The following is a 57,671-nucleotide window of genomic DNA, read 5'->3' as shown; positions in this document are numbered from 1 at the left end:
TCTTCTACATGCAAACTGAAATTGAATATGAATATATGAAAGAACGGTTGCAACAACTTCAACTGAATAAAGAGCTTTTGGACATAGCTGCCAATAACTTAATTATCACGCCAAGAGTGCAATTATCATTTAGCAGTGAAGAAATAGATGAAATTAAAAATGTTGTCAAAGAGCGTTTCAAACCTGATATTATTGCCATCGATCCTCTTCGTAACATTTTTAACTCAAGTGAATATGGCAATGAAAATGACAATAGCGCTATGCTATTCTTTTTGCAAAAGAAACTTGAAAGACTGAGAAATGTTATCAATCCAGATTCGGGCATAATACTCACCCACCATACAAAAAAACTGTCTAAAAAGATGCTAGAAGAGGATCCATTTCAAGGGTTAAGCGGTGCTGGATCTTTACGTGGATTTTACAGTACTGGTATGGTGATGTTTGCTCATGATGAGGAAAGCACTACCCGTCAAGTAGTATTTGAGTTGCGAAATGGTGAACGTGTGGCAAGCAAGCTTGTCGATAAGATAAATGGTCGTTGGAAACTTGTAGACCAATGGAGTTGATTCTTTTTTTCGTTTTGCAATTAATTTATAGGAGGACAATATGCTATCAGATTTTTTAACTGATTTTAATACTGCAAAATCACAAAGTAATTTAATACCAAAAGGTACAACGGTGAAAGTCAAAATGGCGATTAAACCAGGAGGTTATGAAAATTGGTTCACTAAAAGCTACACTACTGGCAGCATCTATTTAAACGCTGAATTTACTGTCACTGAAGGTCCATATGCAAAACGCAAGATTTTTCAAGTAATTGGTATTAAAAGTGGCAAAGCAGAAGGTGAAGAAGACATCTGGGGAGAATCTGGTCGTTCTATGCTTAGAAGCATTTTGGAGTCAGCACGAAATATTCATGCACATGACACTTCAGAAAAAGCAGTTATTGCTAGAAAGATCAATTCTATAGCTGACTTTAACGGGTTAGAATTTACTGCAAAAGTTAGTATTGAAGCTGATCGATATGGAGAAAAAAACAAGATTGCTACTGTTATTACTCCAGAACAATCTGAAGTTGATTGGTTGCCATTTTGAAATACGATGAAGAGAAGCTCTGGATTGCTGTAATTGAGAGAGCTATTAAATACGCAGTAGGAAAAAACGTAAAGCTGAAAGGAGAAGCGATAAAATGCAGAGTCTTTTGAAACTGTTTGTGAGCTTTGATTTTCAATATGTCAAAAAGCATTGTTTCGATATTCTCGAAAGAAAAAGTAGTTCTGGTTTTTTAAGATAAAAGGATGTTTAAGCATAAAAATGCACTTCAAAAAAAATTTTCATTTTTCCCGGAAAAACATGTGAGAAATCCGGTATATATATAGTAAGAGGGGCAAACATGTCAATTCTTACACAATCAGGTCGAGCAGCAATAGCAGCCAGCATAAAAGAGCAATCTATCCATCTTGCTTGGGGCAGTGGTGATGCTAATTGGGAAAGTAGTCATCAGGTCGAAAAAGTTTTTGTTGAGGGTGAAATAGCTCTAAATCACCATACTATTAAAGATGTAAGGGTTTTTACAGGACAAACAACTTATCAGCCAAGTATAGATTATATAGTTGATAGCAGTAGTGGTGTAATTAAACGTACGGGAAATAGCTCTATCAGGGCAAATAGTGCAGTTACTGTAGAATATAGTGAAAGCACACCACCAGAGCTGATAACTTCTGAAAAACTGCTCAATGAGCTTGGCAGACGTACTGCGAACGAAGTGCTCTTCTGCACAGGTGATGAGAATGGAGAGCTTTTGACCCCTTCTGGAAGGTTTAGGCCCTCAAATGTACCAACTAATAATCTCTATCTTAAATTTACTTTCGATTTCACGGACGCAGCAAATCAAGTTATCAGGGAGCTAGGAGTTATGGTTGGTACTAAAATAAAAGAAGGATTACCTGAAGGACAGAGATATTTCGAGCCAAAAGACGTGGAAAATCCTGGAATTTTGTTAGTTTTAGAACACACCGTACCACTTATCAGAACATCTGCAACTCGGGAAACTTTTTCATTTGTTGTAACTTTTTGAATTTTTCTAGCATAAAATGACTTTAAACGCCTATTATAACCGCTTTAATCCTGACAAAGAATACGAAAAAAGCTTATTTCTTGCTGGAAGAGGTCTACAGTCTGCAGAATTAAATGAGACTCAGGAGTATGCTCTTTCTAAGCTTAAAGGCATAGGTGATGCAATATTTCGTGATGGTGATGTTATAACAGGAAGCAATTGTATTATAGATAGAGAAACTGGTAAAGTTACACTTGAGTCAGGAAAAATCTATCTGCGTGGAGCAGTGAGAAAAGTAGAGGAAAAAGAGTTTGTTATTCCACTGAGTACTATAGTTCGCATAGGTGTTTATTATCTAGAATCTACCATTACAGAGCTTGAGGATGAAAACCTTCGTGATCCTGCTGTTGGTACACGTAATTATCAAGAAGTAGGCGCTGCAAGGCTTAAAGTTTCCACCACTTGGAGTTATCAAGCTGAGGGTGTGACTACTAATGCTTCAGGAGAATTTTATCCAATTTATAACATTGAAAATGGAGTATTGATAGAACATTCACCGCCACCACAAGCAAATATAGTAACTACTGCTCTTGCTCGTTATGACAAAGAAGCAAATGGTTCCTACGTTGTAAATGGCCTTGAAGTGATGTTCCTCCACAAAGAAGAAAAGGGAGAAGAAGGGGTAAAAAAAGGTAAAAAAGAAATATTTGTGATTAATGAGGGAAAAGCTCATGTTGATGGCTATGAGATTGAACTTCCTCACAGTATTCGTGTTTCTTTTGATGAAGATCCGGATATAAAATCAGTTGAATCAGAACCACATACTTTTCAGCCAAATAGCCAAAGAGTAATGGAACTGAAGGTTAATGATTTTCCAATAAGTGAAATCAAAAAAGTAGACATAACTGTTCAAAAAACTATTATTGTTACTCACGGTTCATATTCTGGAGCTATTGATCCGATACCTGACTCTGCAGTACTTGAGATTATTCAAGTTAAACAAGGCAATGTTATTTATGAAAACAGTATAGATTACAAACTAAACGCAGGAAACGTTGATTGGTCATTACCTGGTAAAGAACCAGCTCCTGGAAGTAGTTACCTGATAACCTATCGCTGCCGCACTCATATAAGCCCTGAAGATATAAGCGAAGAGGGATGTAAAGTAAGAGGTGCAGTTGATAACAGCTTGGTTCTGGTTGATTATACCTGGAAAATGCCCCGCTATGATTTAATTACTATCGATAGCAAAGGAGTGGTAAGAAGAATAAAAGGAATTTCCCACCCTTGGCGACCATCAATGCCTAGAGCGCCTAGTGGACAACTTTTGCTCTGCTACATTCATCAGACATGGAAAAAAGGCGAAGGGGTAAAAATAGTGAATAATGCTATTCATGCTGTGCCAATGAATGAACTTGAAGCAATGAAGAAGGGAATAAATGATCTTTATGCGCTGGTTGCACAGGAGCGTTTACGCAATGATGCAAATTCAAGAGAACCTACTACCAAAAAAGGAGTATTTGTTGACCCATTCTTTGATGATGATATGCGTGATCAAGGAATTTCGCAGTCTGCAGCAATAGTAAATAGAGAGCTAGTTCTGCCAATAGATGTAGAAGTTGCAGATATTGAAAAAGGTGGGGAAAGATATCTTTTGCCGTATGAACTTGAACCGGTACTGGAGCAGCTTTTACAGACTAAAGGAGAAAAGATCAATCCATACCAAGCTTTTGATCCAGTACCGGCACAAATTACTCTAAATAAAAATATAGATCACTGGACGGAGGTAAAAACAAATTGGAAAAGTCCAGTAACAAGAGTATTTAATGTTAAAGAAACGACAGAGCTGCTGTCAAGTGCTTCATACGAAACTGAATTTATGAGAGAAGCAATACAGAATTTTGAAATTGAAGGTTTTGAGCCAAATGAGAAGCTTAAAGAGATAAAATTTGACGGAATAAACATTCAACCTATAACTTAAAACTGGAAAACCAAATGTTAACAGCTAACAATCAGGGAAAATTAAAGGGAAAGGTGAAAGTACCAGCAAATATTCCAGCCGGTACTAAATTAGTGCAATTTTACGGGGATAAAGGAAGTTATGGAGAAGCAACTTATACTGGTAAAAAAACAATTACCATAGAGGAAAGAAGAAGAGTTATCGCAGCAAGAAGAGTTGATCCTTTAGCACAAACATTTACTTTAAATGAGAGCAGACACATAGGGGGTCTAGATTTATGGTTCACAAATAGCGGCAAAAAACGTGTTGTTGTGCAGATTAGAGAAACAGCAGTGGGAATGCCCTCGCAGACTGTCATTGCTGAAAGTTATATTGAGCCAAAAGATATAAAGATAGATGGCACAGCAACACGTATAGAGTGGTTACCAGTGTTTTGCCATGCAGGACAAGAGTATGCAATAGTGCTACTCACTGATGATGCAGATACTGCAGTAAAAATAGCAGAGCTTGGCAAATATGATACAGTAAATATTCGTTGGGTAACAAGTCAACCATATCAAGTAGGAGTATTACTTTCATCAAGCAATGCAAGTACCTGGACTCCACATCAGAACTTAGATTTAACGTTTCGGCTTTTGGCTGCAAAATTTAGCGAAGTTTCTCACATTATTGATCTTGGCAAGGTTACTGCAAATAACGTATCAGATTTAATTGTTTTGACGAACGTCGAAAAAGTAGCATTTGATACCAATGTGGAATTTATTTTAACAGATGAAGAAGGAAAAGAAAATTTTTTGTCTGATAATTTGCCGCTCGCACTGCGTGAAAGAATAAATGGGGAATTAACGGTAAAAGCAAGCCTAAAAGGAGGGCGAGAAAAAAGTCCAGTTCTTTATCCTGGGTTACAGCTAGTTATGGGTAATATAGGGGAAAAAGGAGATTATGTTACAAGAAGCATTACAGCAGGAGCTAACACTAAGATTACCATAACATATGATGCGCTAATACCTGGCACTGCAGACGTAAAAGCATATGTGCAGAAAAGCGTCAAAGAATGGCAGCTAGTAAATTTAACCTCGGGAAAACCAATAGGGGAAAATTGGGTAGAGAGAACTCATGTGCTAACAAACTTTAATGGTAATGAGACAAGGATAAAATTAGTTTTAAGTGGAACAGTTGTCTATCGTCCTAAAGTCAAAAATTTGCGAGTGATTATTACTTAAATCAATGCCAAATGACCAAAGCAAACGAGGATATACACTACTACATCCAGAAAATATTGCTGTGCAGGATGTTGTTCGTATCCGTACCACAATTGAGAAAATAGATGAAGATATTACCGAAAGAGAAGATGAGCATAATCAACTTAAGAGTAATTTTGAGCGGTTTAATTTTGAGACTTTTTTGAATTTTTGGGAATGAAAGAAGCAATAGAAGCGTTACATAAAAGGATAAAGGATTTAGCAGTAAGTAGCACAGCTGATCAACTGGCATATCTTGCAAAATCGCTGGAATTGATAGCAGATAAAAAAGCTATTTCCAACGTTGTGCAGATGACTGAAGTAAAAGGAATAATTGATGCACTACAAAAAAGACTTAAGGATTTAGCAGAAAACAGTACACCAGATCAATTAGCATATCTTGCTAAAGCATTGGAATCAATAGTCGACAAAAGTGCAGTTTCTGAAATTGTACAGATGACTGATGGTAAGCTAAAAGAACTTCTTGATAGTGCAAAAAAACACTTAACTGATCTGGATAATAAAAAAGCTAGTTCTTTAGCAGTGATCTCTGAATCAGAGAAGCAATTATTAAAGAGAATTGATGAAAAAGGAACAACAAATTTATCGCTACTTGATACGAGAAAGAATGCCAATATTGCAGCAATAAATAGCATTAGTAATAGTCATAAAGATGGTCTTAAAGGTTTAGTAGAAGATTTTCGTGCTGTTAATAATGTACCATCTGGCTCATCAATTATTGGGGAAATAGAAACTCGTGATAACCAATTAAAAACATCCCTGATAAATGAGGTAAAAACTCGGGATGAACAGTTAAAAGCGTCTCTTATAAATGAAATAAGAAAGCGCAACATGGTTGAACCAGGGTCATTACCTTTCTTATTTGGTGTACTTGGCAGAAAAAATAATTATTTTGGCCACGGAACTTTTACGACAGAGCTTGGAAAGTGGAGTAGTGATATAACAAAAACTGACTATATGTTACAACTACTAGCAGGTAGCCATACGTACAATACAGATTACGTTAGTTTTTATCGGCCAAGACAACTAAGTTTTATAGAGGGAAGTAAAGGAACATTTATTTACGGAGAGTTATGCACAAAAAGTTTTTCGGGTAGTTATGATGAGATATACTATTACCCGTATGCTGCACTTGGAGTAGTATTTGTAAAAAATACAACCAATGTGAACATAAATAAGACAATGGAATTTGTTGGATCATCGTATTCGAGTACGGAGTATGGGGGAGCAGGATTATTTGTGGGAACTCCTGATAACACTAATTCTAATAAATCAAGTATTTCAAAAATAGTATGGAAAAATGTTTACCAATACACGAGTTCTGATAGCAAGTTAGCCGGATCTGGTAATGTGGAGATTCCAGCAGGAAAAACAGTTGCAATATTACTTTACACATCATCTTATCTGTATTCCAGAACACAAGTTAGTCAAGGTATGCTTGCATCAAATTATGTACACAACTATGGTCAATTTATTCAGTGGGGGATTTATAACATACGTAGCAATTTTCTCACCACAGGGCTTGAGGTAGATGTGGAAAGGACGCTCAGGGGTTGGCAATGTCCAGGGTTAGAACGAACTGATCAAATATGGCAATGAGGAGGAATTTGTGACTATTTATATACGTTTTGAAAACCACAAGCAGATTGAAACAACAACACTTGAAAACAAGCCAACTGGAAATGATTGGTATGAAGCACCAAAGAATTTTGACTGGCAAAAAAGTTATTGTTTAACAGAAGGAGAGAAAATTGTTGAAAGGAATAAGGAAGATATTGAGCTGGAATTATTGGAAAATGCGAAACTTTCTGCACTTGATAGTGTGCGTTTTTATTTTAATAACTATACTAACGAATACGCTGGAAATTCTCACCAAAAAGCTAAATCGTATCAAATACAAGAAAAAGCCGCAAAAAGCATTCTAGCAGCACCAGAGTCTATAAGTAAAAAGGATACAGAAATTATAGAACCTTTAGCAAAAGTCCGTGGTATTACAGTTATTGAAATGGCAAGAATAATTGAAGAAAAAGCAAAAAAAGCAGTAAAAGAAATAATTAAATGTGAAGAGTTGGAAGACATTACCAAGAAAAAAATTGCAGAAGCCAAAAGTAAAAATGAGCTAGAGAACTTACTAAACGATTTTAAACAAAAGATACAAAGAAATGGCTGAAGAATTTTTACACGGAGTAAATGTTATTGAGGTAACCTCAGGAGCAAAGACAGTACGTACAGCTAAATCATCAGTGATAGGCGTAATTGGTACTGCTCCGGAAGCGAACGTGGAAGAATTTCCGCTAAATAAACCAGTGTTAATTGCAGGAAGCTTAAAAGAAGCAGCAAGACTTGGAAAGAGTGGCAGTTTACCTTCTGCAACAAACGGAATATTTTCCCAGATTGGTGCAACAGTAGTAGTTATTCGAGTTAAAGAAAGTGAAAACAGCGATTCAAAGCTCAAAGAAAGTGAAACTATCCAAAATATAATTGGCGGTGTTGATAAAGAGACTGGAGAGTATCAAGGGATAGAGGCATTCCTCAGTAGTGAAAGCATAGTTCATATTGCTCCAAGAATATTAATTGCACCTCAGTTTACTCATCAGTTACCTGAAATAGATGGAGTAAATCCAGTAGTGAGTGCTTTAATTTCCATAGCAGAAAAATTAAGAGCAATTATTGTTGCAGATGGACCAAATACTAATGATGAAGAAGCAATAAAATGGAGAAAAAGTGTAGGCAGCTCAAGAGTTTACGTAGTTGACCCTTGGGTTAAGGTATTTATTGAAGAAGAAATCTTGCCAGCAAGTCCATTTGTAGCAGGTTTAATAGCTAAAATAGACAGCGAGCAAGGATTTTGGCACTCACCTTCAAATAAAGAGATAAATGGTATTGTTGGCACAAGCAGGCCTATTGATTTTACGCTCGGTAATACAAATTGTAGAGCAAACCATTTAAATGAAAATGAAGTAACAACGATAATTCATCAAAATGGCTACAGGCTTTGGGGAAATAGGACATGTTCAAATGACTCAAAATGGGCTTTTTTGTCAGTGAGAAGGACTGCAGATTTAATCAACGATAGTCTACTTCGAGCTCATCTATGGGCAGTTGATCGCAATATTACCAAAACTTATATAGATGATGTGATTGAGGGGGTGAATTCCTATCTGGCAAGTTTAAAAGCACAAGGGGCGATTATTAGCGGAAAATGTTATGCAACTCCAGAACTCAACACACCGGCAAACATTGCAAGCGGGAAAGTGTATTTTGACTTCGAGTTTACACCACCATATCCAGCAGAACAGATTACTTTCAGGTCACATCTTGTGAGTGGTACAATATTATAAAAATGGGAGAAAGAGGAAAAAATGTTACCGAAGATTTTAAAGAATTTTAACGTATTCGTAGATGGTCGAGGTTATGCAGGGAAAATTGATGAAATAACCTTGCCAAAACTTACCATAAAAACAGATGAATATAGAGCTGGTGGTATGGATATTCCAATAAATATTGATATGGGAATGGAAAAGCTTGAAGCAGATTTCACTTTTTCTGAATACGATACAGAACTCTTTAAGCTATTTGGTCTAATAAATGGGAATTCAGTTTCTTTGACACTCAGAGGTGGAATGCAAGGGAGTGGTAGTAATGATATTGAAGCAGTAATAATCAATTTAAGAGGCATTTTTAAAGAGTTTGATTTTGGTAACTGGAAACCTGCTGAAAAAGCAACGCTGAAGTGTACTGTAGCTGCTCATTACTATAAACTTACTATAGGTGGTAATGAACTGATAGAGATCGATGCTGAAAATATGATTAGAAAGATAAATGGTGTTGATCAAATGGCCTTGCTGCAAACGGTTTTAGGAATATGAAAACTTATTTGAAATTTTATTTTTTAAGGAGAAGCATATTAAAATAACTTTAAAAGTGTAAAAATATTTTATTTTTTAGGAGAATTTTATGGAAACTATAACGCTTAATAACCCAATAACAATTGATGGAATTTCTGTCTCAGAGCTTATCGTTAGACGTCCAAAAGTTAGAGACTATCTTGCTATTGAGAGACTTAATGGTAGTGATTTGAGTAAGGAAGTAACTTTGACTGCCAATTTGACATCAGTTGCAAAAGAAGCGATTGAAGAGTTAGATATTGCTGATTATGTGAAAATTCAAGAGGTATTAAAGGATTTTTTTTCACCAATTATTCAAAAGACTTGAGATTAGAAGTACTCGTGCTTAGCTCTATCATAGGTGGTGGAGTTGAGCACATTCTTGATATGGAATTTAACGAATTTATCTTATGGGAAGAAACAGCAAAGAGGTCTAAATGTCAACGTTATCTATAAAAATCGGAGCAGTCTTAGATGGTAGTTTTAATACTGTAATAAAAGGAAGTAGCAGTCAACTTACTCGTCTTGGTGAGAATATAAGAAAGCTTGATTCATCTTTAAAATCAGTATCAAAATTTAAGCAGTTGGGTAGTGATGTTTTGACTAGCAGGAGGTCATGGAAAGGCTTTGAAGATCAAGTCAAATCTTTAGCTAAACAGATCAAAGCAGTGGAAAAGCCAAGCAAGACTTTAAAAGCTGAGTTTGATAAGGCTAAAACTTCTGCAATAAAAGCAAAAGAGGCTTACCTAAAGAAGAGAGAATCATTGCATTTGCTCAATGAAGAAGTAAGGAAAAGTGGCAGAAACATTAAGTCATTAGTAAGTGATCAATATAAACTTGGTTCTTCTATTGAAGTACTAAAAGGTAAGTATGGTAAGCTTGGATCTGCAATACGTAGTCACCAAAGTTTTTTAGCAAGTAAGGCACATTTTAAGTCACAAATTATAGAGACTGTTGGACTAGGTATTTCACTTGCAGCGCCAATTAAAGTTGCGATTGATTTTGAAAGTGCTATGGCTGATGTTAAAAAAGTAGTAAAGTTTGATGATGAAACAAAAGAAGTTGACAAATTTGCGCAGAAACTAAAGGAGATGTCACATACTATACCATTATCAGCTGCAGAATTAGCACAAATAGCTGCAAGTGGTGGTCAACTTGGTATCAAGAAAGAAGATCTTTTTAAGTTTACAGAAACAGTGGCAAAAATGTCAACAGCATTTGATATGTCTGCAGAGCAGGCAGGTGATTCCATAGCTAAACTCTCTAATGTTTATGGAATTGATGTTAGTGAAATGGAGCATGTTGGTAATGTAATCAACCACTTATCAGATAACACTGCTGCTAAAGCAAAAGACATGGTTGAAGCTCTAGCAATAGTTGGTGGTACTGCAAAGCAGTTTGGATTAAAGTTTGAACAAACAAGCAGTTTAGTAAATGCTTTCATTAGTTTAGGCAAACAACCAGCAAAAGCTGCAACTGCTATAAATGCTCTACTTAGTAAACTTCAGACTGCTGAAGAACAAGGAGGGGATTTTAAAGCAGCATTAGAAGAAATGGGAATAACTGCAGAAGAAATGGCCCAAAGAGTAAGCGAAAATGGTCAAGAAGCATTGCTATATTTTTTCCAAACTCTAAAAAAAATGGATAACCAGGAGCGTTCTCAAACCCTGATGAAACTTTTTGGCCAAGAATTTCAAGATGATATTGCATTATTAGCTGGAAGTTTTAATAAGTATGAGGATGCAATAAAGTTATTGACTAATACAGAAAAGTACAGAAGCTCTCTGCAAGAAGAATTTAAAAATCGTGCAGACACCACAGCCAGTAAATTACGACTTCTTCGAAATGCAATAGCTGAAGTTGGTATGAACCTGGGCTCAGTGATGCTGCCTACTTTAAAATCTATAGTTGAACTTTTACAAGAAAAAACTAGATATATAGCAGAGTTTGCAGAAAAATATCCAACTTTAACCACGGCGATCATGGGTACTGTAGCAGCTTTGATAAGTTTAAAAATTGCAGCAGTAGGACTAGGATACGGATTTACATTGCTAGGAAGTACGATTTTTGGTCTGAAAGCAAACCTACTTGGAGTATTTTCATTTTTATCAGCTACAGTTTTTCCTGCAGTTATAACAGGGCTAAGAGCAATAACACTCGCTGTAATGAGTAACCCAGTTGGACTTTTAATAGCAAGTCTTGTCACTGGTGCAGCTCTTGTTATAACTAACTGGCAAAAGGTGAAAGACTTTTTCTCTAGCTTTTGGAAATCGATAATAAAACCCATAGAAGAAGCTTTTTCATGGATGGGAAATACAGTTAGTAGCACATTTGGAAAAATCTCTGAAAATAGTCCACTGAAAGAATTTGAAAAAAGAAAAAGTATTGTTACTGAAATAAAAGCAGTACATAGTCCCCTAAAGAGTAATATTCTCAACAGTGGAAATCCTGTGCTAGGTAACAGTATAATTAAAGAATTTTCAAAGAGAAATAAAAATAGCTTCAGAGTCAAAAGCCTTATTGAGGAGAAAAAGTTTACAGAGAGCAATAAGATATTTGCAAGGAGTAAGTTTGAAAATAAAGAACAAAATAAAACTCAGAACATCACTAATAATTACACTATCAGCATTAAAGCAGAACCTAACCAAGATGTTCGTAGTCTTGCAGATGAAGTAATAAAAAGGATAAGAGAAAAGTCACGTGATGTTTTATTTGATACAGTAGAGACGTTTTATTGATCAACTATGTTTTTTAAAATTTTTTGAATTTAGTCTCATTTGTTGATAATTTTGTATTTTTATTCAATTGAAAAATGTATTTTGGCAACAAAGATCTTAGTTTATACAGAAAGAAATTTATATCAAACAGCAACCACTGCTTAGATTTTATGGTTAACGAATATGTGCTTTAAATGTTATCTCTTGGTCCATATAAATTTACTCCGATAAGTTTGAAGTACAGTAAAGAAAATCGTTGGAGTGTAATTGAATGTATCGATAAAATGCCTTCACTACAAAATATTGGTCAAGGAGTGGAAAATATAGACTTAGAGGGAATAACTTATCTTCATAACCCTGGAAATTTAAGTCAATTAAATAGTGCAAAAGAAGCAGAAGAACCTCACACTTTGGTTGACAACATGGGAAATGTTTTTGGACAGTTTGTGATTACAAAATTAGAAGAAAATCAAACATCATTTTTCCCTTGTGGATTGCCGAAAAAAGTTGAATTTAATTTAAGCTTGAAGCGTTATTCATGACTATATACTACTTAGCAAAAGAAAATGATATGCTAGACTATATTTGCTGGAAGCACTATGGATTTACTTCAGGAGCAGTAGAAATAGTATTAGAAGAAAACCCTGGACTTGCAGAATACGGAAGCTTTTTGCCTGCAGGATTAAAGATAAAGCTTCCTACTATTAAGAAAACAGTACAAAAGTCAAAATTAAAGGTCTGGGAATAAATGCAGCCAGATTTTATAATAGATAAATGCGAATCAATTAAAGATAGAGTTATATCATTGCGCCTCACAGATGAATCTGGGACAATAGACGATGTAGTTGAAGTGTATGTTGATTACAGAGATGAAAACTTAAATATCCCAGATGAATTGAATATTTCTTTAGGGTACAGGGAAATCGGAGTGATGCCCATGGGTGTATATACAATTAATGAAATTACAGTACAGAGTCCACCTAAAACCTTACTAATAAAGGCTCATGCAACAAATTTAAGACTATCATTAAAGGAAAAAGTATCTAAAGAATGGCATCAAATTACTCTAGGTAACTTGGTTAAGGAAATAGCAGAAAAGCACGGGTATGGATGCAGAGTTGCAGAAGAATTTGAAAATGTGTTGATTCCACATATTAATCAAATAGAAGAAAGTGATATAAGTTTATTAACAAAAATAGCAATAGAATATGAGGCAATGGCAAAGCTAGCTGGCGGATACATACTCTTTATTCCAAAAGGCAAAGCAAAGTCGGCAACTGGAAAAGCTTTAGGAACAACAGCTATTAAACCTCAAGACACGATAAATTGGAAAGTGCATTTTACCGTAAGCAGGTACAACTCAGTGATTGCAAAATGGCATAGCTATGAAAGAGGTGAAACTATATCAGAAAAAGTTGGCTCTGGTAGTCCAAGTTATACTATACAGACGCTTTACTCTAATGTAGAATCAGCATTAAGTGCAGCAAATGCTAAGTTAAAACAATTAAAGCGAAATAATGCAGTATTGGATGCCACTATGCCTGGTAATCCAGAACTATTTGCAGAGGCAAAACTTAGCTTGTTAGGATTTCATCAAGACATAGATGGTGAATGGGTAATCGACAGAGCAGAACATGTGTTAGATAGTTCAGGTTATCACACTGTGTTATCAGCATCAACGTTAAAGAAAAATCAGTAAAACAAATGTTTAATATTGAAAAAAGTATTGAATATGAATAGAGACTCAAGAAATAAGCTACATTTTCGGTGGTGTATAACAATGATAATATGTGTTGTTATTACCTATTGCTATATGAAAACAAAAGCTACAGATAATTATAAAACAATGTTGCAAGTTGCTTCTAAGAGCTGCAGCCTAGAAGTAGTGAAATTTTCAGTAAAAAACCTATTAGATATTAATACACAAATTCCTATGATGAGAGCTTTGCATTATTCATCTAGTTCAGGGTGTCTGCAAGTTGTAAAGTTCCTTGTAGAGGAAGGAGCTGATATAAGTGCCACAGGTGGATATATGGGATGGACAGCCTTGCATCATGCTGCAGATCAAGGACATTTAGAGGTTGTTAAGTTTTTATTAGACAAGGGTGCAGATCCCACTGCTACAGCTAAAGATGGAAGAAGACCTAGAAATATGGCTGTAGTGGAATCAAAGCATAACGAACGAAAGCAATACAGAGAAATAATAAAGCTACTTGCAGAAGCAGAGGATCAATACGAATCAACAAAAAGTAATCACTAAAGCTATAAGTTTTCTATGATCTGTATATAAACTTCCAAAACTATTCATAATAGATTAATACTTTCACATGAAAAAGCAAAAAGTTCCAATTACAGTAATTATCACGTTATTAATCCAAACCGTAGCAATCATATGGTGGTTATCCAAGTTAGACTCAAGGGTACAATTTCACGATAAACTTATTGAATATGGTTTAATGGAAAAAGTGTTAGTACTTGAGGAAAGGGTGAAAAATCTTTCTGAGGAATTAGATGAATTCAAAGATAACTTAAAGTCTGGTGTATAATGCTTAGACTGCGATTGGCGATTTTTCCAATTTTTGACGTATTGTTCAACTAGTGGAGAATCTCCTGTTATGATCAGTAGGTTTTCAGCATTTCTTTGCTGAGCTGCATCTGAAAAGTTAAATGATCCAGTTATGACTTTTTGATTATCAATAATAATTACCTTGCTATGAGCAATAGCAGGTTTAAAGTCAATCCATATCGGGATTTTGTGCTCAAATAATTCGTTAATTACACTATGTTTTGAACTAGTTTGTGATTCATCTAGAATAACCTTAATATCAACACCACGTTCCTTAGCTTCGATTAGCGACTTTGCAATAGATTTAGAAGTAAATGAATATGCTTGAACCAATACAGACCCTTTAGCATGCTCTACGGAATCAATTATTAGATTGGTGCAATTTTCTCTAGGAGTGAAACAGACAGTGATTCTTGGACAGGAAACGCAACCTGATAAAAGCGAGCAAGTTAATAAAATCAATAAATATCTAAACATGGCAAAATACATTCTTTCAGTGGACGGCGGAGGCATAAGAGGAATAATACCAGCCATAATATTAGCAGAAATAGAAAAAAGAACAAGAAAACCGATAGCTGAAATCTTTGATCTAATGGCTGGTACTTCAACTGGTGGGATTGTTGTAGCAGGGTTATGCAGGAAAGATGAACAAGGAAATCCCCAATACTCAGCCAATGATTTAGTTGAATTTTACCAAGAATACGGGTCATATATTTTTAAATCTTCATTCTTCAGGCGATCAATATTATCTTGGTTTAACTGTGCACAATACCCACATAAAAATATTGAATTTGTACTGGATAAATATTTTGGTGATGATACTTTACAAAGCACCTTAAATAATGTACTGATTGCAAGTTACGATATTCACAATAATTGCCCATTTTTCTTCAAAAGCTGGAAAGAAGGTAATATTAAGCTGAAAGATGCACTCAGAGCTGCAACGGCTGCACCTACTTATTTCATACCAAAACATCTCAAAATTAACCAGATAAACAGAGTATTAGTGGATGGAGGGGTTTTTGCCAATAATCCAGCGGCTTGTGCATATGCAAGTGGTAAAAAATTGTTTCCAAATGATGAGATTATACTGTTATCACTAGGTACTGGTAGAACAGATAGAAGCATAGCTAATTCAAGGAGATTTGGAAAAATAAGCTGGATAAAACCACTACTACATGTGATGTTTGCCTCAAGTTTAGATGCAGTAAATTATCAGTTGGATCAAGTTATAGGTGATAAATATATACGTATACAATCGCAATTAAAAATAGCATCACCTGATATGGATAATATTACATCAAAAAATATCAAATCTCTTCAGGAGGAGGCAAATGCAATGATAGAGGACAATCATAAAGTGATAGAAAAATTCTGTTATGTTTTATCTTGATACGTCAAATTCTGCAGAGCTAAACAAGAGTTTATAATAGATATATTAACTACTTTTATTTATATCTTAATATATTATTTCTGAGTCAGTAAACTACTGAAGTTTTTAACCCAGTTAAGTTTTAAAAGCACAATTTTCAAGCTCCTCAATAGATAAATCTGTTATTTTAGAAATAGCATCAATAGAAACGTCCAACATACGTAAATTATTTGCAACTTTTATTGCCTCTGCTTTGTAAATCTTTTCTTTGTAAACTTGCTTTCTTTGCGATAAAAATTCTACCCATATGTCCAGTTCATCTCGTGATTCTTGATTGTCAATCTTTTTAGACTCTCTCACCCAACTCAATAGCTCGTTTTCTGCTTTGCAATTATCTTCTTCATATTTCTTCATCAGATCTTCAGCATTCACTGATAACTTTTCCGCTATTTCCCATAATCTTTCACTTAAAATGGTAACACTCCCTTGTTCATAGTGATATATCTGTGAAGGTCCTATATCTAGCTCTCTTGCTAAATCCTCTTGAGTATATCCTCTTATTATTCTCCATTTTTTTATCTCTTGTCCTTCGTTTGAATGCTCAGAGCCTTTTTTCTCCTTATTATCATATTCTTCAGTTGATAAGCCTGTTGCTCGATAGATAATATCATTATCAAACCCCACTTTCGCTAAGTTCTTGGCCATGCTTACCCTTGCAGCTTTTACATTATTTTCCTCTTCAGCTTGAATAAATCCAGTTAAGTCGCGAATTAACTTGCATGACTCTTGTCCCTTTATTTTTGCTATCATCCATTCTTTGTTAAAAGAACAATTTTCTCTCAGTACTTTTTGTCTAGGAAATAAGCTACCAACATGAACTGATAATGCTTCCGCTATGACTTTTAATTTTTTAGTTGGAATGCCACATGCTCCTTGCTCATATCTTAGTAATGTATGATATTTTATGCCTGTTTTCTCTACTAAATCTTTTAGGGTATACTTTTGTTTTAGCCTCCAGCTTCTTACTTTTTGTGCTATTTTATATCTTATAGAGATATTTGCCATATCGTAACAATTTTACCGAAATAAACATCTGTTATTTTGCTACAACCTAAGTTTAGCTTATAAAGATTTTGTAATTTTATGATTTTGGTTAAAGAAGGGAAGAAAACCTCCCTTCGTTTAAAGTTTCCGAGAGGTCTCTTTACTACCTGCATATATCCTATTAACCCATGATAATGTTTCATTATTACTAATCGCCTTTATTTCTTCTTTTGCCTTTTCTTTATTCCACTTGCCATCCCTAGGAAAACTTCCCTTTTCTACCGCTTCTTCGACTGACATTCCTCCAAAAAAACATCCTTTTCCTATAGTTTCCCCTCTTTTTTGTAGCTCAGACCATATTTCTTTATCTGCTACTCTGACCTCTACTTGACTGTCATTTTCCGCATTATGATATACTACAATTTTCAGGCTACCAATACTTGTGGGAAATGCTACCTCAAAAGCACTATTGTCAGACACATCAACATAATTCCTTTCACCTTCTTTTCCAATTCTAACTTCAACCTTGCTATTTCCTATTTCTATAACATCACCTCCTAATTTTACCTCTCCTGTCGTTAACCCTAAATTTTTTGTACCTTCCAATACTCTTGCAATATTTACCTTACTATTTTCAGAAAATTTCATAAAAAACGTCTGATTGTCTATTTCCACATCTTCTATGATTCCTTCATTTTCAATAGCACTTTCACCGATTTCTCTCAGTTCTTTAAGCCACTCATCTATCTGTGAACGAATCTCTTGATACAGTTTGTTATGCATTTCACTTATTCCCTTATCCTGCAATAGATCGTAACTGAATATTGCTCCATTGAGCATCAATTCACATATTATGTCTTCCTTCTCATTTTCCTTGCATTTGATCGAAGGTATTTTCGATATCACCGTATCAGCAAAACTCTTCTGTCCTTCGCTATAAGCATTTATCCTGATTCCAGCACTTAGTGCTTGGTCTATAGTTTTGTTCAGTTCTTCTACGCTTTTTGCCTTTACTACTCTACTTTTAAACCATCTTAATTCTGCATTTTCACTTGCACTTGGCTCTATCTTGCTTAAGGCTGGAATAAACGGATTTTGACGATTTGAAGATTTTTTGTTATAAACCTCACGTCCTTCTCCAAGATTGATTGATTTTCCAGAAACATCGCTAGGGGAAGGCACACCTTCAGGCTTCTCAAACCTACTTTTATCATCAAATATTTTCGGATCAGTCTCGTCTACAAGTATAAGCTGCTGATTTTTTTTGCTAGTACGCCTTATACCTTCAATAGCACTATATAGTCCTTTTGGTAACTTTTTAGAATCAATGATTAACTCATAAGTATTTCCATCTGTATCATCAAATGATACTGTTTTTTTAGTAGTCATATAGCCTCCTATTAAGCATGTTATTCAAGTCTACAGAGCAATTTATTGCTTTATAATTAACTTAATACGCAAATTATAAAAAGATCTTGTATATCTTGCAACTATTTATAATAAAAGAATAGATTTTTTTGGGACTTTTATTCTTTAATCACGACTTAATATACAAGCTATACAAAGATCTTTTATATTGTGCAGTTCTTGCTCTTCAGATTCTTGACTAAGTTTTTTTGCTACTGTGTAGTAGCCAAACTTCTCAAGCAATTGAAATTTGGTTTATAACAGCTCTCTTTCCTTAAAACTGCAATATCCTTTGTCTGTCATAATAATGTGATCCTCTAGTTCAATTCCCACTCCTTGACATGCTGACACTAATTCTCTAGTCATAACCTTATCATCTTCTGACGGTTCCAAACTCCCTCCTGGATGGTTATGAGCTAATATTATTGACGCTGCTTCCATTGATAACGCCTTTTTTACCACTTTCCTTTCAGATAGGTGTACTTCATCTATTGTACCAAAATACACTTCATCTCTTATCAGACGGTTCTGTTTATCCAAGTATATTACCAGGACAGCTTCTTTTGCTGAAAAGCCTATGTTTACCCTTACATACTCTATCAGCTTTTCTTGGCTATCCATTACAGGTCCTCTCTTTAACCCTTCTCTGAGTGCTCTTTTATAAGCTTCTTTTACACATTCAATTGCTGCGGCTGCATGTTCGGTCATTCCTTCTATCATTTTCAGATCATCGATTTCTCGCCCTAAAATTTCTCCTATTCCTGGGCAATTATCCATTAGAGTTTTAGTAACATCTTGTGCTTGCTTTCTGTCATGAACTGCTCCTAAAAGCACTGACACTATTTCACGATCAAATAGAGCACTTCCTCCTCCGCTTTGTAGTACTCTCTCTATTTCTTCTGTAAGTTTTTCACTATTATTCATAAAATATACTCCTCGTTAATAACAAATTGTTTTTAATTATTTACTGCTGTTTTTTATCAGCATTGGCATAGAGCCATAGCTTTCGAGTGAAGTCAAATCAATTTCTCAATCTTTTTTACTTATTTTTTTATGAATAATTTAAGATATTAACGTATGCTTATTTTATCTAATTGAAAATTAATTCTTTATGTAAAAGAAGTTGTTACTATTTGAGAAATAACATCAGTAGAAAAACCTAACTGAAGTAAATTATTTGCAACTTTCATTCTCTCTACTTTATCAATCTTCTCTTTGTAAATTTGCTTTCTTTGCAAGAAAAATTCTACCCATATATTTAGCTCATCTCGTGATTCTTGATTGTCAATTTTTCTATATTCTCTTGCCAAACTTAATAATTCATTTTCTCCTTCACCATCTTTGCAATCATTTTCTTTATATTCCTTTATCAAATCTTCAACATCCACTGATAATTCTCTTGCTATTTCCCATAATCTTTCACTTAAAATGGTAACACTACCTTGTTCATAGTGATGTATCTGTGAGGGCCCTATATTAAGCTTTTTCGCTAATTCTTCTTGTGTATATCCTTTTATTATTCTCCACTTTTTTATCTCTTGTCCTCCGTTTGGCTCGTATCTCTCTTTATCAGCATATTCTTCAGTTGATAAGCCTGTTGCTCGATAGATAATCTCAGTATCAAACCCTGCCTTAACTAGATTCTTTGCAATTCTTATTCTTGCTGCTTTTATGTTACTTTCTTCTTCAGCTCGGACAGATTTGGTTAATGCATAAATTGCTTTGTGTCCTCCTGTTTTTTCTATGAAATTATACATTTCCTGGGTCTTGGCTTTGTCGAAACAACTATCTTCTTTTAGCACTTTTCGTCCTGGAAAGAGATTTCTAATAGGAATTGATAACGCCTCTGCTAATATTTTTAACTTTTCAGTTGGAATGCCACATGTTCCTTGCTCGTATCTTATCAGTGTATGATAGTTTATGCCTGCCTTGTCTGCTAAGTTTTTCAGGGTATATTTTCTTTTTAACCTCCAGCTCCTTACTTTTTGTGCTATTTGGTACCTTATTGAGATATTTGCCATAAATATTATACAGGTTAATACTACCAAATAAAGATATACAAAATGTTTGCATTTTAGTTGAATATTTCTTCACAATTGTGTATAATTATTAATGCTTTTTATCTTACTTTCTTATGGCTCTTTCGAAGTTTCTTGATGCACGCAATGATTATGCCTTTAAAAGAATATTTGGCACTGAAAAGAATAAAGATATCCTTATTCATTTCTTGAACGATATTTTAGGCTTCACTGGCTTAGCTGCTATTCACGATGTTGAATTCTTGGCTACCATTTTGGACCCTGAAATTGCCGCTAAAAAGCAGAGTATTGTCGATGTTCTTTGTAAAGACTCTCAAGGTTCCAGATATATTATAGAAATGCAGTTCACTAAGACCAAAGGCTTCGAAAAGCGTGCTCAATATTATGCTGCTAAAGCCTACTCAAGTCAAGCTGATCAAGGTGATAATTATCATAATCTCAAGGAAATTATCTTCATAGCTGTTGCTGATTGTATTATTTTTCCAGATAAGGCTGAGTACAAATCTAATCATGTCATTTTAGATCAAAATAGCTTTGAACATGACTTAAAGGATTTTTACTTCGTATTCATAGAACTACCAAAATTTACAAAGACAAAAGAAGACCAACTAGAAAATATAGTAGAAAAATGGTGTTACTTTTTTCGATATGCAGCAGAAACAAACGAAGAGGACCTAGATAAAATAGTTGGTAGTGACGTAATAATAAAACGAGCTTATGAAGAGATGAATAAGTTTAATTGGTCAGAAGAAGAGTTACTAGCATATGAACAAATGAAAAAACGCATAATGGATGAGGTAGCTGCTTTAGCTCAAAAATTTGATGAGGGTCTTAAAGTAGGTCACGAAAAAGGTAGACAAGAAGAAAAAATCGAAGTTGCAAAAAACCTACTTAATGCTGGCATTTCTATTGATGTTATTTCCCAGACAACTGGCCTTCCTCAGGCTGACATTACACAACTTAAGGAAGAAACTTTTTAGTCTACTACCTTCTTCCAGCGACTAATTCTCTGGCATTGCCCGCAATTAATACATCATCTAACCTAGTTCTAGGTCCAGATAAACCTAAGCTTTGCGGTTCTTTTATATTATCCATTTTTAGTACGTTATTTTCATTATGTAGCATTTGGTGTATTGATTGATTTAGTGATACATCTAGCTTGTTATTAAATGTAGCCATAAACTTTTCAAATTTCTTCGGACTTAATTTACCAGCTTCTTCATCAGGACATGCTTTCTCTACATACGATTTTAAAATCCCTGAAATTTCATTGAATTTACCACTCATGACTTTTCTAGTAATTTCTTTCTGCATTTCCATATAATCAATATTTAATCGATGCATTGATACACCACTTTTTAATCCAGCTTGCTCTACTACTTTCTCAAATTCCTTTGTAATATTGAGTGCATAGCCCTGTGCTTCTAGTGGGGATATAGACTGATCTACTGTAGAAATATACTTCTGACCTGTAACTTTTCTAATTAATAAATCAAGTAACATTATTGTACCATTAAAATCAACATGTGATAGATAGTGATCTCCCATTTCTAGTATTATATTTCCGCCACTAGGTTTAAATTTAACAGGTGTTTGCCTTTCACGCATTTGTTTTATATTTGCATTTACATAATCAATATTATCTCGGGAAAAACCCCCACTTGTAAAATAATTACTTTCTTGTTTTTTATCTGTACCATCAGATGATAGTGTGGTACTTGTTGGACTACTATTACTTACCGAAGCTTTGGCAAATTGCCCATCAACTTGTGAGATTGAATCCTTAGTGCTTGATATTCCCACAGGTTTAGAACTTAACAATCCACCTATAGAGCTCTTTACCCAACCAAATAAATCATTTATCCATGAAGATGGTCTTGTACTACCACTTGCTGCTATCTCAGGTTGATTACTTGAATCTATAGCAAGAGGTTTTCTTGACATATGATGACGAGCATGATCTCCATGGTGATGACGGCGTTTGCGTTGAACAGTTTTGTCTCTTTCTTCTTTGATTTTCTCTAAATATTTTACAACATCATTATGTTTTTTCCAAGAAGCAAGATCCAACGGTGTTTTATCATCCTTGTCTTTAACTTCAAAATCAGCACCTTCTTCTATAAGGTATTTTACTACATCTAAATGACCATTTCTAGCAGCATAGTGTAGAGGAGTCCTACTAGTGTTATCCTTAGCATTAATGTCAGCAACTTCCTTTATAAGATACTCTACTCCGGGTAAGCAACCTTCAAATGCAGCCCAGTGTAAAGAAGTCCTTCCATTACTACTCTTAGTATTAATATAAGCACCCCGTTTGATACATTCTTTAACTTTATCAAGGTCTCCGCTTTTTGCAGCATTCAATAATTCTTTATCTAGATCTAATTGTGCTTGCCTTAAGACTTCCTCTATATCTTTGTAACCACTTTGAATAGCCAATTCTAAAGGTACATCACCATCCATGTCTCTAGCCTCAATGTTAGCGTGCTTATCAAGAAGAAATTTTACTATATCCAATCTGTTCACCCTAACAGCAAGATGCAAAGGTTTTTTATTATAGTCGTCTTGAGACTCAATATTAGCACCTTTATCAATAAGAAATTTTACCGTATCCAAATTACCCTCTCGAACAGCAAAATGTAAAGGTGTTCCCTGATACGTTATTTCATTATTAAATTTAGCACCCTTACTAACGAGAAGTTCTACTGCATTCCATTTACTTTCTCGAGCAGCAAAAAGTATAGGTGTCCAACCATTCCTATCTAGAAGCTCAATCCTAGCACATCTACTAAGAAGAAGCTGAATCATACCTAAGTTACCTTCTTGAGCAGCATAGTGTAAAGGCGTAGAACCATACATATCTTGAGCATTAATATTAGCACCATAATAAAGAACAAGACTCACTACATTCAATTTTCCTGATTGAGTAGCGAAAAAAATTGGTGTATAACCAAAATTGTCTTGAGCTTCAATATTAGCATTATAATCATCACAAAGAAGTTTTATTTTGCTCAGATCACCTGCTTTGGCAGCAAGATGTAAGGGTGTTCTACCAAGTTTGTCTTGAACCTCAATGTTATTACTATTTGGGATTTCTAAAGACGTAGAATTTTCTTGTAAGTTACTTATCAAATCTGAATTATGTATTTTACCAAGGTAGTTTATTACATTAGAATAACCACCACAAGAAGCATAATATAGGGGCTTCCAGCCACCATTATCTTTAATATTAACATCGACTTTTTCTTCCTCTATAAAATATTTTACTATATCTAGTTTACCACTGTAAGCAGCATAGTGAAGGGGAATTCTACCACTATTATCTTTAATTTTTAAACTACTTTTTTCACCTACCACAAGATATTTTACTACATTTAGCTCGCCCCCATAAGCAGCACAATGCATAAGAGTTCGGCCATCGCTATACTTAGCACTTAAGCTAGCTCCTTGACTTACAAGATCTTCAACTTTGCTAAGATTTCCATATTGTGCTGCAATCAATAATTCTTTATCTAATTGCACTTGTTTTAAATACTCTACAATATTATTGTGTTTTTGATCAGTAGCAATATCCAGCAATGTTTTACCGCCTTTGTCTTGAGTGTAAACGTCAGCCCCCTTATCTACGAGGTACCTTACTAAATCCAAGTGACCATTCCGAGAGGCACAGTACAGGGGCGTCCGACCATACCTATCAGCATTATCAATGTCTACTCCCTTGCTGAGAAAAAATTCTATGATGTTCTTGTTATTGTTTTCAGCGGCAATGTGTATAGGTTTTCTGCCAAAAATGTTCTCAGCGTTAATATCAGCACCCTTTTCTATTAAAAAGTTAGCAACTTCTAAGTAGCCTCTCCATGCAGCAAAATGTAGCGGTGTCCAACCATTTTTATCAGTATCATTAATATCAACACATTTGCTAATAAGGTACTTTAGTATATTTAAATGACCACTATAAGCGGCATTACATGTAGGGGGACCACAATAATGATCTTCAGCCTTTAAACTAACACCCTTTTCAACAAGGTACTTAATTATGCCAAAGTGACCTTTTAATACAGCATTGCGTGCAGGAGTATTACCATCTCTGTCTTTGGTATTAACATTAGCTCCTTGATTAACAAGGCCTGTTACTTCACTAATATTGCCAATTTTTGTGGCATTCAACAATGCGTAATCCAATTGTACTTGCCTTGAAACTATTAAATTAGAACTAGCATCTGCATTTCTCACTTTTCTTAAAGTAGATCCACAATCTTCTATCTTCCATACACCTTGTGTAACCTTGCCCCCTGGAATCCAAGTAAATACTCTCCTTCTATCTTTGTCATATTTACCATAATCAGCAGCATATGAATATTCTTTAAGCTCAACATTTCTTATAGAACAGTTATCACCATCAGGTTCAATCTTCCACACATCTCGTGCAACTCCTCCACCTGGAACCCAAGTAAATACCATTCTCCTGTCGTTGTCATAATTGAAATAATTACTAGAAGGATACAAATTTTCATTAAATTCAGCATTCACTATATTAAAATTGTCACCATAAGGTCTAATCTTCCACCTAAACTTATCATTTTTTTCATTCTTTTGAATCCAAGTAAATACCATTCGTCTATCGTTGTCATAATTAAAACAACTATTAGCAGCATATAAATATTCATTTTGATAAATATTTTTAATACATACTTTTGATGAAAATACCACATTCTTCACTGATTCCGGTAATCCACTTTTTAGCTTTTCAAGGCTAGATCTTTTTTCTGAATGGACCTTAGGATAGTTCTCCATCTCCATTGTTTCTTTGATATAGTAAGCTAACTTAAATACTGCACCATTGTTTAAATCATTATTCCTTTGCATTGCATCAAACGCAGCTACATAACCTGAAATAAGCTGAGCAATATAACCATGACTGCGTGCACAACTTAATATTTTTTTTGTATCTACTTTTCCATACACGTCATTTATAACTCCCCTAATTATATCATCAAACAGCTTTCCATCTGATTTATAAATTTCATTAGCAAGTTCATTAACTGAACTATACCTATTACGCAACATGCCATCCTTTAGCTTCTCTTTTGCTACACTTTTTATTGAATATCTTAACTCTTCTATAAAAGACTTTGCCCACTTTTTTACATTAGATGAAGCACCTACTTGATTTATAATTTCCTTCCTTACACTCTCAATCTTTCCCATCATCTTATCTGGATCATTACTTTCAGACTCGATATCAACACTCTTATTAAGGAAGAATTTGACCACATCTAGATTACCATTGCAAGCAGCTATACGAAGAGATGTTCTACCATTTTTATCTTTAGCTCCAATGTCAGCACCTTTATCCACAAGAAACTTAGCTATATTCAAATTGCCTTGCTGAGCAGCCCAGTGCAGAGGGTTACAACCATGGATGTCTTTATCTTTAACACTAAAATGCTTCCTATCAAAAAGAATTTCTACTATGTCCAACCTACCTGCTTGAATAGCAACATACAAAGGTGTTAATTCATGCCTACTTTCAGTATTAATACTTTCAATTTTTCCAATTAAATCTTTAGCCTCATTAATATTATCTCGCATTATAGCATCAAACATGTGCTCCTTTAATAAAGTTACTTTCTCCTTATTAAAGTCCTCTATAATATCTTTCGAATTACAAGCAGAGACTATGCATTTCAGATTAGAGATCATCGTATCATTAAAAGCAAACATCATTTCCCTTGCTGGTTGATAGGTATTCCAATTTTCTACTTTCGCTAAGGTATGATTCTTATGTGATAACACTAAACTACCATCAGTAATCTCGGTATCAAAATCCAATATAGACTTATCTCTAAAATTAACTAACCCAACACTATTATCGTCAATAGGTTGATTATGATAAATCTGTAACCCTTGTTCTTCTGGTTGATAATATCTGAAAGAGTTAGGGTTCATTTCTACATGCTCAAGCCTTAAGTTTGTACTATCAATCTTATAAAGCTCATTATTCATTCGTAATACAATTTGTTGATGTTCTGGGCTTTGAAAATAATCAACTAAACCAATGGATAAAGACCATTTAGTACCTTCACTACCAAGTGTAATATCTTTTATCTCTAAGCTATCCTCTGTAAGGTCGGAAATTGATTGGTTATAATATTCATTTATATAACTCCTTTTACCCTCTTGTATGCTTATACTATCAACATCTGTTACATTCAATTCAGCAAAATCAATAATATTGTAAGGTATGTTCTGATAAGGCACTGCTTTGCTTTTTATTTTTAAATTAAGTCTTATGGGGAATGACGAGATTTCGTGGTTTAATGTATCTGGTAGTTTGATAATATACTGATGTTGTCCTTCTCCCCCTTCTACTGTGGCGTCTTGATAGTAATTACATAGTGTCATATAGTTATCATAATCATAGCTCCTTCCATTATTACGGTATTTCTGAGTAACGTCAGAATTATTATAGCTAAAATCAACAATTACCTGATCTGAGTATATGCCAGCAATTATCACCTTTTCAGCAGGTATTCCCATATGATTTTTAGTGACTTCTATTTGAGATATTGGTATGTCAAAATTATTGTCATCAGCAATACCTTTTGCAATTTGATAAGTATCAAGTAACTCTTGATCTAGAATACTTGCTTGTATAAATGCTTTTAACTTTTTTTCACTATTTTGTATGATTTCTCTGTCAGTATCACTTCCTGAATTTCTCAACTTTTGATACCTAATATCTTCTATTGTATCAGACAAAGACTTATCTTGTATTGTAACAGACTCTGTTATTCCCTGGCAATTTACTTGAATTACTATATTTTTAAAATCATCGATTGTAGTACTTGAAGCAATACTTTGTGTATCATTAGCTAAAAGATCTAAGCTATAGCTGTCTTTTTCTGTATCTTTACTTACTCCCCACTGTGTAATATTAGCAACTTGAACCCTTATTACGTCAATATTTCCTTTCATTTTTCCTGTACTGCCTGAATCACTTATTATCCTAGCATTATCACTGTCTTCATTAACGATAAATATTGTTTGCTTTAATCCCCTGTGATGCACGTTTTCTTTGTTGACTACTCTAACTTCATAATCTTTATCTGTGCAGTTAGATGAATTCTGCCAGACTTCTGCATTTTTTACATTAATCAATCTTGTTTTACAGTGAGTAGTAATATTTTGCTTGCTGTCAGAATTAGACACATAGTTATATGTGTTAACCAATCTTATGTTATTACTATTACCATAACGTATAGTTCTACCATGCAAATTTGCAACGACATTATTAGCCTTAACATTCATTACTAGAGTATTTTCTTTTCCTGGTCCACCTTCAAGAGTACCAGACGTATAGTCATTAATAATAAAAATAGTTTCATTATTTTTTGAGCCAACATAACGTATATTACTACCCTCTGGAATATGCATTACTGCTGGATAATTTGCTGCTGCTGTTAATGTTTTAGGTCCTGAAATATATAATACTGATCCTCTAGGAAATGTTTGCTTTTTTGTATTACTATGCTCTTTTCTTGTTGGATTAGTAAAGATAAAAGGTCCGCCTGAGAGAGTAAAGCTCTCTTGACAATTTCTATAAATTTTGCCACTGTTACATGGAGCGAACGCATCGTCACCTGTGTGCTTTGTATTGATTGTTTTGCTGCATTGAGATTTTTGTATCGGATTTGTTAATGGTGCATCTACAATTCTTAAGCCAAGATTTTCATACTCGTATTTTGTTAGATGAGGGATATGTTTTGCATCCGTATTAACAACATAAACTTTCTTTTCTTCAATCTCTTGATAGCATTGAGGACTATTCTTTATACCACAGATAAACCTTTCCCAACCTTCACTCATAACCAAAGTATAAGGTGTCATAGTCAATATCTTAGAGATATCAATAGAAGACAAATCTCTTTTTACACTAGAGGCTATATTGATCTTGTCAAAAGAGATATCTTTATATTTTTTTTCTAAATCACATGTCCACTTCATCTGCGTCGCACACTCAGGACCATACGGTGATGGCATAATACATATAGCCTGTGCACCCATATTTTTAATCACCTCACTATATTTCTCTTCAATGGAGATTACGTATTGTACAACCGCATCTATGTCATAATTGTCATTTAACAGTTTAATAGCTGCTTCTTTTACGTAAGTTAAATAACCTTTTATTCTAATTGTGTCTTCATATTCTTTTTCTACATCTCTTCCTGTAAAAAACTTGATTACCCCTGCAAAAAATACTTCCGCTTGTTCACCACCAGGTAATAGAGGTACTTGTTCTGCTATTGCTTTTGTATACTCTATTCTCTCATGAATTTCTACACCAATTGTTATTAATACATCAGCAACCATAGTAACTACTGCTGCCCTACCCAAGACTTTGCCTGCAGCAGATAATCCTCTTAAAATCTTAGTAGTTGTACTTACACTTTTCACTGTAAAGCTAACTCCTGCACTTACAGGCCTTATGCTCATGCTTGCTAGTTTTACACCACTACTAGCTGTCCAATAATAATTTAGTGGATGATGATTACCTTGAGCTATTTCGTTTATACTATATCCAAATTGATAAGCAATAGTTGCAAATGTAATACTTTGAACTATAGGATTACTGATAATCTTAACAAACGTTTGACGTACAGGCTGTGGTACCTTACTAATCAATTTTCCCACTTTACTATTAGGAGAAATACTTACGCTTGTCCTAACATCATCCATAGCATCTAGTATACCATTGATACCAAATACTTGCTTTAAAGCATTATTATCATGTCGTCCAAGTGTTGCTGTATCACTTATACTATCAAGCAAGTCATATATAGCCATCATGGAAAAAAACTTTCCACCTTTTGCTCCTTTTATTTTCGCTGAATCAAATTTATCACGATCAAATGCAATTCCTTTTTCTTGAAGGCTGCTTTCTACATTACTAATATAATCTGCAAAAACTTTTTCACCAAGATCATCAAAATGATTTTTAAACGTATCAAAAGTATCTTCCCTAACACCTTTTGCTAGCAAGTTCTGTTTAATTTCCTCTACAATATTAGAGTAATCTTGATTAGTTTGAACATCACCTATATCTTCAATGTATTTTTTATTCTCTAACAACTGCTTATCATTTGATAGTTGATGTAATTTATTATGAATTTTCTCTCTTTCTGCATCTGTAGTAAAATTTTTAATTATATCATCGAATTTTACTTCATAGCCATCGATGCTTAAATAATACTCAATATTTTGTCCTTTTATTTTTTCTTTTATAACGCGATCCTTATCTCTGCCTACTTTTACTAAGATCTCAATACCATCACTATAATCATCTACAAAATATCTTTCTGCATTCTTCATTTCTATAATATCACCTATTATCAATTTTTTATCATTACCATTGTTATCTTTTACTTTTACATATACATCAGTCCTATCAGCATTGCCTATCATATCAAACACTTGCTCACGACCTATATCTACAATTTCATTAGTTAAATCCTTAGCATTATCAATATCAAATAGCTCTTTAACACGTTGCTTTTTTTCTTCCTTTGTAATCTTTTCTTCATCAAACGAATCTATGCAGGCCATACTTACACTTCTTTCTCTTCTTGGCTTTTTACTTGGTGGATACTCCGGCGATGAAGATTTTCTTTTAGAACACTGCCCTACAGTAGGCAACATATGATGTGAACTATGAACTACTCCAACAGGAATAAATCCTTCCTCGGCTGTCCTACTTGTTAAAATAAGTTTATTCGGATTATTAGATCCTTTATCGAAAACAACACCGATAAATTTTACCTCACCACCATCTGTAAGTGTTTTATAGGTAACACCTTCTTTGTACTCTTCATTTATTTGATCATTTGCTTCCCTCAATAAAGCTTGAGCCCCTTTACCCTGCCTTGATGCCTTAAGTTCTAACCCTATTGGAGTGTACTCCTCAGCATTTCCACCTTGAGCCACAAACTTAATACCATGAACTAGCATGTCAATACGTTCCCCTCTACCAGTTTGAAACTCAGTTAAAACTAATGCTCTAGTTTCTGGTGATTCCTGTAATTTTAAGTCACTATAATAACTAAACACTCCATTCAATATTCCCTGGAAATGAGCTTCTTTATTAACGAGACTCTTAAAAGGAAAGATTCCTTCTCCAATTTTTTCTAATAATCTACTATATCCTCTTATTGATAAGGATTGGATATCTAGTGCTTTATCAAATGTTTCTTTTAACTCATTAGGATAAGTAACTTCTTTAAAAGTACCTTGAAATCTATTATCTCCGTTGTTGTACTCTTGTAAAGAATTGTATTTTTCAGTCCAAATAGTAAGATATCTTTTAAAATCTGACTTGTACCTAGTATCAAAATTAAGATTTAATTCGATTATTTCCCTATTCCCTATTTCTCTATTTAATCTATCAAGAGGGAGCACTTCATCCAGCCCGTTCAGAACATCCTTTCTGTTAGCTTCAACAATATTTATTACACAAACCAACTTCTCTGTATTTTCTGGAATGAGCACCATTGTCACAACTGCATGACTCGCATCAAGATTAGCTGACAATCTCTCCCTGGCTCTTTCAGCTGCTAAACGTCCAGACCCACGAAGATTAGGACGTACCTCGGTAGGTATATTGTCTCCATAGATAAAAATGTATTTTTTAAAACCAGTTTTTAAATCTTCAACTCTATTTAGCAATAGTGATTGCCCTAGTAAAAATCTACTAAAATAATGTTTATCTCCCTTCTCAGGTGTACCAGGAAACGTATGATAAATACGTTCTAGATTATCTTTCACCTGTCCCTTTAATTCTATTGTTCCAATCCTTTGCGTATCCCAGTCATCAGCAGATTTTAGCATATCTTGAAAAAGAGGAATTATTTCTTCCCCACGATTTGATACTTTAATATCAGAGATAGGAGATGGATTATCAAGATTGACACCAACACATAAAATGTCATCTGCAGTGGTTAGAACTCGCTGAATATTTGGTTGAAAGCCTTGTGCATACTTTTCTGCTTGCTGCAAAGCCTTATCTGGAGTAGCATTAGAACCTGCTCCCGCTTTTAATTCAATAATAATGGGAATAGAATCCAATGCACGATCAGGACCACGAGCCAGCAAGATAATATCTGCATAACCCCTTCCTGCAAATTGCTCTGGGTAGACTCTAAAATTATACCTGTAGTGGAAATTCATGAAAACGCCTACCGCAAACCCATGATGTGCTGCTTCACGTGCTCTGCTAGCATAGATTAGTGAGTCTGCATATTCGGAGTGAATTGTGTAAATCTTATCAAGAATTCTCCTTAAAGATGCTTTAACTGTTCGCTGATTGGAAATAGCTAGCTTCGCTATATCGACTTCGGGATCCCTCCATAACCCTTTTCTCACTTTTTTAAATTGAACTTCAGAATTATGTTCTATGTCTACTCCTTTATCTTTCACATCAACAACTATTTCTCCCTGATGACCGGCATCTTTAATGATTTTTATTGATTTAACTTTAATTTTATCTAGGTTATTTTCAATAAGAGAGTAAAGCTTGCCTAATACCTCCTTCAATTCACCTTGATCAAACTCTTGAGTGTAAGAATGAGAACCACTTTCTGATATAACAAATAATTTTACTTTATCGATCACATCTTTTTGACTCTTCATTTCACCATTTTTTATAATAGCTACCTTCAAAGTCTTTGCACCGTCAAAGCTAAAATAAATCTCCTTGATGTCTAGCTTTTTTGCCATCTCTGTATCCAACAAAGTAGAAAAACTACCTAGGAAGAAGTGTGTAAAAAACCCTGCTTTTTCTATAGAGTGTAAATAAGATGGAATCTGATCCACAAATGACTGAAATCTCGGTTCAAAAGATTTAAAATCCTCATCTTGCCGGCTTATACCAACTTCTTTATCTGCTTCCTCTATCAATAACTGTATTAACTCAAAGTCTTGTGGTCTTACTTTACCCATGACTCTTTTTAAGCCTTTTGCAAGCTCTTTATCATTATCAATAATATTCCTTTCAAGACCAAAATTATAATGGTTTCGTTTACCTGGTGCACCAACATGAAATAATTGTATTTGAATATCCCCATTACCATATTGAGTCTCAACTTCACCAGAAACACTAATCGTTGCGCTAAGCATTCCACTCATTGCTCTTATTTCAGGTTCACCTCCCCAAGTATCAGGGTTCCTCATGTTTTCCAAGTAACGCTCAAAATCACCTTCAACAAAATCTCTGAACTCATTTCTATAAGAACTTATGTGATCAACTACTCGATTACGAAATAAGTTTCTTACTAAATTTGCAAATGTATCATCATAATTCGCAGCACCTAAATTCCGAACCAAACCTCTAATATGATCTAAATTTTGGGTTACAGTTCCATCATTTCCAAATAGTACTTCATACCTTTATCGAAATAAAGCATCGTCGTTTCTGACGGGTATTAAGTAAGCCATAGTAACAGACCAAAACAAGCAACTACCTTCTCCTGGAACATCGATTCTCTTAATCTGACTTCCACTTTCGGAATCAACATCAGATCTCCGATAACGCTTAAGTTGAGAAAATTCTCTAGCTTGCTCTATATATTGCACTTCATCCGATAATTCAGTAATCTTTGAATTAACATCTTCTTTTTTTAGATGATCTGTTGGATATTGTATCTTGAACATAAACCCCCTTCATTATATTATACTAAACCCACTATACCAAGCTTATTGTATAACCATCAGAGATATCAATAATAAAAGCTATTTTTGCCTACATGCTGACTTGTGTATATAACATTTGTATTACAATGCAACATCTTTTTGACAGAAGCTAAAGTAGTAACAAGAAACCACCACCTACTTTATAGAATTGCCTTATAATACCTTAATTGCCTAACCCTAATTGCTCACATGCTTTGCTTAATTCAACTTCAGTTAAGCTAGTGAACTCTTCATCTGTAGACTTTCTATATGCTAGAAACTTATTCAATGAATCAGCATCTCTTTTTTCCAATATAGATCGTATGTAGCCTGCCTGTTTAGAACACATAAACTCTTTAACCTGATCAGAATTAGCTTTATTTAATAACGCCCATACTGGTTCCATACAGCCCTTTTCTACTAAAGGTGTTAATAAAACTGTACAGAAAAGAGGTGATTTATCCTCTAGTTCCTCTCTTATCACTAAAGCACGATGGCTATCAAATCCTTCCTTCATCCACATATGCATAAAAAGCTTTACACTTTCACTTACATAAGGCTCTGAATGTTTTTTGATTTCCATGTCTAACCAGATATTATAATCATCTTCTGGAACATCATTTGGCTTTAAACAATCAAATAATTCCTGAAATTTATCAAAGCGAAGTGCACCCTGTAGTGTATTCAAACTACCATAATAACCATTTTCAGCTAAGTCTCTTTTTAGAAGTTCTGGATATTTATCAGGACTTATTTGACTAAAACAAAACTCGAATATTTCAGGATAACTATTACAACGGTTCCCTGCTACATATACTGCTGTCTTCATCAAGATTTCATCCTTTTTCTGTTCACTCATCTCACTTTCAGGTAATGATTTTATTTTATTCCAAAAGAATTCCACTGCCTGCTCCTGCTTAAGGCTCATAGCACACTTAAGTCCATATTCATATGGATGACAGCCATCTAAATTTAATTTAGAGATATAACCGCTAATAAAATGTGACCAAAACTGCGCTAAAAGACCCGACCCGCAACACCTAACTAAGTGCTCATACTCCAATAGACTACTCTTACCTTGAGCTGATAATTCCTCTTTTCTTTCCTCAAACAAAGCAATAATATCTTCTTCTAGACAGCAACTACAGGCAATGGCATACTTATCAAAGAGATTACCTGAATCTGGCGCAATTAACTTTTTGCCTACGACTTGCCTATCAAGCTTAACTCCATGTAAATTGTCTACTTTTTTCCAACAATCCTCACTAGACAATACCTGTGCAAGAAAATTACGTCCTTTTTTGCCACTTTTTTGGTGCAGACGCCAATTTGCATAGCACCAGCGTTCAATTTGAAAAAGCTTAGATGCTCTATAAGGATCATCCTCTTTAATAGACGAAAATAAAACTTTTGGAATATCTGAACGTAGCATGATCACCTCTTTATGAATGGAAAAAAATGGAAACTGTTACGTCTAACATACACTATAGTAACTTGATTCCATTTCAAGTAAGATATCCCGTTTTTAGGTTTTGTCAATCCTCAATTTGAAAATTTTTTTTAGACTTGAATAACTCTCAACAAAAGCCTCTTAATATGAGAGATACATGACGTTTTGTTTATTTTAAATTCTGTTTTTTATAAGTCTACCTTAGTGATTATTCTAAAATAAACTAGTATTAATTTAGCAAAATATATTATTAAGATCTCAAGTAAAATAACCACTTCCAGCGTTCAAAATCAAAGTCGGTGAGAAGTGTTTTTCTTGGGATGGCATGGTCTACTGCTTGTTCTGTGCGAACTTTTCTATATAATAATTCTACTATATCGTAAAACCAGCTATATTAGCCTACTTTAGCCACATTTATATACGAATTAATTTGCCTAGCTTTGTTGCAATAATTTTACGTTTTTATTTTCACAACGCCGCTTTTGTTTAAATTGTTCTCACAAATATACGTACTTTTTTCGTGTTTTTGAAGAAAGTAAATAATGAAATTTTTTGTGACGCTAAAGTTAGGTGTTTCTTTCAAAGGTATTCTATCCACAAGAAGATATTGCCTTGTTGTGTTTTCCATCTGACAGTTTCACCCTCACACGTTTAAAAGACCATTATAAATAAGCCATAAACTGTATTAGTTGATTGGAGTTTGAGTGATATCTTTATAATTAAAGGCATTACACCCAATAGGATCATTTTCTTTTTTAGCACTATAGTAGTTTCTAATGCCATGGCTTAACTGCTTGGAATAATCAAAATTAAATGCTCCATCATCAAATGATTCTTCCTTTAGATTCCTAAACCAATGTTTTATTTCTTGTTCCTTTGCATGCTCTGGTGGTACTGATGAAGATTTCTCAGGATGTTGTGCTGTACTATGGCATGACAAACATGAAGATTTTTTATTATCTATTGGACCATTAAGTCTACCTAAATATCCTAAAGAACTTTTCATCACATCGGGATTTATCCAACATTCTAATAACCTTTTTCCGATTATATAATCTGCCGTAAAATAATTAGTGTCGTTACCCCAAGCAATACCCATTAACTTCATATTCAACCATGGATTTTTATTATTTATGGTACAATCATAAATAAACGTACCTGCAACCCATCCTGTTTCTTCTGATCTCTTATCTTTGACTAAAAAGTCAATTTGAAATAATCTCAGTTGCTTAAATACCTTTGGAGTTCCTTTTTCAGATTGATTAATATAGCTAGTCCAAGAGATACTGTTTTTAAGAGTTGGAATATCGTTCTGTTTTGCTTCTGTAAATACTAATTTTGCACTTACTGTACCATCTAAGAATTTACCTTTAGTAATATCAGGATTGTTTATATCTTGCCATACCCGTCCATATGTATAAGCTCCTCGCTCATTAACAATAGAAATTGCCCAATTCTGTAGCATAGATTTTTGATTGCTGTGTAATTCACCAGACTTAAAGGATCTTTCTCTTGTTAAACCATTAACAAATTCTCTACCAGTTATCCCATAATGCATCCATGGTGCATGATACCAATTAGCGACCTTATTACAATGTAAATCAAAATCACAGTTAATATTTCCGTCATATATGTATTTTAAAATTGTGTAAGCGTATTTTTGTGGTTCCTCTTTAAATGATATATATTCCCACGGGTTTTTTGCATTACTAATTTCAGTTGGGTAATCAGTCTTAATCCTAAAAACCTTACCATTATAACCTGAAGGTACTTTATCACATGAAGATATAACTGTTCTGTCAGCATATGTGAAACTACTATTTAGTATCAAAAGTGATAAGATTAATAAACTTCTAGTTTGTACTTTAAACCCTATATAATGTCTCTGATTTTTGCTGAGATTAAATTTTTTCATAGATATTGCCCTTCCACAAATTTCTTACGAACCGTCCTTTAAATTAACTATTCCTATAATAAAAGTAAACCAAAGATTTTGTTTATGTAAATTCAGCTTTGTTGCACAACCATTTATAGAGTAGATAGGTAAAAGAAATCCATGTAGCAAATTCAAAAGAAAGCGTACCAATGCCAGTGAAGTTTATTGAAGTAAAATGGGTATAGAAAGAAAAAAATATAAATTCTCTAAAAAATACTAAAGTTATAAAAATTATGCTTGCATTAGTTTTTTATGTGTATCATATAATGTCCTTATAGTTGTTAGAGAGGTAAATGCATCAATGATAGGTACTCAGGAATCTAAAAAGCTACACTTGGATAGTAAATATGAGTTAATAAAAGAATGTTTACAGCTGTCCCGTAGTGACGTTTTAACAGGTGGTACTCAAAGTTCATATGCAAGTAACTTAAATAATTTAGTACGTCTATTATTTGTTAAAGTATCTGATTTAACAGAAAATCAAAAGAAGTTAGATGAAGAATTATTAACTATTCTTAGCGACTGTCTATTTCTTCATCACTATTGCGATTACATTTACAGTGATATAGAAAGTTATTTTTGTTGTGAAGAAGATTATTTGCATCCTGACGAATATCGCTCTTATGAAGAAAAGTTAAAGCTTCATGATGCAAGCTTTGAAAGACTTGAGAAATTTTTACGAGATAATAAGAATAATCAAGATCTAAAAACTGTTCTTAACTTGAAAAGAGGAGAGTCTGGAACAACGATGTTTCATATGGTATCAGGTATAGGTGATGACGCATTAATGGGTTTACTCTTAAAAGCAGGGGCTAATCATAGTATAAGGGATAATAGAGGGAAGACACCCTTACATTATGCTGCTATTTGGTCTGATTGCATATCTTCTCTCATAAAAGCAGGAGTTGATCCTAACACACAGGATATTAAGGGGAAGACACCTTTGCATTATGCTGCTCATTCTGGTAATAGCAAAAATATAGATTTGCTCCTAGAAAACGGAGCTAAACGCGATATACTTGATAAACAAGGAAAAATCCCACTGCTAATTGCGGTTGATAATCGTAAAAACGATGGTGAACTGCACCTTATCACTGACAATCAATATCGGTTAACAAACGAGTTGCATGGGATAATTAAAGGACGTGGCGTTCGTAGTATTGATTGGTCAGATTACAATATTGAAGTTACTAAAAACCTGAAAGAGTTCTTAGACAAGCACAGAAATAATCAAGATCTAAAGATGGCCTTAAATACTCGAAATCCACACGGACAGTCGGAAGTACTTAGACGTGCCAGAGATCATTTTGGTGATAGCAGCGAAATAGAAAACTTACTTTTAGAAGCAGGAGCAACTAACTATGAAAGGGATATATGTCATATTAAAGGATGTGGTAGTAGCGAAGGATGTTTGCACGAATCTAAGACTTTATGGAATAATTTAACACCATACCAACAGAAAATGCTAGGTAAATTCTTTGATATGGTGTCTCAAGTTCAAAATATGGGTAAACTAGAAGAAGTTGTAGATGAAGCCATAAAATTTGGGGTAAGGTTTAATTTTCCTCAACAAAAAATTTTGCAAGATGAGGCTACTGGGAAATATGTATTGGGGTATCATGTACTTAGATGTGGACCTGAATATAATTTAACAGATTATGTGATAAAAAGAATTAGTGAATTAAAAAAGGATCCTAAAGTTGCTAGTGATATAATATGTAAATTAGTATCAAAAGGAGCAGTGCTTTATAACAAAGATAGTATGGAAGTAATTAATGCATTGGAATCAGAGTTTAAAGACCATAAAACCAATATGAAAAAAGCTTATACAGATCATGTTAATCGTATTCAGAAGTTTATGGAAATTGTTGAAAGTGCGCATAATGGTAAGGTAAAAAATGCAAAAATGGATAATTCTACTTTTTACTTAGAATACTCAGAGGACAGTAAAATAGATGTTGCGAAGATTACAGATGGAGCAAGGAGTTTAGGACTAACTCAAGGAGAAATAGAATACGGAAGAGATATAATAAAGATCGGTAAAAGTGAGGTAGAAATTATAACGGCAAATGGCATAAGGCATTACACTGATCTTGCGGACAATAGCAATATAGTGTTAACTTTCTATACTAGTTTAGGGGAATTAGAAGTTAATTTATACCCTGGCAAGCAAGATAAAATAATAGTAGAAGTGAGTAATAAAAAGGAAATACTGGAAAAGTTCAAAAATTGTAAAGAAGAATTAGGTAAGAATTGCTCATTTGGTGGGTATTTAGTATACGATGCTATTGAACAGGGATATTTTGAAAGGTCTGGAAAATTGATGCGTTCTGAAGCAATGAGTCAATCTAATGGAAAAACAGAAGAGAGTTGGTGTGAAAGAATAAGCAGAGTCTCAAACTCAGAACAAACAACAAGCCGTACTATAGAGTAAAATGGATGGTGCTATCAAGTTAATAGCTTAAGGAATTTTGGGAGTGTTAAATAAACTGTGTCAAACCGCATTTTTAGTTCAACTCAATTTTCAATTTGCCAGGAAAGAAAACATCAAGTTGAGAGATAGTTAATGCCCAATCATGTACAGGCATCGTCCACTTTTCCTCTGCCTTCTTTATAGCACAATATACCTGCTTATACAAGGCATTTATGCTGGTAAATGAGCCTTTGGTCTTAGTGAATTTCCTAATTTGCCTATGTAGCCCCTCTATGGGATTGGTGGTGTAGATTATCCTCCTAACTGGACCAGAATACTTAAAATAACCAGACAAGTTTTCCCAATTATTCTGCCAAGATTTTATAACCATAGGGTACTTTGTGCCCCATTTTTCATCCAATTCCAACAGATAATTCTCGGCAATTTCCTTGCTTGAAGCTTGATATACCTTCTTTAAATCGCTCAAAAAACTCTTCGCATCTTTACTGGCCACATACTTCAGTGAGTTGCGTATCTGATGCACTATACACATCTGCACTTCCGCATTAGGAAAGACACTGTTTATAGCTGCAGGAAAGCTTTTCAGCCCATCAACGCAGGCAATAAGGATATCTTCTACTCCTCTTTCTTTGAGGTCATTTAGCACTCCCAACCAGAAGTTAGCTCCTTCACTTTCAGCCAAATAAAAACCTAATACTTCTTTTTTGCCATTTTGATCTATGCCTAATATGTTATACATGCATTTACTTACGCAATGCCCGTCCTCTTTGACTTTAAAAAACCATGAAAACTATCGGATATACAGACTGCAGCGGGCGACTACGCCATTCGTTGATTACTGGTAGCAATTTGTCAGTAATACTTGATATCTCTGCCGCCGATATTTTGTGATCATAAATTTCCTCAACATGTGACACTATATCTCTATAGCCCATACCACTGGCAAATGTGCTCAAAATCTTCGTTTCAAGCTCTGGATGTAAGTTTGTTTGCCTTTTTTTGACTATTTGTGGTTCGAAACTTCCTTCCCTATCTCTTGGCGTCAAAAGCTCAAATGACCCTGCGCTTGTACGTAAAGTCTTTGCATTCCTCCCATTTCTTCGATTATTCTCTTCGCTTTCAGCCGACAAGTGGTTTTCTATTTCACCTTCCAGGCTTACCTCCAGCAACTTTTTTATAAACGGTGTTAATGCTCCATCTCTTCCTGTCAACGGTCTTCCTTCTCGTATAGACGACAGGATATTTGTTTCTAATTCTTTATAATCTACCAAACCGGTAGTTCTGTTTACTACTTTCTGACTCATTGTCAAACCTCCATTTTTTTATATCAATTTATTACTTTTTTTTCGGTTTGACACAGTTTATTTAACACTCCCATCGTTTGATCGGTAATGCTAACTACGTCAACTTACTTATTGCCGATTTTATTTCCAGTTTAGGTGATTGGATGATAATACCCATTATTGCCTCATTATTCATCTATGATATTGGCTTACCATCACAAATGCTCGCTATTGTTGAGATTGCTATGGCAGCTCCAAGCGTCTTTTTTGGTTCAATTATAGGAGTATCAGTAGATAATAAAAATCCAATACCTATTTTGATTTATTCTGATGTTTTTCGAGCAGCTTTATCTATTATTTTGTATTTTTCAGCTTATCATTATAAGATAATTTTGTTACTACTATTCTTAGAGGGAATATGCCGTTGTTTTTTCTTACCTTCTAGACAAATAGCATTAAAAGTAATGGTTCTTAATGATTTATTGCCAAGAGCATCAGGTTTTTTGCATACCTCGAACCAATTTGCAAAAATTATTGGTCCTGCATTCGGCGGTTTGTTGATCTTATATTGTGATATAGATTTTCTGTTTATTGTTAATGCCTTCACTTTTTTAGTATCTGCATGCTTTATTAAAGCTATTAGCTTACCTGTGGAATTTACAGAAACAAAATTAACTAATAATAAGGTTAGTAAATTGTCTTTTATATATAAGAAGCTGATAAATGTGGGCAATACAATTAAAAATAATAAACTTTTAAATGTTGTTATTATTAACAGTGCATTAAGATTTGCCATAATATTTGTATTCGATTTTTATATAATAGTTTTAAACAAATTCATGAATTTTAATGCATCAATATATGCAATAGCAATAAGTGCTATTGGAGTAGGTAGTGTTGTTGGTTCAGTAATAGTTACTACTTATATTGCCCGTTTTAGATATATTGCATTAATTTCTGCAGGGCAAATCTTTGGTGGGTTATTATTATTGCTTTTAGGGTTATTGGCTTTTTATCAGATAAATTTGTCTGTATATTTTTATGTATTAATATGGCTTTTATTTGGGATAACAGGAGCACTTATTAATATACCATACGCTATTCTATTACAGACGGAAGTTGAACAAAATATAATAGGCTCAGTTTCTGCATTCAGTGAATCTATTCAAAACTTTTTCATGATTATATCTCCTTTAATTGGTGCATTGTTAACCAATTTTATTACGATTGATATAATGTTTTTACTAGTTGGTTTGTTGTTAGTATTGCTAGGGCTATCATTAATAATGAATAATCAAAGGTTATCACTTAAGTGACCTTACCCAGAAAAAGTGGAGAGAAAGTTGAGACGTTTTATAGTATAGCTCTTTTCACAATAATCCGATCACTATACGCTGCTTGCCTACTGACTTCCACCATAGCCATGAATCCGTATCTTACCTAATTTGGATTATTATGAGAAGGGCTATAAGTTAATGATTTATAGATTCTTCCAAAGAAATTATCTCATTTTACTTTTTTAAAAAATTTACTTGATGATTATGACCATTTTTTTTGATTTATATTGGGTTTAAAGAAGATTCAATAATTGGCTGTTCTACATCTCTCACTTTCTCGAGCTTGGTATTTGGCTTGAACGAATTGTACAGTGCAAAACCTATACACGCTAATCCAACTATTCCCCCAATCACCGCTATGGCATACATTTTCAATATACAAGCTACAATACCACAGACTAGTAATGCCGCACCAACACTACCAGCCAAGATTGCTCGTCTTTGTTGCATTGATGGTTTTTCTTTTTTGTCTGCAGTATTTTCTTTGCTAGATCCATTATCAAAACATGCAGCAGAAGAAAGGCTGTTGGAAGCATTTGGCTCTTGTATGTCAGTTTCTGTTACAGCAGTTTCATTTTTTTCGCATATTCCAGTATTATCGAGCTTTTCTATTGAAGCAGCGATGTGCTCTATAGCTATTGTATTACTTTCATTACTATTTTCGCATGGCTCAAGATATTTATGTTCTATAGATTCTTCAAGACTACTTTCATTATTATTTTCATATGCGTTAGCCGGTGCCTCGATATTACCGATAGTATCTTGAAGCACTTTTTCACTTCTAGCTGTAGTAGTTTTGGCTGTTACAACAGTGGGCTGCTGGGTTGCTCTCTTATTAAGAATATTTCCCAGTTCTCTTACAGCTTCACTATTTTCACACGCTTCAGCATAGGTGAATGGGGTGTAAGTCATTTCCTTGCTATTTGAATGTTTTATAATTATTCTCTTTTTTAGAATATCTTTCAAAATACCATTTTCCTCAGAGATCTTTAACACTGCTCTAATCATGTCATTGTCTCTACGTGATATAGCATCTGTAAGTATTGTATGAATTTCTTCCCGACCATCTGAATGTTTTGTGGTCATCTCTTCATTCAGAACTTCCTTTAATAGTTTTTGTTTTTTGGCTTCTTCTAAAAGATCTTTTACAGCTTGATTATTTTTATGACTTATAGCATAATGTAGTAGTGACAACGTCTCCTCTCTACCATGATACTCGTAAGTTATTTTTGCTAAAAGAATCGTGCTTGCGTTATAGCTGGACTTTTTGAATATTCCATTTTTGAACTTTTCGGCAACACCTTCCCCTTCTTCTATTTTTCTTGCTAGTTTTTGTATATTCTTTCTATCTTTATCTGTTAACTCATATATATCACATACTAATGTCAGTTTTGACGTTTTCATAATGTTTTCCCCTATTAAGATTTATTGATTTAGTGGTAGTAGTTGCAGTTGCTCACCCCATAAAGTTGGTACTTTCTTTCAATCAAAGGTATTCTACTGTTTTAAATTCCATGTAAAGATTTAGCTTATCTTTTACATCTAAACAGCATTAACACGATTTGCCTTTTTGTAGATGAGTAATTCTCTAGGGATTATCCTATTGAATTCTATGATATTATTTTTTGTAACATTGTCTAAAGTGCCCAGACACTGGGATCCAGCTTCTATGCAACTTAATTAAAAACGTTTGTTTTAGCGTAAGACAACTACCTTTAGCTCATCAGCTCAGTTATAAGCAAAATTTCTGGATCCCAGTGTCTGGGCACTGGGATGACACCATTTGCTGTGCAATTTACCTTCAAAAATGAATGTTCGTACAGCTATGTGTCAGCTACTTGCATGACACCCTGCTGGTGGGACAATGTTTGTATAGTTGTGCGTCACACGCTGGAATGACGAATTACTTAACCGTCATACCGTCACGGTATCTCCTAGCATAGATCCCGCTAATACGTAGCGGGATGACGAATTTGTATCGGAAAACAAGTAGCATGACGGTTTGTCAAATGTCTCTCAGTTTCTCAAAAAAATCCTTTAACAAAAAAGAGCATTCTGTTTCTAATATCCCACCATAAACTTCAGGTATATGGCTGCAAAATTGAAATATCTTAGCACCATTTTCAATTCCTCCACCTTTTGGATTATAAGCTCCAAAGTACAATCGTTTAATCCTGGCAAAGGAAATAGCTTGAGCACACATCGGACATGGTTCTAATGTTACGTATATGTCAGAATCATAAAGCGTTGAAGTTGAGAGCAACTCACATGCCTGCTTGATCGCTAACATCTCTGCATGTGCAGTTGGATCGTTGGATATGTTGTGTGCAGAAGAAACGACATTGCTTCCACTAACTATTACGGCACCTATGGGAACCTCATCATTTTTTTGAGCAAGTTTGGCTTGCTCTATGGCAAGCTCCATATATTGATACTTGAACACTTTCCTTTGCTAATCTTCTTTTTTTAAATTTTATTAACTGCTGCCTTAATAAACGATATAAAAAGAGGATGAGGAGAAAACGGCTTTGATTGAAACTCTGGATGAAACTGCACACCAATAAACCACGGATGACTCTCTAACTCCACTGCCTCTATACATGTTCCATCTTCTGATATGCCACTGCATAGCAGCCCATTTTTTTCCAAATCATCTTTATAATCTGAATTGATTATGTATCTATGTCTGTGTCTTTCTGAAATAGTAGTGTTACTATATGCATCCATCATTTTAGAGCTTGCATTTATATTACATTTGTATGCCCCAAGTCTCATGGTTCCACCAAGATCGTCATCTTGATCGCCAGCTAACTTAACGATTGGATGTTTACAGTTATGAAATTCTTCAGAGTGTGCATCTTCAAGCTTAACAACATTACGAGCAAACTCAATAATTGCAAGCTGCATACCAAGGCAAATTCCGAAAAATGGGATATTATTTGTACGGGCATAATTTATTGCTAATATTTTATTCTCTACTCCGTCATCACCAAACCCCCCTGGGACAAGAATTGCATGAGAATTCTGTAACTTCTCCCCTATAAGCTTTTCATTTATAGGTTTTTCTTCCTTCTCTCTTGAGTTAACCCAATTTATCTTTACTTTGACTTTATTACTAATCGCACCATGATTTAATGCTTCAACTAGTGATTTATACGCATCAGGGAATTCGGTGTATTTTCCCACTATAGACACAGTAACTTCCTGTGTTGGGTGCCTTATGGAATGCACTATTTGATCCCATTCAATCAAGCTTGGTTTTGGCTCACTTAAATGAAAGTGCTCCAAAATTTGCGTATCAAGCCCACATTGGCTATACAACACCGGTAACTCATATATATGACTCACATCAGGAGCAGGTATCACATTGGACAAAGAAACATTGCAAAGCTTAGCTATTTTCTCTCTCTGATTATCGAAAATTTCTTTCTCACTGCGGCATAATATAATATCTGGTTGTAACCCCGCGGAATTTAACTCTCGAACTGAATGCTGCGTTGGTTTTGTCTTTAATTCTTGCGCTGCGGTAAGATATGGTATTAAAGTTAAGTGAATAAGGATAACTCTTTGTTTTCCTAATGTGTAGTTAACTTGGCGTATAGCCTCCAAAAATGGTTGGCTTTCAATGTCACCTACAGTTCCGCCTATTTCACATATTACAAAATCTAAACCTTCCGTACCATTAAAAATGAACGATTTGATTAAATCTGTCACATGAGGAATGACTTGCACAGTTTTGCCCAGATAATCACCACGCCTCTCTTTCTTCAACAACTCATGATATATCTTACCAGTTGTTATATTGTCATCTTTTGTTGCTTTAATTCCAGTAAAACGCTCATAATGCCCAAGATCCAAATCAGTTTCAGCACCATCCTCGGTAACAAACACCTCTCCGTGCTGAGTTGGGTTCATTGTCCCAGGATCAATGTTGAGATACGGGTCAAGTTTTCTGATACGGATCTTAAAACCGTAAGCTTGAAGAAGCGCACCAACGCTTGAAGCAACTAAGCCTTTACCAAGCGATGACACAACTCCACCTGTGACAAAGATAAATTTAGCTTCCTTCATTAATTTTCAAATGGAACAGAAGTAGGTTCACTTTCTTGCTTTTTTTCTAATATAATTTTCTCTGCAATCGATTTTTTATGTACGTCTTTTGAATATAATCCTGACAATAGCAATGTGTTTATAATAAACAATCCAGCAACAATAGCCGTTATTCTGCTGAGCGGGTTTTCAGAAGATTTTACCGGAATCATCGAATTGACTCCCTGTTGTGTATTACTAAAACCACTTAACGAACTACTCTCAGGCGGCTGCAAGAGCACTAAAATTACTAACATAACAACCAATATTACTTGAAATATACTTAATACCGCTACTGACATTATAGATAGAGCTGAAAATAAAAATTTTAGGAGCATAAAGTGCATAAGTCAAGAACATCTGTCACCCAAGTAGCTTGGAATCTAAGTATGTATTTACTGCCTACCTTATTTTGGTTAGCATATGCATAAAACTGTGGGCTTAATATGTATCACATTTTAAAATACAAAGATTATGAACCAAAAATAGACGAAAGTGCTTTCATCGCAGGTGGTTCGCATATCATAGGCAAGGTTGAAATAGGAAAAGATGCGAGCATCTGGTTTAATTGTGTGGTCAGAGGGGACGTTGGATCAATAAAAATAGGTGATGGAACAAATATTCAAGATGGAACGGTAATTCATGTGGATAGAAACCCAGGTGGTGATACAACTATTGGCAATATGGTAACAGTGGGACATTTTTGTATGTTGCATGCATGTATGGTGCATGATAAAGCGTTTATTGGTATGGGCTCTACCGTGATGGACCATGCAGTTGTGGAGCCTGAAGCTATGGTAGCTGCTGGCTCGCTAGTGACACATGGAAAAGTAATAAAAAGTGGGGAAATATGGGCTGGCAGGCCAGCAAAGTTCTTCAAAAAAATGTCGAATGAAGAAATTAAACATATTACACAATCAGCACAAAATTATATTATGCTAATGAAGGAATATAAAAATTAAAGTTCGCGTGAGGCTAATTTATACTACCAACCCTATTGAGGGACTGCATAGACAGATTAGAAAATTCACTAAAACTAAGGGCTCATTTACTAGCTTGTACAAACAGGTATATTGTGCTATAAAAAAGGCAGAGCAAAATTGGACTATCCTAATTGGGCTTTAACTATATCTCAACTTGATATTTTCTTTCCTGGTAGATTGAAAATTGAGTTGAGTTAAAAATGCGGTTTGACACACTTTTTTGAACATTTCCTTATTGCCTGTTTTTACAATTTTGAATTGATTCCTTAGGTTATGCAAGAGGTCTATTGAGCAAATCCAATAATATCCTTGATTTCTTTTATATTATGGGTTGCAATTTCTGCTGCTTTCTTTGTACCTTTTTTTAATATTTCACGTAAATGGAATTGGTCTTTTAAAAGATCATTCATTCTCTCACGTATGGGTGATATAACACTGATAATTAAATCAGCTAACTCTTTTTTGAAGTGCTTCATGTCATGTTTGTTCACTTCTTCACATACTTTTTCCGCATTTACATTACTAAGCACTGAATAAATGTTTATCAAATTGCTTATTTCTGGTCGGCACTCTAAAGTAGCAAAATCAAAGCCTAGAATTGAATCTGTTTTTGCTTTTTCTATTTTTTTGACAATTAAATCATCCGTATCATCAAGGTTAATGCACGAATATTCTGAAGGGTCAGATTTACTCATCTTGCTTGTGCCATCTCTTAAGCTCATTATTCTTGATGTGCAATCCAAAGTTAAGATTTCAGGTACGATGAAATAATCCAGTTTATAATGATTGTTAAAAGCTGATGCAATATCACGTGCAAGCTCCAAATGCTGTTTTTGATCATCACCAACAGGAACGTATTTAGTTTGATACAACAATATATCTGCAGCCATAAGTACTGGATAACTATATAATCCAAGAGAGGCTTTTTGTTTATCGCCGCCAGCTTTATCTTTAAATTGAGTCATGCGATTAAGCCAACCAATTGGTGTATAGCACCCAAGCAGCCAGCCCAGTTCTGCATGACCACTAACCGTGGACTGATTAAAAATAATGGACTTTTCTGGATCTATTCCACATGCAATATAAGCTGCTGCTGTTTTGAAAATATTACTTTTTAATTCACTTGCGGGAAGCTTATTTGCTGTGATTGCATGTAGGTCGACAATACAAAAAAGAGATTTGTATTTATGCTGTAAGTCTATCCACTGTTTGATTGCACCAAGATAATTACCTAAATGTAGTACGCCACTTGGCTGGATACCTGAAAAGACAATACTTGTCATTATACATTTACCTCATGCTAATCGCTTCCACAATCAGCAGATTTCTTAGAAAGAATAACCATTGCAGGACGGAGCAACCTATTTTTGATAGTATAACCAGTCTGTAGTACTTCTATAATAGTGCCAGGCTCTTTTTCATTGTCTTCTCTTTCCACAACAGCTTGGTGTAAATTACTATCAAAAAGCTCACCAAGTGGATCTACTTCCTCTATTCCATGTTTTTTTAGATCATTTATAATTTTTTGATAAGCTACTTTAATCCCCTCATGAACAGGATCACCGTCTTTCAAAATTTCCATTACTTTTTTTAAATTGTCGCACGAGTCGATCATATCACGTGCAAATTTTGTGACTGCATAGTCACTTGCATCGCTAATTTGCTTTTGCATTATACGTTTGACGTTTTCATTATCTGCAACAGCACGGCGTAAATGATCTTCAAGCTGAGCTGCACGTTCTTTTAATGTATTGAGATCTTCATTTAAATCATCAGTTTGCTTATGGTTATCACTTTGTTGGTCGTCACCTTTCTGCCTATTTACCATATCGGCAAATTTCCTCTTTTTTTCTTTACTGCTGTCTGACATATCACTATCCTTAAGAATCTAATAAATATATAGCAATTAATTCGAAAATATCAAGCACCAGCTACATTTGTCTTTCTATGCTCGCATTTAAAAAGTCAATTAAAGTAATTTTATAAAAAGAATCAGAAAAAGTACTAATATCATTTTGTGCCATATTAATGTAGTATCTAGCTTTTTCCATAGAAAGCTGAATGGCATTATGGTGATTAATATAGTGTAATGCTTGGTCAAAATTGTGTCTAGCTGAAGAAAAGCATTTTTCCCAGAATTTTTGCTCTGCTGGACTGCCCTTTTCGTATGCTATAATAGCAGGTAAGGTGACTTTACCTTCGAAAAAGTCTTTTCCGACTTGTTTTCCAGAAGTGCCTTGATTAGCAGTATAATCGAGCATATCATCAACTATTTGAAATGCCATACCAAAATTAAAACCAAAATTCTTTAGCCTCTCTGTTTCGTCATTTGTTGCACCAGATACTGTAGATGCAGCTTCACAGCATGCAGAAAATAAAGATGCTGTCTTTTCTCCAATGATATCAAAATAATTTTCCCTGACTGTGTGGGGGTCAAAACGTGTTGTCATCTGCTTTATTTCACCCTTCACAAGTAAATGCGATGCTTTAGATAAAATAGAGAGAATATTTAAATTTCCACACTCTATAAGCCATCTAAATGCTAGAGTCAACAATAGATCACCAACTAAAATGCTTGATTTATTTCCCCAAATCTTATTCGCTGTTTTAACTCCATGGCGTGCCTCACTTTCATCGAGCACATCATCATGAAGTAAAGTAGCATTGTGTATAAACTCTACCGATGCAGCAACGTTGATCCTATCCTCCCCAGAATAGTTTAGCATTTTACATATAATAAAAACTAGTTTAGGCCTTATTTTTTTTCCACCTGAACTAACAAGATGAGATATAATATCAGTAGCAAGCTTAGCACCTTCATCATTGACATTTTTGAAGATAAAGTCCTTCATAGCTGATAGATCAGAAGATACGACATCGTCTAATTTACCATTATTTGTTAAATCAGTATTTAGCATTTTAAAGAGACTTATGCTTCTTGTCCCTGTGCTTTCTCGTTCTCTACTTTCTTCTTTTCTGTTTTCTTTGGTTCTGTTTCTAAAGTTACTATGCCTTTTTTAATGAACCATAGTACTCTTTCAGTTGCTTGCGCGCCTACGCTTAGCCAATGTTTTAATCTATCAGCCTTCACCACAACACGATTTTTATTGTCTTTTGGTAACATTGGATCATATTGTCCTATTTTCTCAATAAAACGCCCATCTCTTGGTGCTCGTGAATCAGCTACAACTATCCTATAAAAAGGGCGTTTCTTTGCGCCAAACCTTGCCAACCTTATTTTAACTACCATGTTAACCTTTATTCATATATTAGTCACAATTTTATACAATGAGCCGTTTTAAGTCAAATGAATTATACAACTTTTGCACCTTATAATATAATTACCAATAATGTAGGGCAGCGCCGGGCGCACAGCTATACGAACATTCATTTTTGAAGGTAAATTGCACAGCAAATGGTGTCATTCCAGTCTGGAATCCAGCCTTTTCATAATCATTAAAACGTTGTATTTTAACATAAAACGGCTACTTTTATACTTAATAAAATTCCTGGATCCCAGACTGGGATGACATCCTTCCTAGTGAAGATTGCTCTCAAATCGCAATGTTCGTACAGTTGTGTGTCTCGGCACTGGATGCGTTTGAAGCAACTTATAAGATTTTTGACTATATATCATCAAGTATAGCGTGATTAACTTCGACTTTATACTTTGATTCCAGATAGCTAATTAATTGCTCTTTTAGCGATATCATCACACGTTTTCCGGTGTCAAGCGTGTTTAATTTACCATTTGATGAATGCATTTCTTTTAGAACACCTATTATAATTTCATTATTGTATTGAATAGGGTCTGTCACTGAACCAGTTGTTTTCATATTGAAAATCTCTTCTACAAAAGAAAAGGGGTAGTTTTGTTGATCCACTTCATTGCGTTGCATCTGCTGACCTTTAACTAATTCCACACCTTGAATTTCTTCCAAATCTGTTTTTTCTCTTAGTTGAACTGCAACCTCTTGCCCAATTTTAAACATTCTTTCTTTTATAAACTCACTACACCAAAGCTCTACCGCTAATGCCCTGCCTTCTTCAAAACTTTGCAATTTTGGTGGAACGATATCAATGATTTTTACACTAACAACAGCGTCCCCAACGCCCTTGAAATAACCTTTCTGATCCTTTTCTCGCGAAAAAATGAAAGAAATCAAATCACCAGAATCTCCTACGTTATTACCGCTTTGATCTTTTCCACTCGCATCTACTGGACCAATAGTTTGTATAGGTAAATTATATTCACTCAATATTTCTTCAATTTCTGAACCATTGTATATCTTATAGTTCACTTGGTTTATGAAATCATTGACTCTTTCAAAAGACTTTTGGTTAGTTAGAACTGACTTTATGTCTTTTTTTAAATCAACTAAGTCTTCATCAGAGATTTGATGCGCACTTTCCACTTTTATTATATGCCAACCAAAACTGCTTGCTAAAACTTCACTTACTTCACCTACTTTGAGAGCAAATACCTTTTCCCTCACGTCTTCTGGTAAAAAATCCTTAGTTATATTATTTACTCTAGTTTCCTCAAGTTTTGCTTTGCCAAACTCTCCTACTATCTGTTCAAAGCTTGTTTTACCCTCCTCAAATGCTCTTCTTGCTGTCTCAGCTTCTTCTTTGGTAGAAAATATTACATTGAATACATCTCTTTGATCTTTTAGTTCCTGTTGTTCTATTATACCATCAACTTCTTCATCTGAGATCTTGATTTGATCTTCAAAATACTTTTGGCCTAGGGAAATATATTGCGCAGTTCGATACTCAGGATAATAAAAATGGGATTTATTTCTTTCGTACAAATCAAGTAATGCTTGATCATCTGGTTCAGGAATGTTTGTAACTGCATCTTCAGTTATTTTAACAATATCAACCACTCTAGTTTGGTAGCGACTTTTGTATATCTGCTCATCAACTCTCTCGCCAAAAGTTACCGGATAATTATCTTTAAATAACGAAGTCATGAACATCATTGCAGGCAGAACTTTCTCTAGCTTTGCTATATACTCTTTCTCTGTCATATGCAGTTCATTTAGCGTTTCATGGAATTTATTTTTGTCAAATTCGCCTTTATCATTTTGAAAGTATTTGGTATTTTTAATATGGTTTTTTATAGACTCTTCTCCAACTGTCAACCCCAGCTCACTAATTAGGTTAAACAATAGTTTTTGCTCTATAAGTGCGTTAAGCAAATCATATTTCAGCTTTTTTACTTGTTCTCTACTCGCATCAGATCCAGAAATTTGCTTTTCATAATTTTGATATAGTGATTTATACTCATCTGACGTTATAACTTCTTTTCCAACCCTAGCTACCTCTTCTTTTTCATCATCACCTGATAAAAGGTTGCCAATTCCCATGAAGACTAATAAGCAAGCTAAAAGGACAACGGTTACTTTAGTGAAAAAATTTTTAACATTCATTTTAAACTCAGTTAATTAATGGTTAATTATAGAATAGTGATAATTTAATTCTTGTAAACCTGTTGCTTTATTAGCCAATATATATAATATTACAATATATTAACTTAAAATTTAACTCTTTTCTTAAATAGAAACATATGTTTGACTAAGTTATACTATACCTTAAGAAGGGAAAATATTTTTTTGAATCGTTTGAAATATGCTTAAACGTAAGCGCATTTAATTAACTTAAGAGGTGGGAAGTGACAAACAAAAAGTCATTGAATGACAAAATTAATGCTTTTTTAGTTTTAATAGCTTATATTTTAGCTCTGTATAACAGTAAGGGATACTTTAAATGGGAGATGCTTTTTTGATGTCAATGGAATCTTCTAAGGGCAATAACGATAGAAATAAACAGTTTCTAATGCAAATAGCTGCTTGGTTAGTAGACAACACTGGTTTAACTTTTAATCAAATAGCACAATGCTGTAGGTTGGCCCTTGAAGAAGTACAAGACATAGCTGATGAGGAAATAGAAGTTGAAAAATATAACCCTATTATTTCTGGGGTAATTACTGAAAAAGAAATCGATGATTGCAAAAAAAATTCAAACCGTGTACCAAATTTGATTATAAAAAATATAAAAAAAAGGAGTAAAGCGATTGGTAGCATTCTTGGCTTTGCCTCTACGGCAAGGCGTAGAGATAAACCTGATGCGATTTATTATTTAGTAAAAAAATTTCCTATCTTGGATAATAACGTTATAGCTAAATTAATTAGTACAACAAATTACACAGTTGAGCAAGTAAGAGATGGATCTCATCATAACATGCAAAATATAAAACCCCAAGATCCTGTACTACTTGGCTTATGTAGTCAAGAAAATTTAGAAGCAGAAGTGGAAAAAGCAAAAGTAGAAGAAGAGAAGCAAGAAAGGTTAAAAAATATAAAGAATAGCTATTGAAAATCCTCAAATTTTTGTGCTTTGTTAACATTAAATTAACTTGACTTGCTAGTGTTTATTAGTATAATGTAAGTAAAGTACGGGGTTTAATAATAATTAAGCTTAATACGCACTAAAACTAGCTCAGCCTAATTTATTATCTTATAGTCACATTTTAGGTTAGTAAGCATCAATTAAAATTTTTGGAGGATCATGACAACAATCAATGAAGATGTTTTGGCAAAAGGAAAGGTTACAGCTCAACCTGAAAAAAGTGAGCAAATTCACAATAACGATACAGTAAAACAGATGGTCAATGAAGGTACTGAGAAAAACAGAAAAACATTAGATCTGAGCGAATTAAAAGAGAAAACAGCAGAAGAATTGTTAGAGTTAGCTGAAGAAAGAAAAATTTCAACTAACGGTAAAAGCAATGGTAGAATGCTAAAGCAGGAAATGATATTCAGCTTAATGAAGAAAATGAGCGAAGAAGGAGGCATAACCACAGGGAGTGGAATAGTGGAAATATTGCCTGATGGTTTCGGTTTCTTACGTTCAGCAAGTGCAAATTATGCTCCAAGTACCGATGATGTTTATATTTCTAACGGGCAAATAAAGAAGTTTAATTTACGTACAGGAGATATGGCATGTGGAGAAATAAGGCCACCTGGTGATAAAGAAAGATATTTTACTTTAACTAAGGTTCAAAGTATAAACTCTACTGAAGTCAGTGAATTAAGAAAGTACGTCCATTTTGATAATTTGCTTCCTCTTTATCCTGAGGAAAGCATAGTACTTGAGTGTAATAGTGGTGATGATAAAAAAGGCTTAAGCATGCGTGCTATAGATATAGTAGCTCCTCTTGGAAAAGGGCAAAGAGCGTTAGTAGTTGCTCCACCTCGCACAGGAAAAACTGTATTGCTTCAGCAAATGGCTAACTCTATAGCTATAAATCACCCTGAAATAGAATTAATAGTGTTACTTATAGATGAAAGACCTGAAGAAGTAACAGATATGATACGTTCTGTAAAAGGTGAGGTAGTGAGTTCTACGTTTGATGAGCCTGCTTACCGTCACGTACAGCTTGCTGAAATAGTAATAGAAAAAGCTAAAAGAATGGTTGAGCATAAAAAAGATGTGGTAATCCTACTTGACAATATTACTAGACTTGCACGTGCTTATAACGCTGTTATTCCTTCGTCTGGGAAAGTTCTAACTGGTGGTGTGGATTCAAATGCACTGCAGAGACCCAAGCGTTTTTTTGGAGCGGCTCGTAATATTGAAAATGGTGGTTCTTTGACAATCATTGCTACAGCTCTTATAGACACTGGTTCAAAAATGGATGAGGTTATTTTTGAAGAGTTTAAAGGTACAGGAAACGCTGAGATTATACTTGATAGAAAACTTTCTGATAAACGTATATTTCCAGCTATTGACATTACAAAATCCGGAACAAGGAAGGAAGAGCTATTAGTTGATAAGGCTATACTAAATAAAATATGGGTGTTGCGTAGAATACTCAATCCTATGGGATCTGTTGAAGCAATGGAATTTTTACGTGACAAACTACTTTTAACAAAGAGCAATGCTGACTTTTTTAACTCCATGAATCACTAAAAGTAAGCCAGTTATGATGGATATGCTGAGCAAAAAGTAAAACGCTTTTATAGTTAAAATAATTGTATCCGTTCAGGCAATGGCGAACTTAGGGAGCGTTAAATAAACTATACGCGTCAAGTTAAGAAGCAAAGGTAAGAAAATTCAATGAACTTAAGGTGGATACTCTAGTCTTTCTATATCTGTCTTTCACAGAAAATTGTGACCAGTTTATGGTAAGTTTTTTCAGGAAAATTCTCAAATTATTAATTTTGCTGCTTAACGCTAAAAACAAGTAACCGTTCACGGATTGTGAGAATGAATAAAGAACTAAGCAGTCGTAACTTTTGGAAGGGATTTTGGCCATTGAGACGTGATGTCAAAAATATCGACAACATTCTTCCACGAACCTTTCCCCACGTTCCAACCAGGTGAAAAAGCTGTTTTTACGATAGCCGTCTAATTTGCCGTTCTGCAAGGTTGTTGATTGACTTCAGGCTTTCGTAAAAACTTCCACACTATATCCTCGGCCTTAACATCTTAATGGCCATTCTCAAACCATTCTCGTCATTTCATGAAAAAACCCTTCTTTCGCATTAGTTGTGTAGCATCTTTTAATATTAACAAGGCCTATAATAGTGCAGCACTGCCTTACGTATTGCCAATCCAAATTCTACTTGCTGTAAAATAACACAATCTGCTACATCGCTGCTAATCTCAATCCCTCTATTTATTGGCCCTGGGTGCATAACAATCGCATCTGGTTTTGCGTATGATAGCTTTTGTGAATCAAGTCCATACAAATGAAAATATTCTTTCTCTGAAGGAACAAAACAACTATTATTCATGCGCTCTTTCTGCAGTCTTAAAAGCATGATTACATCAGCATCCTTTATACCTTCAATTAATGAATAATGGACTGAATCTACTTCAGGAAAATGCTTACAAATCAAAGTTGGTGGTGCGACCAAGCTTATCTCTGCTCCAAACATTTTTAGCAACCTTATATTTGACCTTGCAACTCTACTGTGCAGAATGTCTCCACATATCACAACTTTGAGATCCTTTATTTGCTTTTTATGACTGCTGATTACAAGATAATCTGCAAGAGCTTGAGTTGGGTGTTCACTGCTTCCATCGCCTGCGTTGATTAGCGAGCAGCTAACATTCTTAGCCAGCATATTAACAATACCGCTATTTTTTTGCCTGATTATTATATAGTCAGGATTCATTGCATTTAATGTTTTGATCATGTCTTTTAGATCTTCTCCCTTGTTAATAGAAGAAGATCTTATTGGCAAAGTTACAACATTTGCTCCAAGGCTTTTTGCTGCTATTTCAAAAGACGCAAGTGTACGCGTTGAATCTTCAAAGAATAAATTTATTACTGTCTTATTTTCCAAGATATGACTATTTGCAGCTTCTTTTTTAAGGTACTGGTTAGCCAACTTAGTTATATTTTCTACATCATCGACTGTAAGGTCTGAGATGTTTAACAAATTCCTTCTCTTGTGCATAGTTTCCTTTTCAACTACTTGAACCTATTCTACTTTCTTATTATTGTTTTTCAATAGACCTCTTGTGCAGCAATTGTTTTGGTGAAAGAACAGAAAAAGATAGTAAAGTCAAAATTAAGTTAGAAGGAAGAAAAAGTTCAGCGAGTCAAGAGTAAGGTACATTAGCATAAATCTTTCATCCCAGTGTTCAGTGGCACTGGGGATTACTTCCACTTACACTCATCCGCTATCATAACAGCCTCAAGAAGATGCTTCTCAAGTTCACTTAGAGGTAAATCACTTTGTGGATAATTTCCCCAAGACTTTAGTATATCGGAAGTTTCAACGCCTTCAATAACAGGGTATTCTTGGTTTTTTTTAGCGTATAGCTCTTGAGCCTGCTTGCTTACTAAAAATTCCAATAAGACTATAGCATTTTCCCTGTTTTTTGCGTTTTTTGTTACTGCTGCACCACTGATGTTTACCATTACGCCGTGATCATTGCGATTAGGAAAAAAAGCCCCTAGCTTGTCTATAACATTCTTTTTATTTTCTGATGAAAGAATTCTTGCAAAGTAATAACTATTTACTATTGCAACATCTCCTTCACCAGCAGCTACAGCATAAATTTGGTCAGTATCACCACCACTTGGTTTTCTTGCCATATTACTCACAATTCCACTTACCCATTCTTTCGTCTTTTCAAAACCATTATTTGCAATCATAAAAGCAATCAATGACCGGTTATATGGACTTGTAGAAGAACGCACTAATATTTTTCCTTTCCATTTTTCATTTGCTAAATCTTCATAAGTACTTAAGTTTTTAGGATTTACTGACTCTTTATTATAAACTAATATTCTGGTTCTTTTTGTAAGGCCAAACCAATAATCTTCACTATCTCTAAATTTTGCAGGTATAACACTTTTTAAAATCTCTGAATCCACTTGAGATAAAAGCCCTCTTTTTTTTGCCAAAATCAGGTTCACTGCATCTGCAGTTAAAAGCAAGTCAGCTTCACCGCCATTTTCCATGCGTGAAAGTAGCTGAGAATAATCATCAATGATGTAACGTACTTTAATGCCTGTATTTTTTGTAAATTCATCAAATAAAGTACGTACTAATTCTTCTTTGCGCGATGAATAGACATTCACTACTTGTGAATTGTCAGTTCCGCTGTTTTTATACAAAAAAGTAATGACTATTAATACAACTGCTATTAAGGATGTGAATATAAAGGCTTTTTTCATATTGGATAAAAAATAACTTCTTTCAGTTAAAGATACTCAAATAGCGCAATCTTAGCAAGTGTAAAATTCGTTAGATGTAGCTAATATAATTTGGATTTACCGAAGTCAATGTATGAAATAATCGAAATTGTCATTCCAGCGCGTGACGCTAGGCCATAAAACCTACTTGACAAACTCCGTCAGCCCCCTTATCATGAAACTGAAGGTATTCAGTTATCTTCATCTGCGCAGATTAAACAGCAAAAAAACAACGTAGTTGGCGTCTTATTTTTAATTTTTTGCACTATGCGCACCTTATGTCTTCACAACATTTCTAGGTTTTTACCTACACAAGCTGAAACGCGCTTATAAAGCGTTTAAGACAGTATAGTACGCCAATTTGCAGGATTAGAGAGTGATAACTAGCTAACACGGGGTTTCT

General features: G+C 34.4%; 42 protein-coding genes and 5 pseudogenes (1 of these 47 only partly in view). 25 read left to right on the top strand and 22 right to left on the bottom strand.

Translation table 11 applies throughout. The annotated features are described in order from the left end of the window. From ACFZP3_RS07785 to ACFZP3_RS07705, 17 genes are all read left to right on the top strand, one after another. Positions 1-566 carry the 3' portion of an AAA family ATPase gene (locus tag ACFZP3_RS07785; protein WP_386086917.1) on the top strand. It extends 241 nt beyond the left edge of the window, so 566 of the gene's 807 nt are visible here — the last part of the coding sequence; its start codon lies beyond the left edge, outside the window; the stop codon is at positions 564-566. A gap of 40 nt (positions 567-606) precedes the next feature. Then, positions 607-1,095, top strand: coding sequence for a hypothetical protein (locus ACFZP3_RS07780; protein ID WP_386086918.1), 489 nt, complete (start codon positions 607-609; stop codon positions 1,093-1,095). Positions 1,096-1,393: 298 nt separating this feature from the next. Next, on the top strand, positions 1,394-2,077 hold the full coding sequence (locus ACFZP3_RS07775) for a hypothetical protein (protein ID WP_386086909.1): 684 nt from the start codon (positions 1,394-1,396) through the stop codon (positions 2,075-2,077). A gap of 16 nt (positions 2,078-2,093) precedes the next feature. Beyond that, the gene (locus ACFZP3_RS07770) at positions 2,094-4,037 is read left to right on the top strand and encodes a DUF4815 domain-containing protein (RefSeq protein WP_386086908.1); all 1,944 of its coding nucleotides are present in this window, start codon (positions 2,094-2,096) and stop codon (positions 4,035-4,037) included. 14 nt (positions 4,038-4,051) lie between these two features. Next, positions 4,052-5,239 carry a hypothetical protein gene (locus ACFZP3_RS07765; protein WP_265032412.1) on the top strand — a complete coding sequence of 396 codons (1,188 nt, stop codon included), beginning with the start codon at positions 4,052-4,054 and terminating at the stop codon, positions 5,237-5,239. Between the two features lie 4 nt (positions 5,240-5,243). Further along, positions 5,244-5,438, top strand: a complete 195-nt coding sequence (locus ACFZP3_RS07760; RefSeq protein ID WP_386086907.1) for a hypothetical protein — start codon at positions 5,244-5,246, stop codon at positions 5,436-5,438. Continuing rightward, a complete protein-coding gene (locus tag ACFZP3_RS07755) occupies positions 5,435-6,877 on the top strand; it encodes a hypothetical protein (protein ID WP_386086906.1) in 1,443 nt (480 codons plus the stop codon). Before ACFZP3_RS07760 ends, ACFZP3_RS07755 begins: the two co-directional genes overlap by 4 nt. 10 nt (positions 6,878-6,887) lie before the next feature. Further along, complete coding sequence (locus tag ACFZP3_RS07750) at positions 6,888-7,448, top strand: hypothetical protein (protein WP_019236467.1); 561 nt, start codon at positions 6,888-6,890, stop codon at positions 7,446-7,448. Beyond that, a complete protein-coding gene (locus ACFZP3_RS07745) occupies positions 7,441-8,619 on the top strand; it encodes a phage tail sheath subtilisin-like domain-containing protein (RefSeq protein WP_386086905.1) in 1,179 nt (392 codons plus the stop codon). The genes ACFZP3_RS07750 and ACFZP3_RS07745 overlap by 8 nt, the downstream gene beginning before the upstream one ends. 21 nt (positions 8,620-8,640) lie before the next feature. Then, the gene (locus ACFZP3_RS07740; protein ID WP_386086904.1) at positions 8,641-9,147 is read left to right on the top strand and encodes a phage major tail tube protein; all 507 of its coding nucleotides are present in this window, start codon (positions 8,641-8,643) and stop codon (positions 9,145-9,147) included. Between the two features lie 88 nt (positions 9,148-9,235). Then, on the top strand, positions 9,236-9,493 hold the full coding sequence (locus ACFZP3_RS07735) for a phage tail assembly protein (protein WP_386086919.1): 258 nt from the start codon (positions 9,236-9,238) through the stop codon (positions 9,491-9,493). Between the two features lie 109 nt (positions 9,494-9,602). Continuing rightward, entirely contained in the window at positions 9,603-11,903 is a 2,301-nt protein-coding gene (locus tag ACFZP3_RS07730; RefSeq protein WP_386086920.1) for a phage tail tape measure protein, read from the top strand. A gap of 173 nt (positions 11,904-12,076) precedes the next feature. Next, positions 12,077-12,424 (top strand): phage tail protein, encoded by a 348-nt coding sequence (locus tag ACFZP3_RS07725; protein ID WP_386086921.1) that lies wholly within the window; start codon positions 12,077-12,079, stop codon positions 12,422-12,424. Beyond that, on the top strand, positions 12,421-12,630 hold the full coding sequence (locus ACFZP3_RS07720; RefSeq protein WP_386086922.1) for a tail protein X: 210 nt from the start codon (positions 12,421-12,423) through the stop codon (positions 12,628-12,630). Before ACFZP3_RS07725 ends, ACFZP3_RS07720 begins: the two co-directional genes overlap by 4 nt. Continuing rightward, complete coding sequence (locus tag ACFZP3_RS07715; protein WP_386086923.1) at positions 12,631-13,581, top strand: phage tail protein; 951 nt, start codon at positions 12,631-12,633, stop codon at positions 13,579-13,581. It abuts the gene before it with no gap. Positions 13,582-13,614: 33 nt separating this feature from the next. Next, positions 13,615-14,142, top strand: a complete 528-nt coding sequence (locus tag ACFZP3_RS07710) for an ankyrin repeat domain-containing protein (protein ID WP_386086924.1) — start codon at positions 13,615-13,617, stop codon at positions 14,140-14,142. A 67-nt stretch (positions 14,143-14,209) separates the two neighbouring features. Then, the gene (locus ACFZP3_RS07705; protein WP_386086898.1) at positions 14,210-14,428 is read left to right on the top strand and encodes a hypothetical protein; all 219 of its coding nucleotides are present in this window, start codon (positions 14,210-14,212) and stop codon (positions 14,426-14,428) included. Here the strand turns inward: ACFZP3_RS07705 and ACFZP3_RS07700 are convergent. Then, a pseudogene (locus ACFZP3_RS07700) lies at positions 14,419-14,925 on the bottom strand (phospholipase D family protein); the annotation flags it as partial. The gene ACFZP3_RS07705 and the pseudogene ACFZP3_RS07700 sit on opposite strands and share 10 nt — an antisense overlap. On the opposite strand from ACFZP3_RS07700, the gene ACFZP3_RS07695 reads away from it, so the two are divergent. Next, positions 14,924-15,841 (top strand): patatin-like phospholipase family protein, encoded by a 918-nt coding sequence (locus ACFZP3_RS07695; RefSeq protein WP_386086925.1) that lies wholly within the window; start codon positions 14,924-14,926, stop codon positions 15,839-15,841. The pseudogene ACFZP3_RS07700 and the gene ACFZP3_RS07695 sit on opposite strands and share 2 nt — an antisense overlap. A 114-nt stretch (positions 15,842-15,955) precedes the next feature. On the opposite strand, the gene ACFZP3_RS07690 is transcribed toward ACFZP3_RS07695, so the two are convergent. From ACFZP3_RS07690 to ACFZP3_RS07675, 4 genes are all read right to left on the bottom strand, one after another. Beyond that, positions 15,956-16,885, bottom strand: coding sequence for a helix-turn-helix domain-containing protein (locus tag ACFZP3_RS07690; RefSeq protein WP_386086926.1), 930 nt, complete (start codon positions 16,883-16,885; stop codon positions 15,956-15,958). A gap of 117 nt (positions 16,886-17,002) precedes the next feature. Beyond that, positions 17,003-18,253 carry a hypothetical protein gene (locus ACFZP3_RS07685; protein WP_386086927.1) on the bottom strand — a complete coding sequence of 417 codons (1,251 nt, stop codon included), beginning with the start codon at positions 18,251-18,253 and terminating at the stop codon, positions 17,003-17,005. Positions 18,254-18,526: 273 nt separating this feature from the next. Then, positions 18,527-19,195: a RadC family protein gene (locus ACFZP3_RS07680; protein WP_386086928.1), complete on the bottom strand. Its 669-nt coding sequence runs from the start codon at positions 19,193-19,195 to the stop codon at positions 18,527-18,529. Positions 19,196-19,380: 185 nt separating this feature from the next. Beyond that, a complete protein-coding gene (locus ACFZP3_RS07675) occupies positions 19,381-20,292 on the bottom strand; it encodes a helix-turn-helix domain-containing protein (protein ID WP_386086929.1) in 912 nt (303 codons plus the stop codon). A gap of 113 nt (positions 20,293-20,405) precedes the next feature. On the opposite strand from ACFZP3_RS07675, the gene ACFZP3_RS07670 reads away from it, so the two are divergent. Then, positions 20,406-21,290 carry an Rpn family recombination-promoting nuclease/putative transposase gene (locus tag ACFZP3_RS07670; protein WP_250120258.1) on the top strand — a complete coding sequence of 295 codons (885 nt, stop codon included), beginning with the start codon at positions 20,406-20,408 and terminating at the stop codon, positions 21,288-21,290. A 4-nt stretch (positions 21,291-21,294) separates the two neighbouring features. Here the strand turns inward: ACFZP3_RS07670 and ACFZP3_RS07665 are convergent, their stop codons facing one another. The 4 genes from ACFZP3_RS07665 to ACFZP3_RS07650 form a co-directional block, all read right to left on the bottom strand. Beyond that, entirely contained in the window at positions 21,295-32,691 is an 11,397-nt protein-coding gene (locus tag ACFZP3_RS07665) for an ankyrin repeat domain-containing protein (RefSeq protein ID WP_386086930.1), read from the bottom strand. 63 nt (positions 32,692-32,754) lie between these two features. After that, the gene (locus ACFZP3_RS07660; protein ID WP_386086931.1) at positions 32,755-33,018 is read right to left on the bottom strand and encodes a hypothetical protein; all 264 of its coding nucleotides are present in this window, start codon (positions 33,016-33,018) and stop codon (positions 32,755-32,757) included. A 202-nt stretch (positions 33,019-33,220) separates the two neighbouring features. Beyond that, complete coding sequence (locus ACFZP3_RS07655) at positions 33,221-34,468, bottom strand: hypothetical protein (RefSeq protein ID WP_386086932.1); 1,248 nt, start codon at positions 34,466-34,468, stop codon at positions 33,221-33,223. A 703-nt stretch (positions 34,469-35,171) separates the two neighbouring features. Then, positions 35,172-36,401: a hypothetical protein gene (locus ACFZP3_RS07650; RefSeq protein WP_386086933.1), complete on the bottom strand. Its 1,230-nt coding sequence runs from the start codon at positions 36,399-36,401 to the stop codon at positions 35,172-35,174. A gap of 322 nt (positions 36,402-36,723) precedes the next feature. Here ACFZP3_RS07650 and ACFZP3_RS07645 point away from each other — a divergent pair, with 322 nt between their 5' ends. Beyond that, on the top strand, positions 36,724-38,856 hold the full coding sequence (locus ACFZP3_RS07645) for an ankyrin repeat domain-containing protein (protein WP_386086934.1): 2,133 nt from the start codon (positions 36,724-36,726) through the stop codon (positions 38,854-38,856). A 73-nt stretch (positions 38,857-38,929) separates the two neighbouring features. Here ACFZP3_RS07645 and ACFZP3_RS07640 read toward each other — a convergent pair. Further along, a pseudogene (locus tag ACFZP3_RS07640) lies at positions 38,930-40,160 on the bottom strand (IS256-like element ISWpi15 family transposase). A 77-nt stretch (positions 40,161-40,237) separates the two neighbouring features. Here ACFZP3_RS07640 and ACFZP3_RS07635 point away from each other — a divergent pair. Continuing rightward, on the top strand, positions 40,238-41,455 hold the full coding sequence (locus ACFZP3_RS07635; protein WP_309166137.1) for an MFS transporter: 1,218 nt from the start codon (positions 40,238-40,240) through the stop codon (positions 41,453-41,455). Positions 41,456-41,698: 243 nt separating this feature from the next. Here ACFZP3_RS07635 and ACFZP3_RS07630 read toward each other — a convergent pair whose 3' ends face one another. The 4 genes from ACFZP3_RS07630 to secG all read right to left on the bottom strand — a co-directional run bounded on the left by ACFZP3_RS07630 (position 41,699) and on the right by secG (position 45,867). Continuing rightward, positions 41,699-42,880: a hypothetical protein gene (locus tag ACFZP3_RS07630; protein WP_265017585.1), complete on the bottom strand. Its 1,182-nt coding sequence runs from the start codon at positions 42,878-42,880 to the stop codon at positions 41,699-41,701. Positions 42,881-43,481: 601 nt separating this feature from the next. Further along, complete coding sequence (locus tag ACFZP3_RS07625; RefSeq protein WP_253307249.1) at positions 43,482-43,901, bottom strand: nucleoside deaminase; 420 nt, start codon at positions 43,899-43,901, stop codon at positions 43,482-43,484. A gap of 41 nt (positions 43,902-43,942) precedes the next feature. Beyond that, positions 43,943-45,547 (bottom strand): CTP synthase, encoded by a 1,605-nt coding sequence (locus ACFZP3_RS07620; RefSeq protein WP_386086935.1) that lies wholly within the window; start codon positions 45,545-45,547, stop codon positions 43,943-43,945. Further along, positions 45,547-45,867 (bottom strand): preprotein translocase subunit SecG, encoded by a 321-nt coding sequence (gene secG, locus ACFZP3_RS07615; RefSeq protein WP_386086936.1) that lies wholly within the window; start codon positions 45,865-45,867, stop codon positions 45,547-45,549. The genes ACFZP3_RS07620 and secG overlap by 1 nt, the downstream gene beginning before the upstream one ends. A gap of 144 nt (positions 45,868-46,011) precedes the next feature. Between secG and ACFZP3_RS07610 the strand changes: the two genes are divergently transcribed. Both ACFZP3_RS07610 and ACFZP3_RS07605 read left to right on the top strand, forming a co-directional pair. Beyond that, positions 46,012-46,527: a gamma carbonic anhydrase family protein gene (locus tag ACFZP3_RS07610; protein ID WP_253307252.1), complete on the top strand. Its 516-nt coding sequence runs from the start codon at positions 46,012-46,014 to the stop codon at positions 46,525-46,527. Positions 46,528-46,537: 10 nt separating this feature from the next. Beyond that, positions 46,538-46,746, top strand: a pseudogene (locus tag ACFZP3_RS07605) (IS256 family transposase); the annotation flags it as partial. A gap of 86 nt (positions 46,747-46,832) precedes the next feature. Here the strand turns inward: ACFZP3_RS07605 and trpS are convergent. From trpS to ACFZP3_RS07580, 5 genes and pseudogenes are all read right to left on the bottom strand, one after another. Then, entirely contained in the window at positions 46,833-47,831 is a 999-nt protein-coding gene (gene trpS, locus ACFZP3_RS07600) for a tryptophan--tRNA ligase (RefSeq protein ID WP_264688393.1), read from the bottom strand. A gap of 17 nt (positions 47,832-47,848) precedes the next feature. Continuing rightward, complete coding sequence (locus tag ACFZP3_RS07595; RefSeq protein ID WP_253307254.1) at positions 47,849-48,418, bottom strand: nucleotide exchange factor GrpE; 570 nt, start codon at positions 48,416-48,418, stop codon at positions 47,849-47,851. Between the two features lie 61 nt (positions 48,419-48,479). Next, complete coding sequence (locus ACFZP3_RS07590) at positions 48,480-49,466, bottom strand: polyprenyl synthetase family protein (RefSeq protein WP_253307255.1); 987 nt, start codon at positions 49,464-49,466, stop codon at positions 48,480-48,482. 11 nt (positions 49,467-49,477) lie between these two features. After that, positions 49,478-49,798 carry a 30S ribosomal protein S16 gene (gene rpsP / locus ACFZP3_RS07585; protein WP_253307256.1) on the bottom strand — a complete coding sequence of 107 codons (321 nt, stop codon included), beginning with the start codon at positions 49,796-49,798 and terminating at the stop codon, positions 49,478-49,480. 376 nt (positions 49,799-50,174) lie between these two features. After that, positions 50,175-51,986: pseudogene (locus ACFZP3_RS07580) on the bottom strand (SurA N-terminal domain-containing protein); the annotation flags it as partial. 334 nt (positions 51,987-52,320) lie between these two features. Here ACFZP3_RS07580 and ACFZP3_RS07575 point away from each other — a divergent pair. Next, positions 52,321-52,929, top strand: a complete 609-nt coding sequence (locus ACFZP3_RS07575; RefSeq protein ID WP_064124724.1) for a cell cycle transcriptional regulator TrcR — start codon at positions 52,321-52,323, stop codon at positions 52,927-52,929. Between the two features lie 192 nt (positions 52,930-53,121). Next, the gene (gene rho, locus ACFZP3_RS07570; RefSeq protein ID WP_264328936.1) at positions 53,122-54,525 is read left to right on the top strand and encodes a transcription termination factor Rho; all 1,404 of its coding nucleotides are present in this window, start codon (positions 53,122-53,124) and stop codon (positions 54,523-54,525) included. 121 nt (positions 54,526-54,646) lie between these two features. Here rho and ACFZP3_RS07565 read toward each other — a convergent pair. The 3 genes and pseudogenes from ACFZP3_RS07565 to ACFZP3_RS07555 form a co-directional block, all read right to left on the bottom strand. After that, positions 54,647-54,799, bottom strand: a pseudogene (locus ACFZP3_RS07565) (IS4 family transposase); the annotation flags it as partial. 325 nt (positions 54,800-55,124) lie between these two features. Next, entirely contained in the window at positions 55,125-56,021 is an 897-nt protein-coding gene (locus ACFZP3_RS07560) for an aspartate carbamoyltransferase catalytic subunit (protein ID WP_253307260.1), read from the bottom strand. Positions 56,022-56,224: 203 nt separating this feature from the next. Beyond that, positions 56,225-57,250, bottom strand: a complete 1,026-nt coding sequence (locus ACFZP3_RS07555; protein ID WP_253307261.1) for an extracellular solute-binding protein — start codon at positions 57,248-57,250, stop codon at positions 56,225-56,227. Positions 57,251-57,671: the final 421 nt, after the last annotated feature.

The sequence above is a fragment of the Wolbachia endosymbiont (group A) of Norellia spinipes genome, assembly GCF_964273535.1.
The sequence above is the reverse complement of the archived record's forward strand: the minus strand, read 5'-3'. Positions and strand labels throughout refer to the sequence as shown.

Bases quoted from the DNA above. Each gene is read 5' to 3' on its own strand.
- ACFZP3_RS07730 (WP_386086920.1), top strand. From the start codon at position 9,603: ATGTCAACGTTATCTATAAAAATCGGAGCAGTCTTAGATGGTAGTTTT.
- ACFZP3_RS07660 (WP_386086931.1), bottom strand. From the start codon at position 33,018: ATGTTCAAGATACAATATCCAACAGATCATCTAAAAAAAGAAGATGTT.
- ACFZP3_RS07715 (WP_386086923.1), top strand. From the start codon at position 12,631: ATGCAGCCAGATTTTATAATAGATAAATGCGAATCAATTAAAGATAGA.
- ACFZP3_RS07780 (WP_386086918.1), top strand. From the start codon at position 607: ATGCTATCAGATTTTTTAACTGATTTTAATACTGCAAAATCACAAAGT.
- ACFZP3_RS07710 (WP_386086924.1), top strand. From the start codon at position 13,615: ATGAATAGAGACTCAAGAAATAAGCTACATTTTCGGTGGTGTATAACA.
- ACFZP3_RS07740 (WP_386086904.1), top strand. From the start codon at position 8,641: ATGTTACCGAAGATTTTAAAGAATTTTAACGTATTCGTAGATGGTCGA.
- trpS (WP_264688393.1), bottom strand. From the start codon at position 47,831: ATGACAAGTATTGTCTTTTCAGGTATCCAGCCAAGTGGCGTACTACAT.
- ACFZP3_RS07690 (WP_386086926.1), bottom strand. From the start codon at position 16,885: ATGGCAAATATCTCTATAAGATATAAAATAGCACAAAAAGTAAGAAGC.
- ACFZP3_RS07680 (WP_386086928.1), bottom strand. From the start codon at position 19,195: ATGAATAATAGTGAAAAACTTACAGAAGAAATAGAGAGAGTACTACAA.
- secG (WP_386086936.1), bottom strand. From the start codon at position 45,867: ATGTCAGTAGCGGTATTAAGTATATTTCAAGTAATATTGGTTGTTATG.
- ACFZP3_RS07675 (WP_386086929.1), bottom strand. From the start codon at position 20,292: ATGGCAAATATCTCAATAAGGTACCAAATAGCACAAAAAGTAAGGAGC.
- ACFZP3_RS07745 (WP_386086905.1), top strand. From the start codon at position 7,441: ATGGCTGAAGAATTTTTACACGGAGTAAATGTTATTGAGGTAACCTCA.
- ACFZP3_RS07695 (WP_386086925.1), top strand. From the start codon at position 14,924: ATGGCAAAATACATTCTTTCAGTGGACGGCGGAGGCATAAGAGGAATA.
- ACFZP3_RS07555 (WP_253307261.1), bottom strand. From the start codon at position 57,250: ATGAAAAAAGCCTTTATATTCACATCCTTAATAGCAGTTGTATTAATA.
- ACFZP3_RS07560 (WP_253307260.1), bottom strand. From the start codon at position 56,021: ATGCACAAGAGAAGGAATTTGTTAAACATCTCAGACCTTACAGTCGAT.
- ACFZP3_RS07630 (WP_265017585.1), bottom strand. From the start codon at position 42,880: ATGAAAACGTCAAAACTGACATTAGTATGTGATATATATGAGTTAACA.
- ACFZP3_RS07760 (WP_386086907.1), top strand. From the start codon at position 5,244: ATGCCAAATGACCAAAGCAAACGAGGATATACACTACTACATCCAGAA.
- rho (WP_264328936.1), top strand. From the start codon at position 53,122: ATGACAACAATCAATGAAGATGTTTTGGCAAAAGGAAAGGTTACAGCT.
- ACFZP3_RS07685 (WP_386086927.1), bottom strand. From the start codon at position 18,253: ATGACTACTAAAAAAACAGTATCATTTGATGATACAGATGGAAATACT.
- ACFZP3_RS07595 (WP_253307254.1), bottom strand. From the start codon at position 48,418: ATGTCAGACAGCAGTAAAGAAAAAAAGAGGAAATTTGCCGATATGGTA.
- ACFZP3_RS07590 (WP_253307255.1), bottom strand. From the start codon at position 49,466: ATGCTAAATACTGATTTAACAAATAATGGTAAATTAGACGATGTCGTA.
- ACFZP3_RS07645 (WP_386086934.1), top strand. From the start codon at position 36,724: ATGATAGGTACTCAGGAATCTAAAAAGCTACACTTGGATAGTAAATAT.
- ACFZP3_RS07770 (WP_386086908.1), top strand. From the start codon at position 2,094: ATGACTTTAAACGCCTATTATAACCGCTTTAATCCTGACAAAGAATAC.
- ACFZP3_RS07765 (WP_265032412.1), top strand. From the start codon at position 4,052: ATGTTAACAGCTAACAATCAGGGAAAATTAAAGGGAAAGGTGAAAGTA.
- ACFZP3_RS07720 (WP_386086922.1), top strand. From the start codon at position 12,421: ATGACTATATACTACTTAGCAAAAGAAAATGATATGCTAGACTATATT.
- ACFZP3_RS07755 (WP_386086906.1), top strand. From the start codon at position 5,435: ATGAAAGAAGCAATAGAAGCGTTACATAAAAGGATAAAGGATTTAGCA.
- ACFZP3_RS07705 (WP_386086898.1), top strand. From the start codon at position 14,210: ATGAAAAAGCAAAAAGTTCCAATTACAGTAATTATCACGTTATTAATC.
- ACFZP3_RS07650 (WP_386086933.1), bottom strand. From the start codon at position 36,401: ATGAAAAAATTTAATCTCAGCAAAAATCAGAGACATTATATAGGGTTT.
- ACFZP3_RS07625 (WP_253307249.1), bottom strand. From the start codon at position 43,901: ATGGAGCTTGCCATAGAGCAAGCCAAACTTGCTCAAAAAAATGATGAG.
- ACFZP3_RS07620 (WP_386086935.1), bottom strand. From the start codon at position 45,547: ATGAAGGAAGCTAAATTTATCTTTGTCACAGGTGGAGTTGTGTCATCG.
- ACFZP3_RS07725 (WP_386086921.1), top strand. From the start codon at position 12,077: ATGTTATCTCTTGGTCCATATAAATTTACTCCGATAAGTTTGAAGTAC.
- ACFZP3_RS07775 (WP_386086909.1), top strand. From the start codon at position 1,394: ATGTCAATTCTTACACAATCAGGTCGAGCAGCAATAGCAGCCAGCATA.
- ACFZP3_RS07670 (WP_250120258.1), top strand. From the start codon at position 20,406: ATGGCTCTTTCGAAGTTTCTTGATGCACGCAATGATTATGCCTTTAAA.
- rpsP (WP_253307256.1), bottom strand. From the start codon at position 49,798: ATGGTAGTTAAAATAAGGTTGGCAAGGTTTGGCGCAAAGAAACGCCCT.
- ACFZP3_RS07575 (WP_064124724.1), top strand. From the start codon at position 52,321: ATGGGAGATGCTTTTTTGATGTCAATGGAATCTTCTAAGGGCAATAAC.
- ACFZP3_RS07735 (WP_386086919.1), top strand. From the start codon at position 9,236: ATGGAAACTATAACGCTTAATAACCCAATAACAATTGATGGAATTTCT.
- ACFZP3_RS07655 (WP_386086932.1), bottom strand. From the start codon at position 34,468: ATGCTACGTTCAGATATTCCAAAAGTTTTATTTTCGTCTATTAAAGAG.
- ACFZP3_RS07610 (WP_253307252.1), top strand. From the start codon at position 46,012: ATGTATCACATTTTAAAATACAAAGATTATGAACCAAAAATAGACGAA.